We start from the raw sequence: 57671 nt of genomic DNA on the forward strand, positions 1-57671 counted from the left end.
CGCAAGCTGAAGGTGCACATCAAAATAGACAGCGGCATGGGAAGACTCGGTTTGCTGCCTGGAGAAGCGGCTTTGGCTTTTGTCCGGCAGGCTCACGAATTAGAGCAGGTGCTGCTGGAAGGCATGTACACCCATTTTGCCCGCGCGGATGAAGAAGATAAAAGCTATACACTGCTACAATATGATCGGTTTCGGGGCGTGGCGGATGCGCTAAGGGAACAAGGTATTACTATTCCCATTATACATACGGGCAACAGCGCGGCCACCATTGATACCCCTTCCCTTTCCCCCAATATGGTGCGGATTGGCATCAGTATATACGGTTTGTATCCGTCTGATGAGGTTAACCGGCAAGTCATTGAACTGTTGCCTGTATTGTCATTAAAGACGGCGGTGGTTTATACCAAGACGCTTCCTCCTGGATGGGGAGTTAGTTATGGTACCCGGTATGTGACCTCTAGTGAAGAGCGGATCGGCACACTGCCAATCGGTTATGCGGATGGATATTCTCGCATGCTAAGTGGGAAGGTTGAAGTGTTGATACGCGGTCGTCGCGTCCCTGTACTCGGTACGATCTGCATGGACCAGTGTATGGTATCCTTACAATCTTTCGCAGAGGATGCGGAAGAAATCCAAACCGGCGAAGAGGTTGTTCTCATCGGCCAGCAGTCCGGCGAAATCATTGCGGCGGATGAGCTGGCATCCAAGCTTGGTACGATCCACTATGAGGTGATCTGCATGATCGCAGACAGGGTACCGCGTGTTTACATGCGAGATCATGTTCCTGTCGTTCGGGTGAACTCGCTTCTTCCAACCCACTGGAATTAATTTCATAACGCAAATTCGGATAAAAGCAGGAGTTTTCGTAGAACGTCCCGAAATATGTACAAAGGAAAGAAAAGAGCGCTATAACTGTCAAAAGACGCATTAGGCTCCGCTGACACTTGTATTTCGGGGATCAAACGCCTGTACGAAAACGAACTGCGTAGTTTATAATGGAATGCAGCATAGATGATATACGAATATCATATACATTCTCTTATATTCCGTTTGAATAAATTACCGGGAATAACGTTATAATGGTACAATGGCGACAAGGTTTTGGGGGTGGAAGAGAAGTTGGCCAATTTGCAGAACACCAAAAGAATAATGATCAGTTTGCCAGATCATCTCTTGCAGGAAGTGGACGGGATCGTAGCTATGGAAAATTCCAACCGCAGTGAATTTATCAGGCAGGCAATGAAGCTTTATGTAGGTGAACGTAAAAAACGTTACATTCGTGAAGCTATGCAGCGTGGATACATGGAAATGGCTAAAATTAACCTGACCATGGCATCCGAAGCCTTTCACGCGGAGGAAGATGCAAACAGCACCTTGGGCCGTACAGTTAGCGGGGTGTAATCCATATTGATCGTAAAGCGCGGCGACGTTTTTTTTGCAGACCTTTCACCCGTAGTCGGTTCCGAGCAAGGTGGCGTCAGACCTGTGCTGATCATTCAAAATGATATCGGCAACCGGTTTAGCCCTACCGTGATCGTAGCAGCCATCACTGCACAGATTCAGAAGGCAAAGCTGCCTACACACGTGGAAATCGACGCGGCGACGCATGGCTTTGATCGTGATTCTGTTGTTCTTCTGGAGCAAATCCGGACAATCGACAAGCAAAGGCTTACCGACAAAATCACCCATTTGGATGAAGAAACCATGCGCAAAGTGAGCGACTCGCTACAGATCAGTCTCGGTTTGATTGATTTTTAGTATGATGGAACGACGAGTGAAACGGGAAAGGACAGCGCTCTAGCGCTGTCCTTTTGCATGTCCGAAGAACAATACAGGTAGGGCTTGCTTTTACGTCACCTGCTGGCGCTTTGAATCATTTTTTGTGATAATAAAAGACATGATGTATGACAAGAGCTGTGAGGAAGAAGGGATAGGTTTGTCTAACGAGGAAATGAAGACGGAAATTGGGCAGGAGCCGAACGAAGCAGAACGCCAAGAACGGATTGTCAAACAAGTGGCGAGAGAGCTGTCGCTGGCACTCAAGCAAATCCGGACAACGATCAGTTTATTGGATGAAGGAAATACCATTCCTTTTATCGCGCGTTATCGTAAGGAAATGACAGGAGAGCTGGATGAAAATCAGCTGCGTGATATTGAAGATCGTGTGCTGTATTTACGTAATCTGGAGGATCGTAAGGTAGAGGTCATCCGCATTATTGATGAACAGGGCAAGCTGACTGAAGAGCTGCAGGCTGCTATCACTTCTGCGGTTAAGCTTCAGGAAGTGGAGGATCTGTACCGTCCATATCGGCAAAAGCGCAAGACTCGCGCCAGTGTGGCAAAGGAACGGGGGTTGGAGCCGCTGTCCATCTGGATTTGGGGTCAGCCGAAGCAGGGTGATGCTTTGAAAGAAGCTGAATCCTATGTGAATGCTGAGCTGGGAGTCGAAACCCCTGAGTCTGCCATCCAAGGAGCCATGGATATTTTGGCCGAAAATATAGCTGATGATGCGGCTATTCGCCAATGGGTGCGCCGATATACACTGGATCATGGAATGTTGACCTCTGAAGCAAAGGACACCGAGCAAGAGTCTGTGTATGAAAATTACTACAGCTATCGTGAGCTGGCTAAGAAAATGCCACCTCACCGTATTCTGGCGATTAATCGCGGGGAGCGGGAAGGTATTCTTAAGGTTGGTTTGGAGGTAGCGCCAGATTCCATTTACACTTATGTGGCAGGTCAAGTGATTAAAGGATCGTCTGTGGTGGAAGACCTGCTGCGCAGTGTCATTGAGGATGCATACAAAAGGCTTATCGCGCCATCTATCGAACGTGAAGTGCGTGCTGAAATGACAGAGAAGGGCGAGCAGCAGGCCATCTCTATCTTTGCAGGCAATTTGCGCAGCCTGTTGCTACAGGCTCCGATTAAGGGGCGTCGTGTGCTTGGAGTCGATCCAGCCTATCGGACAGGCTGTAAGCTGGCTGTTGTCGATGACACAGGCAAGCTGCTGGAAGTGGCTGTGACGTATCCGACACCGCCAAACAACAAGAAACGTGAGGCTGCAGAAACGTTCAAGCAGCTGATTGCCAAATACGATATCGAGTTGATTGTCATTGGTAACGGAACTGCATCACGTGAGACAGAGCAATTCGTAGCCGAAGTTATCGCGGATATTGGTGACAGCAGCCTCGCGTATCTGATCGTCAATGAGGCAGGTGCGAGCGTATACTCTGCCTCCAAGCTGGCACAGGAAGAATTCCCTGATTTGGACGTAGCTGAGCGAAGTGCGGCGTCTATTGCGCGTCGTGTGCAGGACCCGCTGGCTGAGCTTGTCAAAATTGAGCCGAAAGCCATTGGTGTAGGCCAATACCAGCATGATGTGTCGCAGAAACATCTGGATGAAAGTTTGAAGGACGTTGTAGAATCGGCTGTTAACCACGTTGGTGTGGATGTGAACACAGCTTCCTCGGCGCTGCTGTCCTACGTAGCAGGGATCAACGCGACCATTGCTAAAAACATCGTTAAGTACCGTGAGGAAAACGGGAAATTCAGCAACCGTCGTCAGTTGCAGAAGGTGCCGCGTCTTGGTGCAAAAACCTACGAGCAATCCATTGGTTTTATCCGTATACCAGGTGGCGAAAATCCACTGGATCGCACGCCGATCCACCCTGAATCGTATGCTGTCGTAGACCGCCTGCTGGCGGAACTGGGCATCAGTGCCCATGATCTGGGTTCGAAAGCTGCGACAGAAGCGCTGAATGTGTCTAATATTGAGCAGTTGGCAGCGAAGCTGGAAGTTGGTGTGCCAACATTGCGGGATATTTTGGACAGCCTCCAGCGGCCGGGGCGTGACCCGCGTGACGAGCTGCCATTGCCTGTATTCCGCAAGGACGTGTTGAAGATCGAGGATCTGGCACCGGGTATGGAACTTCAAGGAACTGTCCGCAATGTCATTGATTTTGGTGCGTTTGTTGATATCGGTATTAAAAGTGACGGTCTGGTTCATATTTCACAGCTGCGCAGTGGTTTTGTTAAGCATCCGATGGATGTTGTATCTGTTGGTGATAACGTAACGGTGTGGGTGTTGAATGTTGATTTGAAAAAAGGCAGGGTAGGTCTGACCATGAAACCTCCCGCAGATGCGCAGTCACAGGCATAGTGCTATAAATAAAGCTATATGACATTTTGTGAGGGTATAAAAAAAGCCGGAATCTCCGAATCATATCGGAGACTCCGGTTTTCCATTTCTGGATGTTTCTGATTCTATCCGTTGTTGGCATCAAATTCTATACCAGGTGCTTTATGATAAAAAAACCAACAATCATTCAACAGTCTAATTTGGCGTCGGTCCTTCTTGTAAAAGGCCCGCATGAGCTGGTTACTAAGCCATTGAGGCAAGCCGATCTCCTCCTCTGCGTTACATCTGTATGTTTAGCATATGGGGTGGATACCTAAAGTGTGCTTAATGAACCAGGGTTAGACTTCGGCCGTTATTTTATAATATGCTTGTCAGTATGGAGCAAAGGAGGGAAACCATAAAGATGGAGTCCGAGTCTCTGAGCAATTCAATGAACCCTTCCATGAGTAATAAAGAACTTCAAGAATGGGTAGAGCGCATCTCGCTGGAGAGCTTTGGCGTGCCGTTTCAGCATCAAGCCACCTTTAACTCGCGCCTGTCTTCTACAGGCGGTCGATATTTTATGAAAAGTCATCATATTGAAATTAATCCACATCAACTCGCCGCTTATGGACGCTCTGAAGTGGAAAAAATAATAAAGCATGAGCTGTGCCATTATCATCTACATCTGCGCGGAATGGGCTATCAGCATCGTGATGCTGATTTCAAAGCATGGCTGGCCCGTGTAGGAGGGAGCAGGCATTGTCAGACTCTGCCGGGAAGAGTGGGAAGAAAACCTCAGCCTTATCGTTACAAGCTGGTGTGTGTTTCCTGTCAACAGGAGTATATGCGCAAGCGTAAAATGAACCCACAGCGATATCGCTGTGGAAAATGTGGAGGTAAACTTCGCTTGTTGACACTTGACGTAACCCCCTGATTCATGGTAAATTAACCATACTGTATGATAATTTACAGTAATGTTCCCTGATAGCTCAGTTGGTAGAGCACTCGACTGTTAATCGAGTTGTCACAGGTTCGAGTCCTGTTCGGGGAGCCATGGAGAGATACCCAAGTGGCTATAAGGGGACCCTCTGCTAAGGGGTTAGACTGCGTAAGTGGTGCGAGGGTTCGAATCCCTCTCTCTCCGTTGGTATTTTAAGTAGAATAAGGACGCTCGTATGCATGGTAACAATGCATGCGAGCGTCTTTTTCGTTTAGATCTGCTTTTGTTTAAATCTGTTTTTTAAGTAACGTAGCAGCCAATCCCTTCTATTTCACAGTGTCAGCCTTGACGGTTTTGAGTAAGTTCAACAGAGCATGAGCAACGCCATCTTCCACATTGGTCAGGGTAACGTCGGAGCAGACTGCCTTTATATCGTCTTTTGCATTGCCCATGGCGATACCTCTCCCAGCCATCGTCAGCATGGAAATATCGTTATAGCTGTCTCCGATCGCTACCGCTTCCTGCATGGGGATGCTCAGATGATTCGCGAGATAGCGCAATGCATTACCCTTAGACGCATCCTTATGCTCGACTTCAAAGTTACGATCTGAGGAAATGACCATGTTCAGACCTTGAAAATCTCGGTAACGTTCACGCCCCCATTCCAATTTGGCTTGATCAAAGGAGAAACAGAGCACATTATATATCTCTACATCCAGTGGAATCTGCTCATATGAAGCGATGCGGGTATGCCCGGTCTGTTCATATTGCTTTTCAGCTGCATGTAATAAAGTATCCAGTGAAATATCTGGATTGGCGCTCAGCAAGCGGTCCATTTCAACAGCAAGTAGCTGATGTCCCTTCTGTGGAGAATAAATGGCCCGGTCTGTCATGACCTCATAGTAGAAGTCGTTACCCTCGAGCCAGCTCAGCACTTCAAATGTTTCGCTCCGGCCCATAGGAGTAGAGGTTAACTGGCGACGATGCGCATCGTGTACAGTGGCGCCGTTTGCTCCAATGACAGGAGTAACCAGCTCTGCTTCCTCTAACTTTGTCCAGGCATCATAAGCGGCTCTGCCAGTGGCAATTGTCACTTGAACACCTTGCTGCTGTGCCTTGCGGATTGCCTCTGCATTTGCTTTGCTTATTTTTCCTTCCTCGTTCAGTAGCGTTCCATCCATATCAATCGCAAACAGTTTCATTTCTCTCCAGCTCCTGTCTTTTGATCTCTCTGTTATACAAATATTGCGTCTAGTTAGAGCGATTGGCTTCAAATTTATGAGGGGACAATAATTTCGATATCATGGTGTTGCAAAATTTCCAGCATCGCTGATTCTGGCAGGCGATCGGTGATCACGATATTAACCTCAGACAAATCAGCAAAACGATACGGGAAATTGATTCCGAATTTCGAATGGTCCGCAAGGATGATCACCTGATCCGCCTGTTTCATCATCTGATGCTTCAGCATACCGTCTTCTTCATGAATCAGGCTTAGTCCGTGAGCTGATATACCACCAATCCCGATAAAAGCTTTGTCTACAAAATAGTGAGACAAAGTGGCGATTACGGACGAGCCGTATACATATCGGTGTTCTTTTTGCAGGCGGCCTCCTAACAGATGAATGGAGACACCGTCTTTTCCAGATAGTACGTCAGCCTGATTAATTGAATTGGTGATAACCGAACATTCCTGCACATTCAGTCTTTCTGCACACGCCTGTACGGTGGTCGAGGAATCTAATATAATACGATCCCTATTTCGTACCATGCTGGCAGCCAGTTGTCCGATCACTTGTTTTTCCTCTGATACAGTAAGTAGTCTTTCGTTATAATTTCCAATTGGATCGTGATGCAGTTTAGGGAGTAGGGCGCCGCCGCGGGTGCGAATAATTTTTTGATGCTCTTCAAGTTTTACCAGGTCTCGACGGGCCGTATCCCGTGAAACATTAAAAATTTCACAAATATCATCCACCGAAATACGCTTGTGAAGCTGTAAGTAATCAACGATTTTTAACATTCGTTCTTCCTGATACATAGAAAGCTCCTCTGATATATAATCATTTCGGTATCTCGTAAGTGATTATAAGTAAATGTAAGTGATATTGCAATCATTTATCATGATTTTTCAGGGGTTAGATGATTATAGATAAGTTAATGTAAGTGAACATGCATTTTATAATTATATAAAATAGCTTTTTTAAAATTTTTAAAAATAAGTATTGCCATTTACTATTCTATTTGATATACTCTTTCTTGTCGCCAAGTTGGTGTACATTAATAGGGCCCGTTGGTCAAGGGGTTAAGACACCTCCCTTTCACGGAGGTAACAGGGGTTCGAATCCCCTACGGGTCATTGTTGTCTTTATAGACTACATGTTGCATGCTTAAGGGGAATTCCTGAGGTCTGGTCTAATGGCGGACAGCTTGGATGAATAGCATGAGCCATTAGCTCAGTTGGTAGAGCACCTGACTTTTAATCAGGGTGTCGAAGGTTCGAGTCCTTCATGGCTCACCATTTATATTTTGTTATGCGGTCGTGGTGGAATGGCAGACACGCTATCTTGAGGGGGTAGTGAGCGTACGCTCGTGGAGGTTCGAGTCCTCTCGACCGCATCAATGGAATAAACGGAAAAGTCTCTCGCGTTAGAGGCTTTTTTTATTTGTGCATTGATGCAATTAAACAATGATTATGATGAAATAATGATTCCATAGTATAATATGACGCCATAATGTTATAGAATAATAAATATATAAACTTATGAAGTGACGGTGAAAAATATGGACACTCAACTGTTAGGAAATATATCAGAAAATATTTTGGGCTTGTTTCCGATTGTGAAGAAGAAATTTTTCACCTACGGTCCGCTTGATTTTCCGTTGCATTTGTCGCCTAATAACTTTCAGGTGCTCATGCTTCTGCGTGAAGTGCGTTCGTCTACAGTATCCGATTTGTCCAAACAACTTAATGTCTCACGCCCAAATATGACTCCTCTTCTGGATAAGCTGGTGGAGCATGGATTGGCTGACCGCCAATCGTGTGACTCGGATCGTAGAGTCGTGAACGTAGCCATTACAGAAGAAGGCGACGCTTTTTGTGAACAGGTATTTCATACCTTCTCTAATAAAATTCAAGAGAGACTGGTGTATCTGCCGGAAGAAGAATTATTGCACTTGAGTGAAACGTTGAACGAATTGAAGCAGATTTTACTTAAAATCGACAACTCTGCTACGTGATTGATTGGCGTAAGCGAACTGACTTAAAGACCGCCCTTTCTTCGGAAAACAGGCGGTTTTTGTTGCATATTGTGGTATAATGAAAACCAACATACATAATTCGGTAATTTTAGCATACGTGATCTTTGAAATGGGAACAGGGTACATGATATCGTTATTTGGAGAGCCTGCTAGGGAGGAAGGAACTTCTATGCAATCTATTTACCAACGCATTGAGGAGCTCATTAAGGAACGAGGTATGACGAAAAAGGCGTTTTGCCAGCAGTTGGGCATTAGTACAGGAAACTTTGGAGATTGGAAAAGAGGAAAAACGACACCGGGCACGAATAAACTCATTGAAATCGCTTCGTTTTTTAATGCTAGTCTGGATTGGATTATGCTGGGTCGAGATGTGCAGAGTAAAGTACTAAAGGAGTCGCAGGACCCTTATTTTTTTGGAGCTTCAGGGCAACTGAATTGCCAGGGGGAATCGCTAAGTGAGGCGGAAAGAGATTTTATACTTGAGTATATTGAATTTACCCGCTTTCGTAAAGAGAAAAACCAGCATAATTCAACTACTGATTAATGTTTGCTGTGAGGTTTGATAAGGATATTCTAATGTGTGCAATTGAAAAATAATTAGAAAAAAGCTACAGTGTCGGAGGGGAAACGTTTTGGGAGATCAAACTATTTATCAGCGGATTGAAGCTTTAATTAAGGATCGGGGAATGACCAAGAAGGCATTTTGTGAAAAGCTTAAAATCAGCTCAGGGAATCTCGGTGATTGGAGAAGAGGAAAAACAACGCCAGGTACCGCCCATTTGATTCAGATTTCGGACTTTTTTAATGTATCGCTCGACTGGTTGATGAAAGGAATTAAGCCGGGGGAAGGCGTGCTTCAGGAGCAGAAGGCTGCTTATTTTTTTGGGGTGATGGGGCCATTGAATTGCCAGGCTGAAGATCTTGAGACAGAAGAACAGAACTTTATTTTAGAATATGTTGAATTTGCGAAATACCGTAAGCAAAAAAGGGAGAAGGACAAAGCGAAACTTGAATAATCTATGGCTAAACGCCTGGGTGGATAACCCGTAAAACGGACTAAGGGGTTCGGTTTACGGGTTTATTTGATTTCCTGATAATATGGCGGCGCGTCGGATGCTGGATGCTTGTTGGGTTTAGTGTGGTGTCGCCTCCTTATAATCGTTATCGTCGATATTCAGAATTGCAGCAACTTGTTTTCTGTACCTTTGTGCTTTACGGGTGCCGTGAATCAGATTGGACAAGCGTGAAGGCGGGATATTGTGTGTCTCGCAAAATGTTTTCTGATCCAGTCGAAGCTCGACAAGCCTTTGTTTGATGGCCCACCCGAAGGAGGTGACAGGCATTTTGTTGTTCAAGAGAAATCGCCCCTTACGGATTCTTGCAGAATAATTGGTGTGATATAATAATCATCAGTAAACATGTTAGAATTAACCATCTAAAACTATGATACACTTTTATACGTGTTTATACAATCTTAAATGCGTTATTTTATTAAAATAATTACTTAATTAAGTGCAAAAAGTGAAAATAATCCGACTATAGTCTGTGAGTGGTATGAATTTGGATACATGAATTAAAAATACTCTGCCGCTTGAGAAAAGGGCAGAGTATTTTTATTGTGACTGCTAGACTGGTAAAACGACGCATCAGAGGGAGGCTGGAAGGCGTTTGAATAGGATGGAGGAGGAAAAGGGCCTGGATGCATTCAATTGGCTACTATGGCTCATATAGGGTGGCTGAGTGATGTAGGAACTGGTCTGATGGCTATGGAAAAGGTGAGGCTGAAATAAGCTTGGCGTAGGTTCGTTAAATTTCTTCCAGGTGGTGAGCAACTCGCTGGTCATGTGATCGATAAGAGGATTCTTTTCCTCGTAAGGAGGATTGAGCAGTCTGAAGGCATCTTCGATACAGAAGGATACCGCTGTGGCAAAATAGCCGTGAATGGTCTGTTCTATATCGGTTCCGAGAAGGAAGTTAATCCAAGTGTGGACAGTAGCGAGTGTGCCAATTGCATTGTATTGAGTGAGTGTGTCTTCCAGTTGGTCAAATGCAAGCCAAGGATAAAGAGCCTTGGTGAGCTTGAGCAGACGCTGGCCAGAAAGTCGCGATTTTTTCACATACTGCGAGGAAGGATGTTGGGTGTACAGCATTTTATCAATAAGGGCGATCCGCCAACCGTCATTCTGCTGGATGGCTGCATACAGACTTTTGATGGCCATGCCGTCAAGGGTTGTAATTTGAGGATACCAATCGTCTCGCATAAAATGTTTCAGATCCTGTAGACTGTTCAAGTTTCCGTTACGGAAACGTTCATCCAGTCCGTAGAAACGGGTAAAACCACCAATGGGTAGGGAAGGGTCCAACAACAATGCGTAGTTTAGCAATCGGTTACCTTTATGCAGGATGGTTCGCCTCCTTGAGGTGAATATTTGTGTCAGTTTATTTGACTCTAATCTTATTTATATAATAATAGTTCAATTATTTATGTAATATATATTTACACTTTGAGCTCTTTCATGTCAAATTAAATAATTTTATTGCTTATATATGTTATATAAAGTTACACTAAAATAATTATAATATTATTGTTTACAAATTGTTGCTGAGAGAGTATAATAAATCCGTTGCCTCAATACATTATGACATGCGGTCGTGGTGGAATGGCAGACACGCTATCTTGAGGGGGTAGTGGGCGTACGCCCGTGGAGGTTCGAGTCCTCTCGACCGCATTATGTGTAATACCCAGTTGAAAAAGCATCCTGACACGTTTTACGTGAAGGGGTGCTTTTTTCGTTAAATATTTTTCGTTATATCATTCTGTTACAGAAGCGGTCATATGGACAGCGGACCGCTCGTTAACTGTAATGAAGAAAGATGTCAGTTTTTCCGCAAAAGCTTCTCTATATCTCCTATAAGCTTATCTGGAGTGGTTTGCGGCGCATAACGCTTAAATACGTTACCTTCTCGTGTAATTAAGAATTTAGTGAAATTCCATTTGATCGCTTTGGAGCCTAATACTCCCGGAGCAGTGTGGGTCAGGTAGCGAAATAGAGGATGTGCCTGATCACCGTTGACATCTGTCTTGGCGAACATGGGGAAGGTCACACCGTAATTGATTTGGCAAAACTCAGAGATCTCCTCGCTGGAGCCCGGCTCTTGTTTGGCGAACTGGTTGCTGGGAAATCCCAAAATTTCGAGCCCCTGTTCATGATACTGGTCATATAGCTCTTGTAGCGCCTTGTACTGGGGGGTTAACCCACATTTGCTGGCAGTATTCACGATAAGAAGAACTTTCCCTTCGTAGGTGGATAATGGAATTTGTGCCCCTTGTAGGGTCTGTGCATCATATTTATATACGCTCATGATATCCCTCCTTATTCAATATTCTGCAATTAAATTGTAAACAACTCAACAAGGGGTTGCAAGTCCGGAAGAGTATACGGGCATTGGACCATTGTAAAATCGTCTTTTGTTCAAAACGGTAAATCGCACTTCAAATGGAGCTAATTGAGGTGTTTCTTCTCATAAAAACGGGTTCAATCGGTAATTATCTGGCACGTATAGCGTATTTTCTTTCCTTTTTGCAAATAAGAAGTAACTAAGCCATACCCTACGCCAATATTGACATGCCTTTCATTTTCAAAAAGGGGTGAAATACAGAGTTTTAAAGAGATACGAGAAGCATAGCTGCCTTGTAAGCGTTATTCTTAATCTCCTATGCTCTAAAGGGTGGTTTATAGCCCCGCCGTTGAGCTTTACAGTCTTCCTTGCACGGGTGTATGATTCAAGACGTAATTTCAAATTAACACCAATGAAGCAACAACGAATTGTCTAAAGCGCTGAATTTTGCAGTTGCAAAAGCGGGGGAACCAACGAGTATGTACGGTTTTGCAAGCCGTGTGTGTCTCATGGGGTGAATTTTCCGGCCAAGTGCCGTAAATAGGGCGACTCTCACGTCCGAATCCGACAGCTAACCTCGTAAGCGTACAGGGAGAGGCAACAAACCGCCGTGTGCAACCATGGTTTATTTTATCATGGAATGTATGAAGCCGGAGGAAGCCTTTTTCCTTCGGCTTCTTTTTGTTGTCTTTTTATACCGGGAGAGGAGCTACTGATGGAAGGTCGGTTAATTATTGTCACTGCACCGAATGAAGCGGGCAGAAGTTTTGTGAAATTGCTTATGTTCAAAAAACTGGCGTTTGCAGTTCTCACAAATAGCACTCAGGAGGAACGACAGCTCAAAAAAATGGGTGTGGAGCACATTGTGCGCATCAATACGATGCAAGCGGGAAAATGGAATTTTCCTAGTAAAGAAATTGGGAGTGTGTATTTGTTCGAAAACAGCTTGAATCTGACTTGCCGTTTCCTGCAAATATGTCGGCCACTAACATCAGAATTGATCTATGTTATTACGCACGGCTGTAATCCACAAGGAATTTATCGGGGATTGGGAGCGGACCATGTGATCTACACATTGAACGGAGAGGTGGGTTTCCTGCTGAACGGATAAGCACTTATAACATAGCTGGTTTATGATTTTATGATGGAATCAAAAGGACAATCTGAGGAGCGATACGGAGGATAGGAACATGATGGATTTATACATGCTGCTCGTAATGGCTGTGAGTTATGGAGTGATATTACTGTTTATACGCTGGTGTGATGCGCAGACCTCAAAAGGAGGGCGAAGAGGATGATCGTTGTGCTAGGGCTCACGGTTATTGTGTTCGTGTATTTAATCTATGCACTCCTGAATCCTGAAAAGTTCTAGTCAACTATAGGATCGAGCAGGCGGGAACAGCAGATCAAGAATGAAGCATCAGAGGTGTAGATTTTCGCAAACGTGTGCACTCAATGGATGTTCTGAATCAGGTCTGTTGTTCCAAATGCAGGAGCATTATAAGGAGGAATAGAGGATGGAGCTACTGCAAATTGGAGTTGTGATCGTCATATTGCTGCTCTTGGTAAAGCCGGTGGGCACCTATATGTATCACGTATTCTCGAATGAACCGAATCGGACGGATCGGATTTTTGGTGAAACGGAAAAGCCGATTTATAAGGTTGTAGGCTTGAAGAAACAGGACAGCATGCGTTGGACCACGTATGCTATGAGTTTCATTGCAACCAATGTGGTGCTTGTGGGGATCAGCTACCTGCTATTGCGCTTGCAGGCTATACTCCCAGGCAATCCGGTTGGAAACAGTAATATGGAAGCATCATTGGCCTTTAATACGGTAATCAGCTTTATGACCAATACGAATCTCCAACATTATAGCGGAGAAAGCGGGCTTACGTATCTGACACAGATGGCGTTCGTCACGATGATGATGTTTACTTCGGCTGCTTCGGGGTTTTCGGTTGCTGCGGCTTTTATGAGGGGATTGACGCGGCGCGGTGAAGGACTGGGTAATTTTTTTCAAGATTTTATTAAAGCCAACATACGGATTTTTCTGCCGCTTGCCTTTGTACTTACGCTGGTGCTGGTGGGACTAAAAGTACCACAGACGCTACAGTCCACGGCGGATATTACGACTTTAAGCGGTACACAGCAGCAGATTGCTATGGGACCTATTGCCTCATTGGAATCCATCAAGCATTTGGGCACGAACGGGGGCGGTTTTGCGGGAGCTAATTCTGCTCATCCTTTTGAGAATCCAAGTCCTTGGACGAACGTACTGGAAATTTTAGCAATGTGGGTAATGCCGGCTTCGCTGCCGTATACTTTTGGATTGTTTGCCCGTAATCGCAAGCAGGGCTGGATTATTTTTAGCTCGATGATGGTCTTGTTCCTTATTTTTCTATCCATAACGTATGTGTCGGAGAAGACAGGTAATCCGTTAATCCAGGCACTGGGTATGGATGCATCTCAGGGAAGCATGGAAGGGAAAGAGGTTCGTTTCGGCATTGGACAATCGGCACTATTCACTGCGGTTACAACAGCGGCAACGACAGGTTCGGTCAATAATATGCATGATACACTGACCCCGCTAGGTGGTATGGCTGCTTTGGGAGAAATGATGCTAAACGTCATTTTTGGCGGCAAGGGCGTCGGGTTGATGAATATGCTGATGTATGCGATTCTTGGGGTATTTATATGCGGTTTGATGGTCGGAAGAACCCCGGAATTTATGGGTAGGAAAATTGAAGGCAAGGAAATGAAGCTGATTGCGATTGCCATTTTGGTACATCCGTTTCTTATTCTAGCTCCAACTGCGCTTGCGTTTATGAGTCATTGGGGATACGATGCGGTCTCTAACCCCGGATATCACGGGTTGACTCAGGTTCTCTATGAATATGCATCATCTGCGGCAAATAACGGTTCGGGATTTGAAGGTATTGCAGATAACAACGTGTTTTGGAACGTAACGACCGGAGCAGTTATGTTCTTTGGACGATATGTATCCATGATTGCATTGCTGGCTGTAGCGGCTTCATTGAATGCCAAAGCACCGACCCCGGTAACGACGGGTACACTGCGCACGGACAACAAGCTGTTTGGAGCCATCCTCATCGGGGTTGTTCTGTTGATTGGTGCGTTAACCTTTTTACCAGTGATCGTATTAGGACCTGTAGCTGAATTTTTGACCATGTAATGAAAAATGAGCATGAAGAAGAAAATGAGAATGGATGAACGGGGTGCTTGATCATGAAGGAAGAACGCAAACGCATGCTGGATAGAAGCATCTTGAAGCAGGCGATCAAGGATAGCTTTATCAAATTAAATCCAATGATCATGATGAAAAATCCTGTCATGTTCGTCGTAGAGATCGGTACATTGGTTGTGTTGCTCATGCTGCTGCTTCCCGGTTATTTTGGAGTCGGCAAGGAAATGGGCTTTAACTTGGCTGTATTTATTATTCTGTTGTTCACGCTGCTTTTTGCTAACTTTGCCGAAGCGCTCGCGGAGGGACGGGGGAAGGCACAAGCTGCTTCCTTGAAAAAATCCAAGCAGGACTCGCAAGCTAATAAGCTTGTCGGAAATGAGATTCAGGTAGTCAGCTCCACAGCATTGCGTAAAGGTGACGTGGTAATCGTCTCTCAGGGCGAAATGATTCCAAGTGATGGTGAGGTCATTGAAGGCCTGGCTTCGGTGGATGAATCTGCGATTACGGGAGAATCAGCTCCGGTCATTAAGGAATCGGGCGGTGATTTTTGCTCGGTAACTGGCGGGACGCGGGTGGTCAGTGACCGCATTAAGGTGCGAATTACGACTGAGCCGGGTGAGACGTTTATTGATAAAATGATTTCGCTCGTGGAAGGTGCACAGCGGCAAAAAACGCCAAATGAAATTGCGCTGAATACATTGCTGATTAGTTTGACGATTATTTTTCTAATTGTGGTGGTGACACTGGCTCCGATAGCCCGTCATTTTAAGATTGATTTGCCTGTTCCCGTGCTGATTTCGTTGCTAGTCTGTCTGATTCCGACCACGATTGGCGGGCTTTTGTCGGCTATTGGGATTGCCGGTATGGACCGGGTTACCCAGTTTAACGTGCTGGCCATGTCAGGCAAGGCGGTAGAAGCATCCGGGGACATCAACACGATGATTCTCGATAAAACGGGTACCATCACCTTCGGAAACCGGATGGCGAGTGAATTCGTGGTGGTAGATGGTGTAGAAAAGGCAGAGTTAGCGAAATGGGCGGCGATGAGTTCACTAAAGGATGAGACACCTGAGGGGCGCTCGGTGCTGGAATTGATGCGCAAGCAGGAGTACACGCTGGATGAATCCTTGGCAGCAGGTGGGACCTTTATCGAGTTCAAGGCAGAAACCCGGATGAGTGGTCTGGATCTCGCCGATGGACGAAGAGTACGCAAAGGCGCCGTGGACTCTGTCCGGCAGTGGATTGTATCGCAAAAAGGCAGTGTTCCGGCCGATCTGGAGGAAAAAGCAAATCAGGTAGCCGCAGAAGGAGGTACACCGTTAGCGGTGGCGCTGGATGATCGGATATACGGCATTATTTATTTGAAGGATACGGTGAAGCCGGGCATGAAGGAGCGCTTCGATCAGCTTCGGGAAATGGGCATCCGCACGATTATGTGTACCGGTGATAATCCGCTGACCGCTGCTACAATTGCACGTGAAGCAGGTGTGGACGATTTTGTAGCAGAAAGCAAGCCTGAGGACAAAATTGCGGTTATCCGCCGTGAGCAGGAGCAGGGCAAGCTGGTTGCCATGACTGGAGATGGTACCAATGATGCGCCTGCGCTGGCCCAGGCAGATGTCGGTCTTGCCATGAATAGCGGTACGGTCGCGGCCAAGGAAGCTGCTAATATGGTGGACCTGGATTCTGATCCGTCCAAAATTATTGAGGTGGTCGCCATCGGTAAGCAGCTGCTTATGACACGCGGGGCATTGACAACGTTCAGTATTGCGAACGATGTTGCTAAATATTTTGCCATCATTCCGGCGATGTTCATGCTGGCTATTCCACAAATGAGTGCACTGAATGTCATGGGACTGGGTTCCCCGCTCTCGGCTATTTTATCGGCGCTTATTTTTAATGCAGTCATTATTCCACTTCTGATTCCGCTGGCAATGAAGGGCGTGAAGTATAAGCCAATGAGCTCGGATCGTTTGTTGGGACGGAATTTACTGATTTATGGCCTGGGCGGTATGGTGGTACCGTTTGTCGGCATTAAGGCCATTGATTTGCTGGTACATTTGTGGATTTAGCGCAGAAAGGGTGAGCGACATGAGTGGTTTTTATCGGATGTTGTCTGGACGCAGGTTTGCTGCACATGAGAAAGCCGGATCTGGCGGACAAGGTCATAACAAGCGTACAGGGACGGAGGCAGTGCCGGAAAATCAACCGGAGAGACGTGAGATGCGAGGAAGCGCGGTTATTGGAGTGGCTTTGCGAACTTCTGTGCTAATGATCCTATTGTGCGGATTGGCATATCCGCTAGTTAGTACAGGAGTGGCGCAAGTCCTGTTTCCGCAGCAAGCAAACGGCAGTATGCTTCGTGACACGGAGGGGCGGGTAATCGGCTCTGAGCTGATTGGGCAGTCCTTTACCAATCCGGCCTTTTTCCAAGGTCGGGTATCAAGTATCGATTACAATGGGGCTGGTTCAGGCTCAAGTAATTACGCACCCTCGAACCCGGCATTGGTGCAGCGGCTTAAGGATTCTATTGCGGATTGGCAGAAGCATAACCCGGATGTACCCGTCAGTCAGGTTCCATTGGACCTGATTACGAACTCCGGCTCCGGTCTAGATCCGCACATCTCGCCACAGGCGGCACAGGCTCAAATTCCGCGTATTAGCAGCTTGACGGGGATTGGTCAGGACCAGCTGAAGGCGCTGGTGCAGGAGCAGACCGAAGGCCGCAGTGCCGGGGTATTCGGCGAGCCGCGTGTGAACGTGCTCAAGCTGAATCTCGCGCTTGAAGCGCTAATGAAGGTTAAGCCAGTTAAGTCATAGATGGACGAAAAAGGTATCCCCTAGCGATAAGTTTGGAGGGATACCTTTTTCTATGGATTAGGGTGCTCTGGGATGGATAGCTGCAAAGGAAGTATTTTATTTCTTATAGGTGATATGAATTTGTTGTTTACTTATTTACTTAGTTTTATATTGTTTGATGAATTTTTGGCTTTCCTTAAGGCTGAAGCGAGTACCAACATGTATATTAATACAATAATACCAATGACTAAGTAAGATAATTTAATATTCATTAAATCGGTGAGAGTACTGCTCAAAATAGGGCCGATCATTAGACCAATCGAGTATGCCGTGTTATAGAGAGCAAAAGTAATTCCATAAGAATGAATTCCACTTCGTTGAGAAATATCAGCAAGTTGAGGTAAGCAGGGAGCAAGAACCATACCCATGCTAACTCCTAAAACAGCTAAAATAACAGCTTGAAGTGATAATATTGCTGGAAGTGCAGTTAGAGGAAGAGCAATGGATACCATAAGTAGACCGAGGAGAATTCCATTTTTATAGCCGATCTTGCTGGAGAATTGACCTATAAAGGGGGTTGCCAGGCCATAAGCAAGTGTGGGAATAGCAAATAACAGTCCGATAACTCCTGGATTAGCGTTAAAATTATGCTGTAGGTGTAACGGTAATGTTGGCTCAAGTACGCTTGGGACGGATGCACCGATAATTACAACCCCGATAACCAAAAGCAAATCTTTATTTTTCATGAACGAAAAAGGAGATAAGTACTTTTCATTTTTCTCTTCCGTAATATCGTGCAGGAGTACTAGTCGAAGTACAGCATCGACGACGGCCAATGCGATGGCAAAGTAAAAAGGGAACTGGTAACTTCCCCATTGATACAACCAACCGCCTATTGTCGGTCCGAGAAGGGTTCCAGCGGCTTGCCCAGACAACGCCAAGCCCATGGCTTTGCCGCGTTCTTCAGATGGGTATAGCTCAGCCAGCAGAGCGAGCCCTGCTGTCCAGGTCATGGCGGCTGCGACCCCTTGAAGAGCACGTGCCAGTACAAGCAGCCAGAAGGTGTGGGCTATGGCGAACATTAAAGTGGAAGCTATGAGTCCAATTAACCCCCATAACAGAGGAGTCTTTCTCCCAATTCGATCCGTTAACAGACCAAAAATAGGAGTAGCTATAAACAGTGCAATTGCATAACTGCTGAATAAAAATCCAATTTCGGTTTGAGTTGCTCCAAGAGAATCTGCGTATCTTGGCAAAATGGGGACGACTAATCCATAGATTAACATGTCAATGAACACAGCTAATCCGACAACCGTTAGAGCAGCTTTTTGTTTATAGTGCGCTCCTTTACTCATTTTCATCATTACATCCTCCTATAAATTTCTTCTGATTTCCTCTTTAATTTGCTTAATAAATTTTAATTGCAGCTCGCATTGATCATAAATATTTTTGAAAATTAACATGACGTTTACAGGGATATCCATAAGTTCAGCTTTTTGCTCCTGGCCTAGTTTCATTTCTTTATAAATTTTTTCAATGGCTTGATGCTGAAAACTTAAAGCTTCTTCTATTTCATGGAGGCCAGCCTCATCCATAAAAGTCAAAGCTGTGTACAGGGCTGTTGGAAACACAACAGAAGTTTCTTTAAATGATTCGATTAAAAGTCGACTAAACTCGCCTTTTCCAGTCTCCGTGATAGCATATATAGCTTTGGACCGATTCCCTGTCTGTTCTAATGTTTCTAAACGTACAATTCCTTCTGAATCCAGTTTTTTTAAGGCATGATATATGGAAGCTGGTTGCACATAAGCCCATTTATCCGTCTGTGCTGATTGCATTTTCTGTTGTATTTCATATCCTGACATTGCTCCATATTGCAGCAAGAGCCCAAGAACCATTACACGTGTTGTACTCATGATGATATCTCCTCCATAACTTTATTGCTAAATGTTTTATACTAAATATTTAGTAAAGGATTATAGTCGGATTATATCATTACAATCCAATGATGTATAGATTTACATTGGAAGGGAGTCGTAAATATACGAAAGAAACGATAGACCTTATGTTAGAAAAATATCCACACTTGCAAAGGGAAGGAGAACTTTTTCATCTCCATGTTGGCGAGAAGATTCAAAGATACGATGCTTATTTGGATAATTTAGTGAATTCTGGGATATCCGAATGTGGGAGCATTCGACAATTGGGGAGTATTCTATTTGTAATGGGTACGGGGATCATGATGAAAAAGAGGTATTCCAATGGCTATTTTGCCTCCTGGAATACCTCTTTTTTTACTGGTTACATCCAAACAGTCTATCAACCTGTAATTGTCTGAATAATAAGCACTACATTCAAGATAATGATGATAGCGGTCACGATCCAGGTTAGTACTTTTTGCCACATTTTATTCGCAAATTCACCCATAATCTTTTTGTCACTGGTAAAGAGCAGTAATGGAATGATGGCAAAAGGAAGCTGGATGGATAAAATAACCTGACTCAGCACAAGCAACTCTTCCGCACCTTTTTCACCTGCAATCGCAGTGACGATGACCGCTGGAATGATCGCGATAAGACGGGTCACCAGACGACGCAACCAAGGTGAGAGACGAAGATTCAAGAAGCCCTCCATCACGATTTGTCCGGCTAAAGTACCTGTCACGGTCGAGTTTTGACCTGAGGCGAGTAACGCCACTCCAAACAGTATGCTCGCAAGTGTGGTTCCCAGCAATGGCGAAAGCAGATAATAGGCATCACTAATCTCTGCTACATCTGTTCTTCCTGCTGTATGGAATACGGCAGCTGCTACGATCAAGATGGCTGCATTAATGAATAGAGCGAACATGAGCGCTATACTGGAATCCCAAGTTGCAAATGTAATAGCTTCCCGTTTACCTGCTGATGTCTGCTCATATTTGCGCGTTTGTACAATAGAAGAATGCAGATACAGGTTATGTGGCATTACGGTAGCTCCCATAATACCGATGGCAATATACAGCATGCTTGGATTCGTCAATATTTGTGAGTCCGGTACAAAGCCACCCAATACGCCGCCCCATTCTGGTTGTGCCAAAATGAGATTAATGCCAAAACAGCCGGCAATCGTGGCCATTAATACAATAACGAGGGTTTCCAATGCCCGGAAACCTTTATTTTGCAGCAGCAAAATGAGCATAACATCAAATGCGGTAATGATGACTCCGTATAGTAACGGGAGACCGAACAGTAGCTTCAGGGCAATGGCTGAACCGATGACCTCGGCCAAATCCATGGCTGCAATGGCAATTTCACATAAAAGCCATAAGCCGATCGCGACAGGGCGACTGTAAGCATCCCGGCACATTTGAGCCAAATCTTTACCTGTAGCAATACCGAGCTTGCCAGATAAGGCTTGCAGCAGAATGGCCATCAGGTTGGAGATTAGAATGACACTAAGTAGTGTGTAGCCGAATTTTGATCCGCCAGCGATGTCTGTAGCCCAGTTGCCAGGGTCCATATAGCCGACAGCAACCATATAGCCTGGTCCAGCAAAGGCAAGAAACTTCCGAAACCAGGTCCCATCTTTCGGGATGCTCAAAGAACGATTCACTTCTGATAGTGAAGCGATTTCCGCGAAGTTGCCCTTTGAATTTTTCATACGCTTCACCTTCTTTGTTCATATTGAAATATATTATTAGTGACATAGCGATTGTGTTATCCCTATTGTACACCCACAATAGTTTTTGTCTAGTGCAACTTTTGTGTGGTCAAGCAAAATCATCGTATTTTTGAAGCAATTGGCCATCTTAATTAAGACTAAACAATGGAAAAAACCAAGCCATATTGCTCTCAAGGGGCAGCTTGGTCGTTTTGGATTTTTAAATGTAGGCGGCCCATCAAGTTAGGGGTTAGGGACTTATAACATATAGTGTAAACACAAAGGAGGTGGAACTAAACGGTAAATAATACGGTAAATAAACGAGTTATCATCCCTTTTTAAATGATTCATTTTGCGTGGCTCGTTTAAAGTACATACGAGAAGGAAATCATGTATTAACATGACGAGGATTCCTGCGGAATGCCAATAAGATGGAAGAAGGAGAGATGAAATCATGGAAGCGTTATACACAGCATCAGCAACGGTACATGGTGGAAGAGACGGTTCAGTGGCTTCTTCAGACGGGGTATTGAAGCATAAGCTGAGCACACCGAAGGAACTGGGTGGCGCAGGTGGGGACGCTACGAATCCGGAGCAACTGTTTGCGGCAGGCTATGGCGCATGCTATGAAAGTGCGTTGGCAAATGTGGCCCGTAAAGCCAAGGTAAAGGTGGACAATGTAGAGGTCACCAGCCACGTATCGATTGGCAAGGACCCAAGCGACGGGGGCTTCCAGTTAGCGGTGCGTCTGGATGTAAAAATACCGGGGATTGAGCGTTCCCAGGCTGAAGATTTGGCACGCCAAGCACATGATTTTTGTCCGTACTCCAAAGCCACTCGCGGTAACATTGATGTTGAACTCAACGTCATTTGACCGCATTTTTAAAAATTTCACACACGGCCGCCGATTGATCGGCGGCTTTTGCACCTAAATCTTGATTCGCTGAGAATGGCATCCATTTGACATCATCGCCAAAATTCATTAAGATGTCATAGGTGATTCTGGTCATCAGGTACGAAACAAATTTGAAAAATACGGGTGATATGATGTCTTACAGACCGAATATTGTTAATTTCACGCTGGCTGGTAGCAACGAAAAAGAAGGGCTTTATGAGTTTAAAATGAGTTTGGCCGATGGAACGGAGTGCCGCGTTTTTTCTCAACGTAATCCGGAGTGGACTTTGACGAATATTAGTCGACTGCTAACGACGCCTTGCCCGGTATGCCATAAGGATTTTATCTGCAAGTGTATGGATCAGTTCCATGATGAGTTTTTAGAGCAAATTAATGCAAAACAGCTGTTTGAGAAAGCATTGAGCTAGTTTTTCGAACAGGCAAGGATTATACATTTCTAGACAAGCGTCGGATACTTTCGGCGTTTTTTTGTTTATAATCGAACCGTTGCGTTTTCATGCCGTTGATTTCTCTGTGGAGGTGAAATGCGTTGATGAACCAGTCTGATCATGTCCATACCGAACATTCCATTGTATTAGTGGATGGGGTATGCCACTTTTGTCAGGGAGCAACCCGCTTCATTATCAAACGTGATCCTAAGGGAATATTCCATTTTGGTTCCCTGCAATCCGAGGTAGGGCAAGAACTTTTACGTGCAGGTGGACTGTCTACAGATCAACTGGATACACTCGTGCTGCTTGAAGACGGTACGTATTATACAAGGTCAACTGCAGCTTTACGGATTGCCAAACGCCTTCGTTTTCCATACCCGCTGGCCTATGTATTCATCTTGATTCCCCGCTTTGTGCGCAACGCAGCCTATAACTGGGTAGCGCGTAACCGATATCGTTGGTTTGGCAAGGATGAGGAGGATCAATGTCAGATCCCCCCACCAGAAATTAGGAAACGATTTTTTTAGTTGCTTTATTTATGTTTATTTTTACGACGATAATTACGAATCCGTAATATCACAGCTACCGCGATCAGTATGAGACCCGTAGCCGATACATACACGATATGGCGTACATTGGGTACGTTGACCGACAATTTTAGCTCGTTTGACTCTAATGGAGCAATGTCCCAATAGAGTGTTTTTCCATCATCCGACACACGGTCCGCATTGCTGGAAGCAGGCTGGATGGGCAGGGATAGGCTGAAGTTAAGATCCAGTTGCCGTTCTAGTAATTTGCGTGCAAACACATTCATTTGTTCTAATTTATCACTCAGGCCACGAGCTTCTTCAGGAAGCATCCGAGGCAAATCGAGCTTAAGCGTAAGATCCATATTGGTTGTGAAAAAATGCTGGCTCACTGCGCGATTTATTTCTAATCCCTCAGGCAGGTTTAAACCCTGATCGGGATTTTTTTGGTTTGTACCCCAATCCCCTTGATAATGCCCCTTTATTTGATATCCCTTTCTCCCTTGTTCCGATAGCGGCTGCACGTCTACATTATTGCTTTGCATACGTTGAACTAATCGATCGAGCAGCCCCGGATTGTCCAACATCATCAGTGTCTGGTTGTTTACACTGAACGTTGCATCCATATCTACACTTTGATCCAGATGAACATCTACATGAATGTCACCCCGAGCACAGGAAGTTAGGGCAAACAGACAACACACCAGCATAAAAATGAGCAGTATTTTTCGTAACTGTATTTGCCGACGTTTGTTCCAATTAGGGCTGTATCCTGTTGGGTCCATGACTTGCACCTTCTTTGTATGGTTTCTTTGGTATAACGACCGGATATCTTCTATATATTACACATTCGGCGAGCCAAAATCGAACGATATAAAAGAATAGTTAAGATTTATATTTCAAAAATGTTTCCCTAGGTAAAAACTTTAGTGTATACTCTAAAATATAGTATTGGTAAAAAATAATTGTCTCAAGGAAATAGTTTGTCCTAAAACAAATATTAAAAGGAGGATTTTAAAACATGAACAAGCAGTTTAAGAAGGCTTTGCCACAATGGGTAGCGACGGTTGGAGTGTTGTCTCTAGTTCTGGTTCTAGCGACTGCATGTACAGATGCCAAGAAGACAGAACAGGGAGCTACGAAAGAGGCGGGACAGAAAATAAAGGCTACGACTACCATCGGTATGATCTCAGACATTGTCGGGAAGGTCGGCGGTGTTCATGTGGAGGTCACGGGAATTATGAAGTCAGGCGTTGACCCACATTTGTACAAGGCGTCTCAGGGAGATATGCGTAAGCTGGATGAAGCCGACATCATTTTTTATAACGGGTTGCATCTGGAAGGGAAAATGCAGGACATTCTGGAGAAAATCAGCAAGCAAAAGCCTGTTATACCCGTGTCCAAAAACATTGCCCAAAATCAATTGCGTGCAGCTAGCCCAGAAATGGGATCTGAGTATGATCCACATATCTGGTTTGATGTACAAAACTGGATGTCTGCGGTAGAAACCGTCAGAGATGAATTGTCGGCACTTGATGCTGCTCATGCGGAGGATTATAAGGCCAATGCCGAAGCTTATCTCGCTGAGCTACGAAAACTGGACGATTACACGAGAGAGCAGATTACCAGTATACCGAAGGCTCAGCGCGTACTTGTCACGGCACATGATGCATTTGGCTATTTCGGAGACGCTTACCAGATTCAAGTAAGAGGCCTTCAAGGCATGAGTACAGAGTCAGAGGCAGGCTCACAAGATGTGACCAAGCTGAGAGATTATCTGGTGGAGCATAAAATTAAAGCCATATTTGTAGAATCGAGTGTTCCGAGAAAGGCCATAGATGCGGTTATTCAAGGTGCAGCTCAGCAAAGTCATACCATACAGGTTGGCGGCGAGCTGTATTCGGATGCTATGGGTGAAGAGGGGACAGAAGATGGAACGTATATTGGAATGGTCAAGCATAACGTGAATACGATCGTTAGAGCTCTTAAATAAGGAGGCGTAGACACATGGGACATTCACCACTTGTTGTTCGTGATTTATCGGTAGCCTATCAAAAAAAGCCCGTTTTGTTCGATGTCTCCTTTGAGGTGCCGGAAGGTAAGCTGATTGGTATTATCGGCCCCAACGGGGCTGGCAAATCTACACTGATCAAGGCCGTGCTTGGGCTGATTCCAAAGCTCAGGGGCGAGGTGCTGGTCTACGGCAAGCCCTATAAGCAACAGCTGCTCAAGGTTGGATATGTACCGCAGCGGGAGTCGGTGGATTGGGATTTTCCGACGAATGCTCTAGATGTGGTTATGATGGGACGTTACGGCAGACTGGGCTGGTTTAAACGTCCGGGAGCAGCAGATCGTCAGGCTGCGATGGAGAGTTTGGACAAGGTTGGAATGAGCAAATTTGCAGACAGGCAGATTAGTCAATTGTCAGGCGGGCAGCAGCAACGCGTTTTTTTGGCGAGAGCGCTTGCGCAGGACGCTCAGCTTTATTTTATGGATGAACCGTTTGTCGGTGTGGACGCTGCAACAGAAAAAGCTATCATTTCATTGCTTAACGATCTGAAACAGCAGGGGAAAACCGTGCTTGTCGTTCATCATGATTTATCTACGGTCACGGATTATTTTGACCAGGTTATGCTGTTGAACGGGCATCTGATGGCATTTGGAGAGACCGCAGATATTTTTACCGAGGGAAATCTGCAACGTACGTATGGCGGGCGTCTGAGTATACTCAAAACAGGTTCGGAATCCGGCACGATACTCGGAGTGAGGTGAGCAGTATGACAAGCTTGGCAGCGCTTTTGGCAGACCCGAACATGCAATGGATTTTGCTTGGATGTATTTTACTCGGTTTAAGCAGCGGGGTGATTGGCAGTTTTATGTATTTGCGTAAGCAATCACTTATGGGAGATGCTTTGGCACATGCGGCTTTGCCGGGGGTATGTGTGGCTTTTATGATCACAGGTACAAAATCCATGTTTGGATTTATGATTGGAGCAGCCATTGCAGGGATTGTTGCTACCTTTGCCATCAGTGCGCTAACCCGGTATTCGCGAATTAAAAGTGATTCAGCGATTGCAGCGGTGCTGTCGGTATTTTTTGGCTTCGGCATTATGTTGTTGACCGAAATTCAGCATAGTGGCGCAGGCAACCAAAGTGGGTTGGATAAATTTTTATTTGGCCAGGCTGCGGCAATGGTGTTGTCTGATGTCTATACGATGGCGGTAATTTCGGTGGTGCTCATTGGAATATGTTTATTATTTTTCAAGGAATTTAAGCTGCTCAGCTTTGATCCCGGCTTTGCCCGTGGACTTGGTTTTCCGGCAGGTCTACTGGATAAGTTATTAATGCTGTTGATTGTCATTGCGGTGGTGGCTGGCATTCAAGCTGTGGGCGTCATTATGATGGCTGCCCTGCTGATTACCCCGGCCGTGTCGGCAAGATACTGGACAGAGAAGCTGGGTGTTATGGTATGCCTGTCAGGCTTGTTTGGTGCTATAGCGGGTCTTGGTGGGACTGTTATTAGCTCTCTGGGACAAAATTTGCCTACAGGACCATTGTGCGTGTTGTGTGCGACTGTGGTATTTGGTGTAAGTCTGATCTTTGCGCCGCAGCGTGGAATGATTTCCAAGGCTATCGTTCGGTTGAACGCCAGAAAAAGTCTGGAGCAGGGAGTTGGAACACAGCCCAGGGAGGAGCGTGCCCTATGAGTTCATTTTATGTGATCCTGACGGGAATGTTAGTGGCAGGGGGATGTAGTATCGTCGGATGCTTTCTCGTGCTTCGGAAAATGGCTATGATCGGTGATGCCATCAGTCATGCGGTACTGCCTGGTATTGTCATTGCCTTTCTCATCAGCGGATCGAGGGATTCGGTGTGGATGATGTTTGGTGCGGCCGTGCTGGGGCTTCTAACGGTGTATCTGATTCAGCTATTCCAACAAAGCGGTCTGCAAAGTGATGCTGCCATTGGCGTGGTGTTTACAACATTGTTTGCTATCGGTGTTTTACTGATCAGTGTGTTTGCTTCCAATGCTCATCTGGATATGGACCACGTTTTGTATGGGGAAATTGCTTATGTCCCGTGGAATACGATAGAGATTGCTGGCTTCGATATAGGTCCAAGGGCTGTGTGGATTACGGGCGCAATGTTTTTGATCAATCTGCTCATGGTAGGGGGCTTTTTCAAGCAATTTAAAGTCACTTCCTTTGATCCCGCATTGGCAGCTTCATTGGGCATTCCAGTTGTTTTTTTTCATTATCTGCTAATGAGTCTCGTATCACTAACGACAGTGGCGTCATTTGAGAGTGTGGGTGCAATTCTAGTGGTTGGCATGCTTGTTGTACCGCCTCTTACCGCTTATTTGCTGACGGAGAAGCTGTCCCGTATGATTGCATACAGCGTGGGAGTTGGAGCCATTAGCTCGATCGTAGGCTTTTATACAGCAACTGTATTAGATGCTTCTATTGCGGCATGTATGCTGTGTGTATCGGGTGTGTTGCTGCTTTTGGCTTTTCTATTTTCCCCGTCTCATGGTGTGGTATGGCGAAAGTTATTTCAACAACGGGGAATTGTTGGCGAAAATAGCAAGTGAGTCTCGTAGGAAGTGATCCTATATGAATTACTCAAAATAGCGTGCAGACGGGCATAAAGTGCCTGAATGCACGCTTTTTTAGGCTTATGCTAATCTGTGCGGCTTTTTTTGAGGCAAGCTTGTTGTGTCATCTTGAATTAACCGGGACACGGGAGTACATTCTTTACAATCACACAGAAGGATTCGGAACGAGCTGTTACGCTGCGGGGAGGAACGAAATTGGAGAGCTTCAAACGTAAATCACCAGAGGAGATACTGGATTCCATTAACAAATTGCATCGAGGCAGACTCAAAATATACATTGGTGCGGTCAGTGGCTCTGGCAAAACGTATCATATGCTGCAGGAGGGACAATCGCTGCAGCATGAAGGGATTGATGTTGTAATTTGTGCGGTATCGACTCTGCAACGGCGTGAGACCGTGGAACAGGTCGGCTCCCTAGAGCGAGTACCCAGTATTCATTGGATGAAGGATGGCGAGGAGCAAAAGGATCTGAATGTAGAAGCTTTAGTGGCACGAAATCCTGAGGTGGTGCTGGTAGATCATTTGGCACATCATAACCGAAAAGACGCCTCGTTTCCAACAAGGCTGGAGGATATTCGGTATTTGCTGGAGATGGGAATTAGCGTCATTACGACGGTCAATGTTTATGAACTCGAAGGGATCACGGAGTGGGTATATCAGCTGACTGGCTTTGAAGCGGAATATACGGTTCCGGTTGATACATTGGAGCTGGCGGATGAAATTCGTCTAATTGATGCCACCCCGGAGATGATTCTGGAACGGCTGGCGAAAGGTTATATGCATACGCCCAATCCAGAGATGTTTCACCGGGGAAATCTGGGTAAATTGCGTGAGCTCGCTCTGCGATTGGTGGCAGAGGATGTGAATGATTCGCTGGAACGGCACCGGGAGGAGCTAGGCTTGCACGGGGCGTCAGGAGCAGCAGAGCGTATTTTGGTGCCTGTCCAATATCATTGGAATGGGTCCATTTATGTACGTAGGGGAGAACAGGTGGCCAAGCGGTTGGGTGGAGATATGCTGGTGGTCTCTTTTGTCAGCTCGAAGCGCAAGCTGTCCAAGGAATCAGCAGCCTTCAAACGTTCCATTGAGCAGTTGGCCGACAAGATCGGATCGACATTTGAAGAAATCCCGCTCTTTTCCCGCAGAAGGCTGCCACGTCAACTTATCCATTATGCGGTGACTCACAATGTTACCCGAATTGTTATGGGGCATTCTCGGCAGACTCCGTGGCAGGAGCTGGTTAAAGGATCACTGGTGAACGGAATTTTAAAACGAATGAAAAATATGGATCTGCTGTTGATTGCAGACCGAGCCGAGCAGGAGGGCGAACGGATTTTGCCAACGATGAGACAGGAGGAAGGGGATACTGATCCGTATCATCGTTTGAGCGTTGAGGAAGTGCAGGCTGAGGAAGCCAAAATTCTGCGGGGCAAGCTCAAAGTATATATTGGTGCTGCTCCGGGGGTCGGTAAAACATACACCATGCTGAGAGAGGGAAATGATCTGCTGGAAAGCGGGATTGATGTGGTTATCGGATTGCTGGAAACGCACGGAAGAGCAGAAACACTAGCCCAGGTAGGATCTCTGGAGATGATTTCCCGTCAGTCTATCGAGCGTCATGGTGCACATTTGGAAGAGATGGACACTGAAGCCATTCTCAGGCGTAATCCTGAGGTAGTGCTAGTTGATGAGCTGGCACATACCAACGTTCCGGGAAGTCTGAGATCTAAGCGTTATGAGGATGTACTGGCCATTTTGGAACAAGGTATTTCTGTTATATCCACAATGAATGTGCAGCATCTGGAGAGCTTGAATGACGCAGTAGAACAAATTACTGGCATTCGGGTGAGAGAAACAGTTCCTGACCATATGATGCGTCTGGCCGATGAAGTACAGCTTGTTGATGTGGCTCCCAAATCGTTACAGCAACGTATGCGTGAGGGCAAAATTTACGCTCCTGCGAAGGTGGAGCAGGCACTTAGCCACTTTTTTAAGCTGGGTAATCTAATTGCGCTGCGTGAACTTGCTTTGCGGGAATTGGCAGATGATGTAGATGAGCGGCTGGAATCCTGGGATCGGCACGAGTCACTTCGGGGACCGTGGCGCAGGGAGGAAGTGATTTTTGTAGGCGTGACGCTAAGTGAAAATGCTGAAAGGTTGATTCGCCGCGGTTTTCGTATCGCATTTCGTTTGAAGGCTGTGTGGATTGTGACTTATGTCCATATCGGTGAGCGTATACCGGAGAGATTGAACCCTCGTCTGGAACAACTAAAGCTGCTGACCCACCGACTGGGGGGAACCTTTGAAATTCGGCTTGTTTCCAGCAAACGCGAGATTGCCGACATTTTGATTGCTCCAGTAGAAGGATATTCAGGTACGCAGCTCATCGTGGGACAGTCTTCCCGAAGTAGCTGTTGGGGGAAGACTGCGGTTGTGCCGAGGATTCTCCGTCAAGCACGTCATATGGATGTTCTTATCGTGGCGGATTATGATCCGGATATTAAGCTGGAGACAGATTATTAAAATGCCCAATCCATACATAAATAGTCATATGCTGGTTACCAGTTATTCACTGCTTCCATAGTATATTCTATCTCAAAGAAATGGAGGCGAGTTTGAATGTATAAACATCGTAAGCATGATTGTCATTTTCCAAAGCCAAAAAAACGTGTTTTTAAGAAAATCATTAAGGTGACTGTCATTAAGTTTAAACCAAAATTTAAACGTGATCACTGGAAACATGAAGACTTTGATAAGAAATGTCATTGCCGGAAACGTCGTCATCATCGCCATCATGACTGTCATCGTCGTCACCACAAATTCTACTAAGTTGAAGATCGTAGGAGGCGGGGCTAGACTGCCCGCCTTCTCCTAGTACCAGAATTCTAAGAAAATACTTGCGCAAAAAATACTTGCTCTAACACAGGTGCTATGCTATTCTACCAATAAATAGATTGCACGTGACGGAAGCACCGTTCACCAACCGTATGTACTTACGGATGGATGAACGGTGCTTTTTTGCGTTGTTATGCTGGGAAAGGGGATGAGCGTATTGGTTCCGGTAAAAGTGGTATTGGCCGTAGAAAGTCGGGATTATATTGAGCCTCTGCTGAATTATGTTCACGGAAGCGAGTACGCCAGAAGGCTCAGAATAACGGCTTTTTCGCAGCCGGAGGCATTTCATCAATACATGATGGAAACTAGCGGAATGAAAAGACCAGATGTGGTAGTAGGTGAAATGCCCTTTCTGAATCTATGGACAGCTCGGGAAGATGCGGATATTCCTTGTTTGGTATTGCATGAGGGAGAACAAGTAAGCGAATATGGGCAGCCTGTATTAAAATATCAGCCTTTATCTGAACTGGTCGGTATTATTTTGGAAACGGCGAGACAGAGGTCGAATGGTCGGAAAAGCGTAAACAGTCGGGAAGGTGGAATGATTATCGGCATGGTGGCAGCTTCAGGTGGATTGGGCAAGACAACGGCCGCGCTCAATATGTCCAAGCAGCTGGGGAATGAGGGATATTCGGTATTCTATTTGAATCTGGAAACGGTGGATTCAAGCTCGTTGTTCACTGGTTCAGACAGTTCTAGCGGAGTACAAGGAGAAGGAGAAGGAATGTCCAGACTGCTGTATGATCTCAAGTCGGAGAGAAATGAGGGCACTTCGTTATCTTTGGCTTCGTATTGTGTGCGTTGTCCTGAAATTCAGGCTGATACGTTTCAACCTGTCTATAATCGCAAGGAATTGACAGACATGACTTGTGATGAAGCGAAAGAGCTCATTCGAACGATTGCTGAAAGCGGGCAGTATGATGTAGTGATCGTAGATTGCGATTCTGAACATGGTGAGCGGGCTCAAGCCGTGCTTGAAGCTAGTCATAAGCTGATCTGGTTGCTGGCTGACGATTTAATGAGTATGCACAAGTGCGGATTATGGCTGGATGTTTTAGAAACTACACAGCCTGAAGGGCTTGAAGCCATGATATGCAAAACCAGCTTTGTGGTGAATCGCTACATGGGAACTATGATCAACTCGTTACCTCGTGACTTCATGGAACTGAACGGAGCGTTACCCTATATACCTTCATGGAAACAAATGCAGCATCGTGAGCTGCTGCTTAGTTCACCGATTTATCAGCGGGAAATTCGTCATTTGTGCCGCGAGCTGCTGGATATGGAGAGCACAGCACAGTCGACGGTTGCTTGGTCTTAAGGGGATGATGAACATGAATGAGGAACAATTTAAGGTATTGCGCGCGGATATTCGTAACGGGCTGGACGTAACGTCCTCGGTAAAGGATACAGATCTAGTACGGCATATCGAAAAGCGAATTTTACACGACGTAGAGCTGGCGAGCTTAACTTCCCGAGAAAAGCATGCACTTGTCCGCAAAATTTTCAACTCTTTCCGTGGGCTGGATGTGCTCCAGCCGTTGATTGACGACCCGACCGTAACGGAAATTATGATCAATAGTCATCGGGAAATCTTCGTGGAGCGGGCAGGTGAGGTGATTCAGGTGCCCGATCAATTCGAATCCCGCGAACGACTGGAGGATTTGATCCAGACGATTGTAGCCGGGGTGAACCGAATTGTGAATGAGGCTTCTCCCATTGTGGATGCCCGACTAAAGGACGGATCACGTGTAAATATCGTGCTGCCGCCAGTTGCTCTTAAGGGTCCGACGATGACCATACGGAAGTTTCCCGAGCGTCCCATGACGATGGATGATTTGATACGAATGGGTGCACTCAATATAGAAGCCGCCGCTATGCTCAAAGACTTGGTACGTAGCAAGTACAACATTTTTATAAGCGGCGGAACGGGCTCTGGTAAAACAACTTTTCTGAATGCATTATCCCAGTTCATCCCTTCGTCTGAACGGATTATTACGATTGAAGATTCGGCAGAGCTGCAAATTGTGACTGTCCCCAACCTGGTTTCCATGGAAACACGGAACGGGAACACCGAGGGGAAGGGAGAAATCACGATTCGTGATCTGATTCGTTCCTCCTTACGTATGCGGCCTAACCGCATTGTGGTGGGTGAGGTCAGAGGGAGTGAGGCGTTGGATATGCTGCAAGCGATGAACACGGGACATGATGGAAGCTTATCAACTGGGCACTCGAATAATATCCGCGATATGGTCAGCCGGCTGGAAACGATGGTACTCGGTGGGGCAGAGCTTCCGCTTGGAGTAGTACGGCAGCAGATTAGCTCGGCCATTGATATATTCGTTCATCTGTCACGGCTACGCGACAAATCCAGAAGGGTGCTGGAAATTAGCGAAGTGATTGGTTTTGAAAATGGTGAGGTGACGCTGAATCCCCTTTATCGCTTCCAGGAACACGGAGAAAGTAAAGGACAAATTGTAGGGGAACTGGAACGTTGTGGTGGGGGGCTACAACATACATTGAAGCTGCAAATGGCCGGGATCAAGCCGGAAATTTGGCACAAGGGAGGAGTATCGGCATGAGAACAGGAAAGGCGACTGCCAAGCAAGTGTCACGTGAGGTCCCTTCTCTGCCAGATTATACGGTGTATACATTATCGACTGCACAAAAAAGTATGTGCATTCTCTCTAGTGGAGTGTTGTTCGCGACGATCGGATATCTATTTTATCACCAATGGATATTATCGTTGCTGTGTGCTGCTGGAGCTGTGGTGATGCCTCGTTATTTTAGAAAGTTTTTGCTGCAACGACGTAGGTCTGCTTTAAGTATTCAATTTAAGCAGGCTTTATACTCGCTTTCGTCTTCTCTTTCAGCGGGAAGGTCGGTGGAGAATGGGTTTCGTGAGGCTGTAGAGGATTTGAGGTTGCTTAGTCCGGATGGAGATCACGATCTGATTTTTGAATTTAACATTATTACGGCCTGCCTCGAAATCGGACAGCCTGTAGAGGCTGCTTTGCAGGATTTGGCTCGTCGGGCTCAGATTGAGGATATTACGAATTTTGCGGACGTATTTGCGGCTTGCAAACGAACCGGAGGTGATCTGGTGGAAGTCGTACGACGGGCTTCAAGTGTCATTGGTGAGAAGCTGGAAATTCAGCAGGAGATCGGTGTAATGATTGCGCAGAAACGTTTTGAATCGAGGGTTATGTTTGCAGCGCCTTTTTTGTTTGTTTTGTTTATGACAGTGACCGCAGGAGACTACATGATGCCCTTATACAGCGGTACAGGTATGATTCTGTCAACCTTTTGCCTACTGGTGCTTGGTGGCTGTCTCGTGTGGATCAACCACATTATGAAGATTGAAGTGTAAGGAGTGATGGGTGTGGTGACGTTGGTTTGTCTGGTTATGCTGGTTCTGCAAGTGGGAGGTTGGGTGGTGCTGAACCAAATGTACACTGCTAAGTATGCACATTTTCGCCATATGAAGCTCGAAGGACTGCGGCTGCAAAAACTTTCGGTGCCTTTTGTACACATACTTCATGTTTCACGTGCCACTCATAGGTTGCCTTTGCTGATGTTCAAGCTACACCGTTCCATACAGAAGCTGTATGGTATGCGCAACAGCGGAGAAAAAACGATGCTTTTTCTGGCAGAAATGTTGGGGTACGGATATATGGTGGCTGCTGGTGGAGCTTTAATATCCATTATGATGGGCGGGGAAGCGACCGGACTGGTGCTTGGCTTGGGGCTCGGTGTTCTGGTGCCAGTAGCGCTGGTCAAGGATTTGCATGGGAAAGTACAGAAGCGGGATCAGCAAATCTTAATGGAATTGCCTGAATTATTGAGTAAAATGATGCTTTTGGTTGGTGCGGGAGAGACAGTACAACGGGCTTTGCTTCATTGTGTGGAGCGTAAAGGGGCGGATACGGTACACCCATTGTATCGGGAATTGCTGCAGACAGTGGGGGAATGGGAAAGTGGCTATTCCTTTCAACAGGCATTTGAACATCTGAGCAAACGTTGTGGTATTCAAGAAGTGACGATATTTACAACAACAGTTTTATTGAATATGAGGCGTGGCGGGAGCGATTTTGTAATGGCTTTACGTGAGTTATCTCAGACGTTATGGAGCAAGCGGACTTCGATTAGCCGTACAAGAGGGGAACAGGCTTCTTCAAAGTTAGTCTTCCCGATGGCACTAATTTTGCTAACGGTCATTGTGCTGGTGGGCGCTCCGGCTTTAATGATGATGAATATGTAGGAGGAATAAAATGATGATGACAATTGTAGCAGGTAGTATTCGTAAATTGCACAAGGATGAGGATGGTTTGGGGACGTTAGAAATGATCCTGATCATTGCGATTCTGATTGCGGTGGCGATTATTTTTAAAGATCAGATCAAGAAAATTGTAGAAGGGCTGTTGAAAAAGGCGGATAAAAAAAGTAACGATTTTATGGATTCATAATGCTGTGCAAATTGGTACAAAAAGAGGACGGAAGCTTCTCCTTGGAGACTTCCCTCGTCTTTCCCATTTTGCTGCTGGTTATTTTTATAATGTTATTCTTTTGCCTGTATATATATCAAAAATCTATATTGGTGCAGGTTGCCTCTACTGCTTCGGAAAGAGCCGCTTACAGTTGGGATAACAGCTTTAAGGACCCGCGTACGGGAGCATTTGCGCAAGGGCAACGGGATTCTCTCTATTGGCGCTTGAAGGATGACGTTATGTTAGGCGCCCTGTTTGGCTGGGCCGGAGCCAATAATCAGGAAAGTGTACAGGTACCAGGCGGCAATGAAGGAGGCTCGTTACCTGCTCAGAAGCTGTCCAATGCAGAAAATAGAATGCCTGCGGGTATGCATGGGCAGATGACATATGAGAACAGTATGATTCACCGTAAGGTGACCACAGAGCTAAATAAGATCGTGGAGGTACCTTTGTTGAATCAGTTTTTAGATCAGACAGATTTACAAGGAAAAATGAGCTCGGGTGTGGTGGAACCTGTGGAATGGATTCGTACAGTGGAGTTGGTCCGTTACTATGGTGCGAAGTTTATGGGTAGAGGCTCAGGTGAAAAGGTAGAACCGGCAATTGTAGGGAAAGTATTGATGCAATATGGGCAAAACGGTCAGTAAGGAGTAGTTAACGGGAATATAACTGGAAAGGAGGAAGCGGGTGTTTGGTAAGGGACGAAATACAAAGGACGGAGAATCAGGTGCTGTCACGGTATTCCTCATTCTGATTTTGGCGGTCATGTTCGGTTTTATTGCTGTATTTATTGATTACGCGAGAATTGCTGCGCTGCATGTGCAGACCGAACGGCTGACCCATGCAGCGGTACGGTCAGTGATGTCTGCTTATGATCCGGCATTACAACAGGAGTATGGTTTGTTTGCTTATGGTGAAGGCGGCGGCGAACAAATTATGGTCAAAGTGCTGAATGACAGTGCGCGGCGTACGGCGCGCGCGGAAACGCTACCGCTAATGAATATGAAGCTGGATTCCAGTTCACTGCAAATGGAAAGGGAGCTTGGTAAATATGCCATATTTAACGAGCAGATCCGTGAAGAGATGAAGTATAAAGCGCCTGTCGATTTTACGATGGAAGTGCTAGAAAAGCTAAAGCCGCTCTCTCAAAATATGAAGGAGGCTTCACACACGGTAGATTTGCTGAAACGGCTGCAAAAGCTGTATGACAGACGTGAGGCCAAACTGGATGACATGCTGGAGAAACAGCGTAAGGCAGGAGCTTATATGGAAGAGGTTCGCAAACGGATTATTAAACAGAGGGGGACATATATGCCTAATCAGTATATATGGGACCCACTTGAAGTTGTAGCCGACATTGCTGCTCAATATAAGCATTACGTACATGTATATGAGGACAACAAGAAGAGTGTGGATGACGTTAAAATCATGCAGATGGAGAAATATACAAGAAGGGCAAGGAAAGCACTGGATCGCCTGCGACAGGTCATGGTTCAGACTGGAGAGGAGCATGATAAGCTGCTTCTGCAAGCCAAGGAACCGTTAAATGAAGCCCGGCAGATTAATGAAGAAATGCGCAAAGTCATTGTTCAATATAAGCAGAGGGCGGCCAATGCAGGCTATGACGAGGTTTCTGCAGCCCCCACCCCAAGCGGAGCAGGCTCCAACGCTGATCCGTCTGTAGGAAGTGCCCGGCAAAGGGCAGAGGATTTGTTGGTTCCGAGCAATGAATTTGAGCAATGGGAAGCAGGAATCGAAAAGCAAAGGATCGCAATAAATACTGCTAACAATAGAATAACGAGCATGATGCGTACGCTGTCTTTCTATACAGATCCATTTTTGAATGCAGACATGCTCAAGCAAGAAGTTGCTTCAACGCTCAAGGAGATAGATAAATACTTAAATGCATATGCTTGGGCGGGACCCGCCAATGTACTCGACGGTGAGGCCAGAACGATGGATACGCGACGCGGCCCTGACAAAGAGCGCAAAAAAATGGAAAGAGAGGCAAAAAACAAGCTCAAGCAAGCTTATCGGATCATTGAGGTTCTTTCTAAAGGTAAACAAAGTGCTGAGCAATTCCGAGTAGTGGAGCAGTATTACAATGAAAGTATTTCGTTCAATCAGTCTTCATCCAGTCCATCTGTATCCGCTGATTTGTCCTATGACACCTATGATGCAACGGGGGCTTCCATGGATAGTATGGATGGTCTATACGAGGCGGCATCTAACTTACTGATTCAACTGGGAGACGAGTTTTACCAGAATGAGTACGCGCTTTCTTACTTCCATCATGTGGATTTCAGCCGTTTTGGCAGTTTGGCCGGATCAGGTGGAAATGTGGGTAATGCTGCACAGATTTTAGGGGACCAGCTGGAGGTGAATAATCAAGAAGTTGAGTACATCTTGTATGGGTTTCATAATCCGACGGGTAATCTGGCAGCTGCCTATGGGGAGATTTTTGCTATGAGGCTTGCCATTCGAACGATGGAGGGACTGGTCAAAAACAGTTCAAAGGGTAACCCGTTGGTCGTTTTGGCGGCAGCTTTGTTATATGGAGTAGAGAAGGCGATTGAAGATATGATCATGCTGGCGCAAAAAGGGGATGTTCCTTTGTCTGATTTTCTGAAATTTCGAATGACTTACAAGGATCATTTGCGATTGTTCCTGATGCTCCATAGCAATAATGAACGAAAAATGTCCCGTATGCTTGCTCTGATCCGCCTGAATACAGATGTCAATCCAGCTGAGCGACGGACGTATGCGAAGGGTGAGGTCAAGAATGGGATGAGGCTGTGGTTTCTACCTGGAGTAATGAAAATGCTCGGAACCGCCTCCAAAGAAGGCGAGAGTATTAAGGGAAGTGTGTACTATGTCACGAAAACAGCGCATTTTTCCTATTAATCAGTATCTACGGCAGGCTTGTGGACTGAAGCAGCGTGAACAAGGAAGTATTGTTTTAGAAGCGTCACTGGTGTTGCCATTGTTTTTGTTTTTTATTATTTTTCTCATTTATATGGTCCAAATGACACTGGTCTCCACAGCCTTGCAGACTACCGCTTCAGAAACGGTTAAGCAGGTTTCGGCTAAAATCTACCCGGTGTCTCTAGCCGTGGAGACGGCGTCCGCTAAAATAGATGCAGTCCGCAAACCGCTAGATGAACTTCCTAAGTTATCTGTGAGTGAATATGCAAGCCAATTCGCTGCCCAACTGCCACCTCCAATCGGCGACTGGGTAGAAAACGCTGTTCAAGGCGGTCAAAAGCCGCTGGAGGAGCTGCGGGGACGCTTGACGGAGGCTGCACTTGATCCTGTTCTGAAGCCGATGCTAAAGCCTTTTATGGAGAAAAGTATTCTGGAGTATGACCGTATTCATATAACGAGCGTACATGTACCCTCTCTTACAGAAACTAAGGACCCTTATTTTAGAGTAGAGCTATCGTATGAACTACCGATGAAAGTCCCCTTTTTGTATCGCAACATTGTGCTCCAAGCGGCGGCTGAGGAACGTCTTTGGATTGGTGATACAGGAGAGGGAGCAGGTACAGGTGATGAAACAGGGGATAAGGATGCGCAGCATTCCATACAGTTGCTTGTCAAGCCTGAGCCTGCTGTGAAGGGTGTATACAATTTGATCAAGGCCAAGGTTGAACCTGGGATGAATGCTACCCTTTCTGTACTTTATAAGTCAGGTGAAAGCACAGCTCAGCACTTGGGCTGGACCTCAGCCAATGCAGATGGGATTGTTGAATGGAACTGGTTTGTAGGAACAAACACAACACCAGGTCAATGGAGCTTTGTAATTGAAACGGAGGATGGCCGACGTATTGAGGTTCCGTTTTCTGTGCAGAAGACAACTGATGGATAGGCTAGATATAGACTTATAGAGATAACTACAATGAAAAATGATTTGGCAGGCCTGCTAATTTTCATTGTTATGAAGGGGGAAGACCGCATTGACATGGATGTATATTGTGTGTGGAGTTCTGCTGGCGATCGCGCTAGTGACAGATTTACGAAGCATGAAAATCCCTAATAAGCTTACATTGCCCGGTATAGCGGTGGGTTTGCTGTTCAATACTCTGTTCGGAGGCTGGCATGGTTTTTTATTTGCTATTGCTGGTCTTGGCACCGGCTTTGGATTCATGCTGATTTTGTACTGGATGGGAGCAATTGGTGCAGGAGATGTAAAGCTGTTTGGCTTAATTGGAGCATGGACAGGTGCAGCTTTTGCGTGGCAATCGGCTCTATATTCGATTTTTTTTGCAGGCATTATTGGTATAGGGATTTTGCTATGGAGGAGGGAAACCATCATGAGATTACGACGCGTGGCGTTTAATTTAGGAGGATTTTTCCTATTTCGCAGCGGCAAAGCGCTGACTAGTGGGAGAGAAGCGCACCTCAGGTTTCCCTTTATGACGGCAGTCATTCCAGGAGCGGTCAGCGCTTATCTTTACTTCTTGTCATGACGTGTCCGCTTGGGGAGATCATGCTACCTCAGGGGATAAGAATTGTTAAGGAGGTCATGAATTGTTTGGTTTAAGCAGGGATTTTGCTCGCAATGGCGGGACGTTTATGATTCTAAACAAGGAAGGCGGGCTCAAAACCGATGATTTAAATTCTGTACAGACCCGAATGATGACTGGTAATCGGATTCCCGGTCTGCTGGAACTTAGAATAAAAGAAGTCGATTTTCAGATCGAGTTACATTACGATATTTCGGGGCAACGTATGCTTTCCCAAGTATGGAAAGGTGGGAATGTGTCGACTTCTGATTTCTACCTGATTCTTTTTGAAGTGGTAGATGCTCTTCATCGTAGCCCACAATATATGTTAAATATCCGCCAGTTTATTTTGCACGAAGATTACATTTTTATAAGCGGTTCAGGCACAAGGAAGAACGTTAGTTTAACCTATGTTCCTTTGTGTAGTGTACAGTATACGCAACAAACCGGTAGCTATTTTAAGCAGATGGTTATTCGTTTGATGACTCGTGTGGCTCACCTTCAGGGAGAATCTATACAGCGCATACTTGATCTATGCGATAGAAATGAATTTGAGTTGAGCGCGTTGAAGGAACTACTATTACAAGGGATGGCGACTGGTGAACAGAGCATCAGCGGTCAGGCTGAAGGTAGATCATCTGTTCATTCCTCTCATACCATACAGGATAACGATACAGATCGTGGCGGAAGAACGCACGGCCAAGAACATCGGGAGACTCTGCAGGAAATTCAGGAGCTTAAGCGAGTCAATCGACTCAAGCAGTCCGCAAAATCAGAGGAGAATGTCGAGGTAGGAGCCGACAACGAAATGGAAAATGAAGAGGTGGAGCCTAAATCACAAAAATATAAAACATACATTGCTCTCGGATGTCTGCTCGCCTCGGCCATTGTTTGGCGTTATATTTATTTGGATCATCCAGAGACGGTTCCCTTGCTTATTTCGATTGTGCTAACTTTAGTGCTTGTCGCTGTTACTTATATAAGCTGGACGGGGAAATTAGAGCGCAATCGAGCTTTATCTCCTTTTTATAGCGAGGCAGTACCTGTACTGGATTCGGAATGGTTAGGAGCTGCTTCTCCAGCACAGCGAAAAAATGACCGTTATCAGGTAGATAAGCTAACTGGGTTTGTAGCGGGACGCCATCATCATGACAAGCAATCATCCGATTCAAGTGATCAAGGACAGGAAAGCTGGCGTTGGACTTTTCCAGACTCAGAATCTAAAAGCATGGAAAGCCGAACGACGGAGGATGGAGGGAAAGTAAGTACAAATTATGACTTGCACGAGCATTCGAGGAAAGGTGCCATGCGGGGAAATGAATTGGACGACAGCGATACTAGCGAGGCTTATTATAAGTCCTTGTCCGGGGTAACGGAGCTACTCAATACTATATCCAAGCAGGAAACCGTGCTGCTTCGTCCGGATCAAGAGATACCGAGTCCAACTGTTCAGCACTCGCCGATTGCTTGTTTGGATCGTAAGTTATCTGGGAGTGGAGAAACCGAGCGCATACGGTTGCAGCCAGACCAATTCGTTGGAGGTAGCTTTATCATCGGAAGAGATCCGCAATTGGTCCAGTTTGTAGAGCATACCGATGGAGTTTCCCGTTCTCATATTGAGCTTTGTATAGTTACAGGAGGACAAAGCCATATCATTAAAGATTTATCCTCGACGAACGGAACAGTGCTGAATGGAGAGCCTATGGTGCCTTATAAGGAGTATACTATGAAGGATGGAGATACTTTTAAAATCGCTGGAGTCTCTTATATTTATCGATTGGACTCTTTTAAATCCTCTAATGCATCTTGAGTAAACGTTAAATGGATATATGTTAAGAAGAGGCCTGTTATATTCTGGGCTTCTTTTTTATAACTAGAAGACCATTCATAGGCCTAAAACAAGACAACTCAAAGATCTCAAGTTTAATTGATAGATTATGTCTAAATCAAAAATGAACCCTAAGCTGGTAGAGATACAAAGATATTATCTATCATCCATAGAGTTCATTTTTTAATTCAACGCTACTTGTGAGAAGAATGGAGTTCCTCTAGCGCTTCCTTCAGTGAAGAATACTTAAACTTAAATCCGTGCTCCAGCGCTTTACGCGGTATTACCTTTTGACCGTCTAATACAAGCGTGCTCATCTCACCCAATAGCTTTTGGACTAGAAAGCCAGGAACGGGAAACCAGTGCGGACGAAGATATACCTTAGCTACTGTTTTCCCAAATTGGTCGTTCGTCATGGGGTGTGGTGATGAAGCGTTCACTGCCCCGGAAATCTCTGGTGTATGAATGCAGTACGAGATCAGACGAACGATATCGGCAATATGAATCCAACTTATCCATTGATGGCCGCTACCTATTTTTCCGCCGAATCCGAAGACGTAAGGCATCTTCATGAGTGGAAATGCTCCTTTTTTTCTATCCAGCACTAGGCTGATGCGTAACTTAATTAGACGGGCATCGGCAGGGTAGGCGTTGGTAGCTTCCTCCCATTGCTCAACCACCTGAGACAGAAAATCATTCGAACGGCGCGGACTTTTTTCGTCAAATGTTTCGGTCAGGGAGGTACCATAGGCGGCAACAGCCGAAGCCTGAATGATAACTTCCGGTTTTTTTTGCAGAGCATTCAATGCTTGAGCCAACCGGGCAACGGACAGCAGTCGTGATTGAAGAATTCTTTGTTTGGACTTGTCCGTCCAGCGCTGATTCAGCGTTTCACCTGCTAAATTAATGACCGCATCTGTACCTTCCAGTAATTCAGGCTTTTGTTTTAATTCGTTCCAGCTCATATACTGCAAGCGAGGGCTCGCTTCATGTCCAACCAGCGGCTTGCGGGTAATGACTTTCACGGTATATCCGTCATCTAGCAGACTTTTGACCAGTGCACTCCCCACCAATCCAGTTCCTCCGCATACGATGATATTCATGGAGTTATTCTCCTTCCAATTCAAAAAATGTTTCTGTTATAAAATATAACCCTTTCTGATACAAAAGCTTCATATTGAATGTATCTGGTGTACGCAAAAGAAAGTCCATTCATGCTTTAATCTACCTACATTTCAATAACATATATTCTGATGTGCGCTATGTCTGTAGGTTCCCTTAGGGAGTCACCTAAAAAAGTTGCCATAAACGCTATGTTGTTTGATTTCAATAATCACGTTAAAATGAATAAATTAAAATAAGACAAGCATAACAGGATAGGGGGATGAATCAAAATCATGCTGAAAATTGGTTCTCATGTGTCTTTCTCGGACAAGGGTCTGCTCAGCGCTACAAAAGAAGCGTCTTCTTACGGGTCCAGCTCGTTTATGATATACACGGGGGCACCGCAAAACACGCGCCGTAAGCCGATGGAGTCCATGTATTTAGAGGAAGGCAAGCAGCTAATGGCGGAAAAGGGAATGGAAGATATCGTGGTGCATGCTCCGTATATCATCAATCTCGGCTCCTACAAAGAAAATACCTATGAGCTTGCGGTCAGCTTTCTTCAGGAGGAAATTCGGCGCACACATGCGATTGGTGTGAAAAATATCGTGCTGCATCCGGGGGCTTTTACAGATAAAGATGCAGAGTACGGAATTAGGCGAATTGCCGATGGTTTGAACGAGGTACTGAACGGTGTGAAGGAGACAGATGTCAACATTGCACTTGAAACGATGGCTGGCAAAGGCACAGAAATGGGTCGTAGCTTTGAGGAAATTGCCTCCATTATAGATAAAGTAGAGCGCAACGAGCGTCTGACGGTTTGTATGGACACCTGTCACATTCATGATGCGGGTTATGACATTGTCAATGATTTGGACGGTGTACTGGAGCAGTTTGACCGTATTGTCGGCTTGAATCGCATCCAAGTTGTTCACATAAATGACAGCAAAAACCCGGTTGGCGCTCATAAAGACCGCCATACTCCGATTGGATCAGGCTGGATTGGTTATCAGACTATTCATAATGTGGTACATCATGAAGCACTTCAAGGACGTCCGTTTATTTTGGAGACACCGTGGATTGGAAAAGAAGCCAAAACTCAACGACCAATGTATGAAGTTGAGATTGCTTTGCTTCGTGGTAATGTAAAGGAACGCTTTGGAGATGAGTTTTTGGGTCAGGTGGAGCAGCTGCATTCGTTTTTCAAAAAACAGGATGTGGATGTCCGTAAATTTGTACTGGACACCTGGACTCTGCTGAAAAATGATGCCAAAGCAAGAAAAGCAGACCCACGTGAGCCGCTGGAGCGTCTGTATGACATGATAACGGAAGCAGGACTGTTTCCAGAGATGAGCGAAGAACACATTAATCAACGGTTGATTGCCTGTTTTGCCGGTAGTCATCTGCCAGTGACGGTATAAGATAAGGGGGACTAATAGCCACATGGAACTTCACGTAAAACATCAGCCAAACAGCACTGTATCTACACATGAAAACCGTGCGCGCATGCTTGTATCTTGTCCAGATGGGCCAGGTATTGTAGCGACTGTGTCCCGCTTTTTGTACGAGCATGGGGCCAATATCGTTCAATCTGACCAATATACAATGGACCCGTCCGGCGGTATGTTTTTTATGCGGATTGAATTCGATCTGCCAAATTTGAGTGCAGCTCAGTCGCAATTGGAGCAGGACTTTGTCGCTGTTGCTGAGCAATTCCGTATGGAGTGGACGATTTCTGCGGTCAGCCGCAAGAAAAAACTAGCTATTTTCGTTTCCAAAGAAGATCACTGTCTGGTAGAACTGCTGTGGCAATGGCAGGCAGGCGATCTGGATGCGGATATTGCATTGGTGGTTAGTAATCATCCGGATATGAAGGAGTATGTGGAATCCTTTGGCATTCCATATCACCATATCCCGGTGACAGCCGATACGAAGCCAGAGGCAGAGCGCCGTCAGCTAGAGGTCATTGGCGAAGAGATTGATGTGATCATTTTGGCTAGGTATATGCAGATTATTTCGCCTAAGTTTATTGAGCATTATCGCAACCGGATTATCAATATCCATCATTCCTTTCTACCTGCATTCGTGGGTGGCAAGCCGTATGCCCAAGCTTATAATCGTGGTGTGAAAATTATTGGTGCTACTGCGCATTATGTAACCGAGGAATTGGACGGTGGTCCGATCATTGAGCAGGACGTACAGCGGGTAAGCCACGGAGATGATGTAAATGAGCTAAAACGGATCGGTCGTACTATTGAACGGGTCGTGTTGGCAAGAGCCGTGAAGTGGCATACTGAGGATCGTATACTGGTTCATGAGAACAAAACGGTCGTTTTTAATTGAACTTAAAAATTTCAAATTGATGAACTTGCGAGTATACCTTTTGGATTAAACAAAGCCCAGTGCATAATGGGCTTTGTTTTTTTGTTTGGGGTATTTGCATTATTTCTGGGCCCTATATAAATTTTTTTACGATTTCATTATTTTTTAAATGATGTTAATACATAACGGGTATATTGATATGAGGGCTGTACAATATTTCGACCATTTCGACAATCATCTTTACAAACAATCTGGCAAACTTCCACGGCAAATGGTACAATACTTATGAGTGTATAAGTCATATTGAAACATTCAAGCAGATTCACTCACTTCAATAGTCTCTGTTTCTATATGAGACGGTGATTTTGAAGAGTATGACCGAATGCAATTGACATACTTCATACAATATGAGGAGGCAAACCATGACTGACCAGAATCAAGCGATTCAAAAGGATGAAAACTCCACTATCGACAATTTGTCCATCACAACAATTCGTACGTTGGCAATTGATGCCATCGAGAAAGCAAATTCAGGACACCCTGGTATGCCGATGGGCTCCGCGCCAATGGGCTACCAACTTTTTGCTAAAACAATGAACCATAACCCAGATCGCCCAACATGGGTGAACCGTGACCGTTTTGTACTGTCTGCAGGACACGGTTCCATGTTGCTTTACAGCCTTCTGCACCTGAGCGGATATGATCTGCCTATGGAAGAGCTGAAGCAATTCCGTCAATGGGGCAGCCTTACACCGGGTCACCCTGAGTTTGGACACACTGCAGGTGTAGATGCTACAACTGGACCTCTGGGACAAGGTTTAGCAATGTCCGTAGGTATGGCTATGGCAGAAGCACAACTGGGTGCAACATATAATAAAGACGAATTTAAAGTTGTGGATCACTTCACATATGCTATTTGTGGCGATGGCGATCTAATGGAAGGTATTTCCCACGAAGCTGCTTCGCTGGCTGGTCGCCTTCAACTGGGTAAGCTGATCGTATTGTTTGATTCCAATGATATTACACTGGATGGCAAGCTTAATCTGTCTTCTTCCGAGAGTGTTGCCAAACGCTTTGAAGCTTACAACTGGCAAGTGCTGCGCGTAGAAGATGGTAATGATCTTCCAGCGATCCAAAAAGCAATTGAAGAAGCACAAGCCGACTCGACTCGTCCTACGTTGATTGAAGTAAAAACAGTCATCGGTTACGGAAGCCCGAACAAACAAGGTAAAGGCGGACACGGCGGTACTCATGGTTCCCCGCTGGGAGCAGAAGAAGCTAAACTGACTAAAGAATTCTACAAATGGGTATACGAAGAGGATTTCCACGTACCACAAGAGGTTCGCGAGCACTTTGCTAAAGTAAAAGAGCGTGGTATCGCTGCTAATAAAGCATGGGATGAACAATTTGCGAAATACAAAGCGGCTCACCCTGATTTGGCAGCTCAGTTCGAAACAGCTGTAAACGGCGATCTTCCAGAAGGTTGGGATCGTGATCTTCCGAAATACTCCACAGAAGACAAAGCAGTTTCAACTCGTGTAGCTTCTGGTAATGCATTGAACGGATTGGCTCCAAACGTTCCTTTCCTGACAGGCGGATCTGCTGACCTGGAAAGCTCCACAATGACACACTTGAACAACCTGACGAACTTTACGCCAGAAGACTACGCTGGCCGTAATATTTACTTCGGTATTCGCGAGTTTGGTATGGCTGCTGCAATGAACGGTATGGCGTTGCACCAAGGTGTAAAAGTATTTGGCGGTACATTCTTCGTATTTACAGATTATCTGCGTCCGGCCGTTCGTCTGGCAGCTCTGATGGGATTGCCTGTAACCTACGTTCTGACTCACGACAGTATTGCTGTTGGTGAAGATGGTCCAACTCATGAGCCGATTGAACAATTGGCTTCTCTGCGTATTATTCCGAACCTGACGGTCATTCGTCCGGCTGACGGTAATGAAACTTCTGCTGCTTGGGCTTACACGCTGGAAAACAAGAAAAACCCGGTTGCACTGGTATTGACTCGTCAAAACCTGCCAATCCTGGCTGCTACTGCTGAGCATGCACGTGAAGGTATCAAACGCGGTGCTTATGTGGTTGCAGATGCAGCAGACGGCAAACCGGTTGCTCAAATTCTGGCTACAGGCTCCGAAGTACAACTGGCTGTTAAAGCACAGGAAGCACTGGCTGAACAAGGTATTCAAGTACGCGTTATCAGCTTCCCAAGCTGGGATCTGTTCGAAAAACAAGACAAAGCTTACAAAGATTCCGTTCTGCTGCCTGAAGTTAAAGCTCGTTTGGCTGTAGAAATGGCGTATCCACTGGGATGGGAAAAATATGTTGGCGACCAAGGCGACATTCTTGGTATCAGCACATTTGGCGCATCCGCTCCTGGTGACCGCGTAATTAAGGAATACGGCTTTACAGTAGAGAACGTTGTAAGCCGTGTAAAAGCTTTGTTGAAATAAAACACTGGAGCATCAGCAATTAGGAAGAGTTTGTCCATAAAGCAATGATCGTGTATTGCTGACAAACGACCTACCTGATCGTGGCAATCCATGTATTACAAACAGTCGTAACCTGAGTAAGGCTTACGGCTGTTTGTTTCATACATTTGTATTTTCGAAAAAATGACTTTTGGATTATCAGTCTATAGAGTACGCAGATACAGTGTGTATTTTCATACTGAAACTGGAATCCAAATTATGTTATGATGCACCATATTCATTCACCATTGAGAGCAGATGAGGGGATAACGAATGACACAGTTCGATGGAGTAAGCGTAATTAAAAAAGCAAATGTTTATTATGATGGTCAGGTTACAAGTCGTACAGTTATCTTGGGTGACGGCAGTAAGGTAACACTGGGGATTATGTTGCCGGGAACGTACGAGTTCGGGACGGATTCCCGTGAGATCATGGAGATTTTGGCAGGGGACCTGAGAGTGTTGCTTCCAGGTACCGAGGAATGGCTGGAAATACAAGGTACATCAACCTTTCATGTGCCTGCAAAGTCTTCCTTCAAGCTGGAAGTACGAAGTGTAACGGATTATTGCTGTTCTTATCCGGAATAATTAACTGAAAAGGGTAAGAGCACTCAAGCTACAAGCCAAGTGTTCTTACCCTAAAGCTGTGTCATAAGTACAAATGCACAGCAGAATGGTTACAAAGAAAAGTCCAGCTTACTCAAGAGGCTGACCACCAATGGTGCGGCCAATCCATGCTTCGTATGTCTTTACGACGGCAGATAGATCCTCATCGCCGTAGCCTTGTGTTTGTCCGGCTTGAAACAAGCTTTTGGCAATGGACAACATAGGCGTAGGGATGGACAGGCTGTCTGTTAGTGAGGCAGCGAGCTTCAAATCCTTGAGCATCAGAGCAAGTGAGAACTGGTTGCTAAAATCATGCTCGATGATTTTGCGCCCTTTCAGGTCAGCGGCCTTGCTACCTGCCGATCCGAGCTGTACCAATTCTAGGAAGCTGTCTGCTGGAATGCCGGATTTAGCCGCAATAGCAAAGCCTTCAGCCAGAGCGAGGTTATTTATACCGACCATCGTATTGTGAGCAAGCTTGGCTACGGCCCCGCTACCGTTTGGTCCCATATGGAGCACTTTTTTGCCCAAGGTATCAAAAACATCTGATTGTGCCGCAATCGCTTCTGCGTGACCGCCGACCATGAACACGAGTGTTCCATCAACAGCGGCAGGCTTGCTGCCTGTTACAGGTGCGTCAATGAAGGAGCAGCCCAGCTTGTCCGCCTCAGCGGCCAGTTGTTTAACTAACTCAGGTGAAATCGTGCTGTTGTCCATCACGGTCATGCCAGCCGTAAGACCAGCAAACACGCCGTCCTGACCGTAATAGACGTCACGTATTGATTGATCATCGCTGACCATGGTAATGACCAGGTGCTGCCCTTCGGCCGCTTCGCGAGGGGTTGAAGCTGTACGTGCGCCTTGCTCTATCAAGGGTTCGCAGCGCGAAGCGGTACGATTATAAACTGTGACTCCGAATCCCTGCTTTAGCAGATTGGATGCCATCGGGGCGCCCATGGTGCCCAGTCCGATAAATCCGATGTTTTTCATTGCTAATCACCTTTCTTGTTGGAAGTTGCCGTCCGATGCAGATGCGAGTTCGGCTTGAATTGAATATTGAAACAGATTGATCTCAGTTCATTGTAGCATGGGCATGCTACCCTATCTACAGCAGGGTCTGTCAAGGCACAGGACATACAGGTAACACAAGCTTGTCAGGCTCAGCAAATTAAAGTATCCTATTCCTAAGTCCTTATGTTCGTATTCATGGTCTTAGTAATACCAAACAGGAGGTTCCAAACATGTCTAAAAAAGTTATTTTTGATTACACAAAAGCGCTCTCCTTTGTGGGTCAGCACGAAATTGATTATTTTGCAGAGCCTATCAAGTTGGCTCATGAGCAACTGCACAACCAAACAGGTGTAGGTTCCGATTTCTTGGGTTGGATTGACCTGCCTACCAATTATGATAAAGAAGAATTTGCACGCATCCAAAAGGCTGCTGCTAAAATTCAAAGCGATTCCGAGGTATTGATTGTAATCGGTATTGGTGGTTCTTACCTTGGAGCACGTGCTGCGATCGAAATGCTGTCGCATTCTTTCTACAATGCGCTGCCTAAAGATCAACGCAAGGGTCCCGCTATCTATTTTGCAGGCAACAACATCAGCTCTACATATGTGAATCATCTGTTGGAACTGATTGAAGGAAAAGACTTCTCTGTGAATGTCATCTCCAAATCAGGTACGACAACAGAGCCAGCTATCGCTTTCCGCGTATTCCGTGCGGCTCTGGAGAAAAAATACGGTAAAGAAGAAGCACGCAAACGTATTTACGCGACAACGGACAAAGAACGTGGCGCTTTGAAAAAGCTCGCTAACGAGGAAGGCTATGAATCCTTCATTATTCCTGATGATGTGGGTGGCCGTTACTCCGTGCTGACAGCAGTAGGCTTGTTGCCGATTGCTACAGCAGGCATCAACATCGAAGAAATGATGCAAGGTGCGGCGGACGCTTCCAAAGAATACAGCAACCCGAATGTAGCTGAGAACGAGGCATACCAATATGCAGCCGTTCGTAACGCTTTGTACCGTAAAGGTAAAGCAATTGAAATTCTCGTAAACTATGAGCCGTCTTTGCATTTCGTATCTGAGTGGTGGAAACAGCTGTACGGAGAAAGCGAAGGTAAGGATTATAAAGGCATTTATCCTGCTTCTGTTGACTTCTCGACAGACCTGCACTCTATGGGACAATTCATTCAGGAAGGTAGCCGTAACATTTTCGAAACGGTAATCCAAGTAGAAAATGTACCTAGTCACATCACCATCGAAGCAGATGAGGATGATCTGGATGGACTGAATTTCCTGGCAGGCAAAACGGTGGATTTTGTAAACAAAAAAGCATTCCAAGGTACATTGCTGGCTCACACAGACGGACAAGTACCGAACCTGATTGTAAATATTCCTGACTTGAGCCCTTACTCTTTTGGCTACCTTGCTTATTTCTTCGAAAAGGCTTGCGGCATCAGCGGCTACCTGTTGGGCGTAAATCCGTTCGATCAACCCGGCGTCGAAGCTTACAAAAAGAACATGTTTGCGCTGCTTGGCAAACCGGGCTTCGAAAAAGAAAAAGCTGAGCTTGAAGCAAGATTGTCTGAATAAGGGAGCTATAATCTCTGATTCGAAACAGGGTTTTCGGTCAGAAGCGTTATAGTGTATAGCATCAATTAAGTACAGGAAAGCAGTTCACCAGCTGCCAGAAGCGGGGAACTGCTTTCTTGTAAAATGAAGTAAGGAAGGTTATACGTGTATGTTGGAACAATACCGAACCGTACGCGGTGCTGGCAACAAGGAAATTGTAATCCGAAAATCCCGTTTTATCGGCCATATTCAGCCTGTTCAAACTGAGGAAGAAGCAGTTGCTTTTATAGAACGCATCAAAAAAGAGCATTGGAACGCTACCCATAATTGTTCGGCTTATATGATTGGGGAAAGAGATGAAATCCAAAAGCAATCGGATGACGGAGAACCGAGTGGGACGGCTGGTAAGCCTATTTTGGAGGTAATCCGCAATCAGAAGCTGAAAAATGTCGCTATTGTGGTTACTCGATACTTTGGCGGAATTTTGCTGGGAGCAGGCGGACTGATTCGTGCATACTCAGATGGTGCTGTTGCAGCTATTGAAGCAGGGGATGCGATTACGCGTGTGCTGCATCGTGAAGTTTTTGTGGAGTTGGATTATACTTGGTTGGGCAAAGTGGAAAATGAATTACGTAATCGCAGTATCCGTACTGGAGAAACGATGTTTACGGATAAAGTTACCTTAACCTGTCTGCCGCTGGCTGGTGATGCGGAATCCTTCTGCAACTGGATAACCGACTTGACACAAGGACAATCGCTTGTGTCGGAGGGAGAGCAGCTTTACTTTATTGAAGGGGAATAAATAATATGGCTAGAAGAGCAGTAGAACAGGAGTTGTCAAGAGGGCGGATTCTGGAAGCGGCCAGGCACTTGTTTATCACCAAGGGCTACCGTGCGATTTCAATGCGCAGCATTGGCCAGCATCTGGGTTACAGTCATGGTTCGTTATACTATCATTTTAAAGAGAAGGCTGAACTGTTCTATGCCATTGTGATTGAAGATTTCAATACATTGCGTGGAATTCTACTGCAAGCAGCAACAGGCACGCCTGATGATGGCTTGAGCAGATTGGAGTACCTGATGTTGGAATATATCCGTTTTGGCTTGGAAAATCCATATCAGTACGAAATTATGTTCATGATGCATGATGAAGAACTATTTGCATACTGTCGTACAGAGCAAAACCGTTGTGTGGAATTATTTGCGTCTATGATTCGCCAGGAATTAAGTGGTCAGGGACATTCGGAGGAAGAATGCTCAAGAGTACCGAAAAGTCTGTTTTTATCCATGCATGGCTTCGTGTCATTTTATATTCAGGACGGTTTAACATTTGAAGAGATCAGGCCCGCTGCTTTAGCACATGTAAAGCTGCTGTGCAGACAACTATGAGCGTACCTGCATTCACACGCTTCAGCCATGAACATGTAGGGCGCTTTTTTGGGTGTTTGCACTTCATGACGGTGACTTATCATTACGGTACTTTGCGAAAGCGACTAAGAATTTAACAGACGATGGTGTATCCAGCGGGGGAACATCATCGTCTGTTTTTTTTTTTTGCATGCCTCCGTCAGCCCTTCATAATTTTTACATGGTATTGACGTCTGCGTGGGCCGTCGAATTCACAAAAATAAAGTCCCTGCCATCGTCCAAGCAACAGCTTTCCATCATGAATGATAACCGTTTGTGAGGGGCCTGTTGTAATGGATTTAAGGTGGGACGCCGTATTTCCCTCCATATGGCGATATTGGGGATGTTCCCAGGGATAAACCTCATCCAGCCTTAAAATGACATCATGTTTGACGTCTGGGTCGGCATTTTCATTAATGGCGATGCCAGCAGTCGTGTGTGGACAATAAATCAGAGCTGTTCCTTGCTGCACCCCGCTTTTTTCAATGAGTGCTGCAACTTCGCGTGTAATATCACGCATTTCATCTCGCCGTGTAGTAGATAATTCGAAAGTATGCAACATAAATCCATCTCCCTTCTAAGTATTACTTTACCCTTTTCATTCTCAAGATAATATATAGAGTTGACGAAAATTACTTTCCTTTGATAAAGTATCACATAAGAAAAACAAAGTAAGTTTATTGGAATAATTGAATGCTTTCGAATGAGGTGCGTGCTTTGTGGTAAGCAAAGCTGCTGCTGTTCCTGAACTGGTCCAGAAGCGGAAAGGAAGTGTACGGATATGCATGTGGAAGTAAGAGGGTTAAACAAGCATTTCGGTAATTTTCATGCGGTAAAGGACGTATCTTTTGATATTCAGACGGGCCATCTTATTGGTTTGCTCGGTCCAAGCGGCGGGGGAAAAACCTCCATTCTTCGTATTTTGGCAGGGCTGGAGCAACCGGATGCAGGAGAGATTCACTTTCATGGAAAAAGGGTAAACGAGCTGGCACCACAGGAGCGTGGAATCGGATTTGTATTTCAAAACTATGCTTTGTTCAAGCATATGAGCGTGTACGACAATATTGCCTTTGGTTTGAAAGTGAAAAAAAGCTCCAAAGCCCGCATCAAGGAAAGGGTCACTGAGCTGGTCGAACTCACGGGGCTCAAAGGCTTTGAGCATCGTTATCCGCATCAATTGTCAGGTGGACAGCGACAACGGGTTGCTTTCGCGCGTGCTTTGGCACCGGAGCCTCAACTACTGCTGCTGGATGAACCATTTGCGGCTATTGACGCCAAGATTCGTCAGGAGTTGCGTACCTGGTTGCGAGAGTTGATTGAGAGGGTGGGTATTACCTCCATTTTCGTCACCCATGATCAGGATGAGGCGATTGAAGTAGCCGATGAAATTATGGTGATTAATCAAGGTCGACTGGAGCAGAAGGGAACGCCTTGGGATATCTATAAAAAACCGGGGACCCCGTTTGTGGCTTCTTTTATTGGGGAATCCACGGTGATTGAACAGGCGGGTAGTCTCAGAGGCTTTGAGGAAGCTGCCGGAGTGGGAACACGTGCCTTGATTCGTCCGGAGTACATTGATGTCGGACCTAGTGAGGAATTTGCGTTGCTGTCGGCGACCGAGGAAGGCATTGTGAAGCATTTACATTTTCGCGGGAGTGAATGGATGGTTGAAGTACAGGTTGGGGACCAGCGTCTCATGACATACCGTTCATTGGAGAAGTCTACGCTGGAACCTGGTCAGCAGGTGCGAGTGTTGGTGCATCGGGCCTATCTATATAATGAGGAATCCAGCTGGATGGTGGAAAATCGCCTGAAGGAAGACCCGATGCCTATCATCATTTGAAAATAAAACGATCACATATAAGGGGGGTGTCTGGCCTGTTTTACGGCTTTGGACATGCCCTTTTGTCGTTGGTCGCTGGGGTGATTTACGCAGACTTGATATGTTCGTTATAATAGTAGTAAAAACACCCAGATAGATAGGAGTTAAATCATGAATCGTCTTATTTTTCTTGGCACGGGGGATGCAATGGGGGTTCCGCGTGTGTATTGTGATTGTCTCGTGTGCACAGAGGCACGCACGACAGGAACGAATGTAAGGTTGAGATCGTCTGTGCTGATCAAAAGCGAGACAGAGGATTTTATGATTGATTGTGGCCCCGACTGGCGTAGACAGTTAGAATTGCGCAGCCTGCGTTTTATCCCTACGATCCTCGTGACACATGCACATTTTGATCATATTGGAGGATTGCCAGAATGGGCGGATGCCTGTCGCTGGACGGGGAACAGAGGGCGTTTGTACGCTCCACAGGAAGTGATTGACACGATCCTGCGTCAATTTTCCTGGCTCCCTGGAAACCTGGATCTTATTCCAGTAGATCAGGGAGTCCAACTTGGCGGATGGAACATCCGGGGATGGCGCGTGAATCACGGAAAGAACGGATATGCTTACGCTTATCGGTTGGAAAAAGACGGCTTCTCATGGGCCTACTGTTCAGATTCAATTGGACTGAATGAGGCGGAAATTTTGCCTTTACATAATCTGAATTTACTCGTGCTGGGGACGAGTTTTTACCATGAGAAAGCGGAGTATGCCACCCGTTCGGTATATGACATGCTGGAGGCTCAAGAGCTTGTAGGAAGACTGAAGCCCGGAAGCACGGTGTTTACACATATGTCCCATGATGTGGATATCACATACAACTACGGGTTGCTGGAAGGGATCAGTTTGGCACACACAGGCATGAGTTTGCCGTTAGAATAACGATTTACATCATTCGGCTGATGCGTAGAAGTGTGGAGAGCCCTTCTTTGATTTGCAGTTCATTGGCGTATGAATAGGACAGCCGTATATGCGTTTTACCCTCTGCACCGATGGGATCAAATACATTGCCTGGGACAAAGGAAACGGACTCTTGTATACTTTTGGCAAGCAGCTCATTAGGTTTTATCGTAGAAGGTAGCTGGAGCCACAGGTTGAGTCCTCCCGCCGGGCTGGTCCATGTCCAGCCGGAATCGCGGAGACTGGCTTCCATCGTTTCCTTACGAATCTGGAGTGCGATACATAGCTTTTTAATATGCTGCTGCATACGTGGGGATTGAAAATATTGTAAAAACAGCTTTTGATTCAGCAGTGGTGATCCATTGTCCACTAGCGCTTTGACGCTCAGCAGACTGTCCATGAGCTGAGGCCGACAAGTCACGGCTGCGATTCGCAGGCCGGGTGCGACATACTTGCTATAGCTGCGAATATAGACGACACTTCCCGAGATATCATAGGCGAAAATGGGGGAAGGCGGCTTTTGCCCAAAGCTGATATCATAGGTGCTGTCATCCTCGACAATAAGACAGCTGTAGCGCTCGGCCAGTTCGGGTAGTCGTTTGCGCTGCTCATCAGGGATCATAAAGCCGGTTGGATTGTGAAATGTCGGATTCATATAAAAGAGACGCGGTTTTTCCGTTTTCAGGCACCATTCAATGTGATCCATATCATAACCTTCCGGTCGTATATCCGTTACAGTCAGGCGGGCGCCTTGTCTGCGGAATATTTCCATGGCCGGGCCATAGGCTGGACGTTCGATTAATACACGATCTCCTGTACGGATCAGAGAACGGGAAACCAAGTCAATGGCTTGCTGTGCGCCGGAGGTAATCAGTACTTCGTCCGTTGATACTGCGAAATGCTTATCTGTGCTAAAATGCTGCGCCATGGCATCACGAAGCTCAGCATCTCCTTGTACAGCAGAATAGGTAGCCGCGATTTTCGGATGTTTTTCAAACACCTGGATCATTAATTCTCTCCAGTATCGGTTGGGTAGGAGAGAGGGATCAATTAGGGCCTTGGAAAATTGGAAGTCCGCGTTCATGGCATGAACCTGGGTGAGTCCATCCATCCCCCTCCAGACAGAAACAGACGGATCGTCTGCCATGTAAGTGGATTCTGAATGGAAGATCCGTCTTGTGGATGAACGCTCCGAATAGGTAGTAAATGGCCCCAATTCTGCTGCATGGGAAGCATGAGCGTAATATCCCGATTTATCCTTTACATAGATACGCCCTTGTTGCTTTAACTCCTGATATGCCCGGAATACGGTTAACCGGTGCACACCCAATTCCTGAGCCAGACTTCGCACAGACGGCAATTTAGCGTCTGCTGGCCAGTCCCCGCGCTCCATCCGCACATTTATGTAATGGACGACCTGCTCATACAGCTTTAAGCCCGGATCTGTCGAGATATGTTCTGTTGAAAACAATAATTCGCTGTTATCCTTGCCCATGCGGTCCACGCTCCTTTGTGTGTATTGTACTATACAGCACTTCCAAAACGTATACAACTGTTCTGTGGTTGCCCATCTGTTCTGTCTGTCTCCTTGTATGCTTGTGAGTAACAGAAGGGAGAGAGAAGTGTCATGATTGGTATCGCCTTTACAGTTATGTGTCTTATTTTTGGTACTACATTTTTGGCTATCAAAGTGGGAGTGGAGGCCGGACTTCCGCCGTTCTTATCGGCAGGCGTACGTTTTATGACAGCAGGGGCAATCTTGTTTATTGCGATGAGGCTGTCAGGAAAGGTTCGATGGTCGTTATTATGGCGAAAGGAAATGCTGCTAATTGGGACGGGAACGACCTTCGGCACATTCTCAACACTGTATTGGGCGGAGCAATATGTCAGTTCGGGAATCGGTGCTATTTTGTCGGCCACCGGACCGATGATGATTGTGCTAATGCAGTCTGCAATATTGCGGCAAAAAACGAGGAGAATTACGCTCATGGGTTGCATGATCAGCTTTCTCGGGGTCGTGCTGGTGGTATTGCCCGGCTTGGCGGTTCAAATCAGCGGTCTGTGGCTGGCTGGTTGTATGGCCATTTTGCTGGGTGAGCTGTGCTATTCGGGAGGAGCTTTGTATTCCAAGCGAGTCATGGACGTGTTTCGTGATACGAACCCGATTGCCTTGAATGCAGCACAAATGTTTCATGGTGGTTGGATGCTGCTAGTACTGTCGGCTTTTACAGAGCCTTGGAATTCTGGGGGATGGAATCTGCTGCCTGCCATAGGCTCTCTATTTTATTTGATTGTGTTTGGTTCCATGATTGCGCAGACACTATTTTACTGGCTTATGGCGCGTACGAATCCATTGTTTCCGACCACATGGCTCTACATTTCACCACCGATTGCTGTAGGCCTGGGTGCTTTTTTGTATGGAGAACATGTAAGCTGGTGGATGCTGGCAGGAGTGCTGCTCATTGTGACCGGGTTGATGTGCATGAATAACGGAATTATCCGTCTGGTGAACAGACGTAAATTTCGCTCTGCTGCCTGATACTTTGAAGTGGTCAGTTATGATATGATCTGACAAAAAGAGCCTCCAAACTGCCGTATGTTAATGAACATGCGACGTTTGGAGGCTTTGTTGTTGAAATACTTTATATAAGTATTACGGAAATAGTCACTTTTTGCTTATTCAACATTGAGTACGAATTTGTCGATGGCGTGCTTAACACCGTCTTCATTATTGCTGCGAGTAATGTAATCAGCCAGCTTTTTCAAATCAGGAATCGCATTCTCCATCGCTATGCCGAGACCAGCACATTCCAGCATTTCATG

Annotated in this window: 56 protein-coding genes, 6 tRNA genes and 1 riboswitch (2 of these 63 running past the window's edge); of the genes, 47 read left to right on the forward strand and 15 right to left on the reverse strand. The window is 45.8% G+C overall.

Annotation, left to right across the window (positions count from 1 at the left end):
• The 4 genes from alr to PPM_RS06310 form a co-directional block, all read left to right on the forward strand.
• A protein-coding gene (gene alr, locus PPM_RS06295; RefSeq protein ID WP_013369924.1) for an alanine racemase crosses the window boundary here: on the forward strand, positions 1–828 show its 3' portion. Its footprint begins 369 nt before the window's first position; 828 of the gene's 1197 nt are visible here — the last part of the coding sequence; its start codon lies beyond the left edge, outside the window; its stop codon occupies positions 826–828.
• A gap of 291 nt (positions 829–1119) precedes the next feature.
• Positions 1120–1401 (forward strand): CopG family ribbon-helix-helix protein, encoded by a 282-nt coding sequence (locus PPM_RS06300; RefSeq protein ID WP_007429334.1) that lies wholly within the window; start codon positions 1120–1122, stop codon positions 1399–1401.
• A 6-nt stretch (positions 1402–1407) separates the two neighbouring features.
• Positions 1408–1758, forward strand: coding sequence for a type II toxin-antitoxin system PemK/MazF family toxin (locus tag PPM_RS06305; protein ID WP_007429335.1), 351 nt, complete (start codon positions 1408–1410; stop codon positions 1756–1758).
• A gap of 178 nt (positions 1759–1936) precedes the next feature.
• Complete coding sequence (locus PPM_RS06310) at positions 1937–4159, forward strand: Tex family protein (RefSeq protein ID WP_187298942.1); 2223 nt, start codon at positions 1937–1939, stop codon at positions 4157–4159.
• 104 nt (positions 4160–4263) lie between these two features.
• On the opposite strand, the gene cmpA is transcribed toward PPM_RS06310, so the two are convergent.
• On the reverse strand, positions 4264–4398 hold the full coding sequence (gene cmpA / locus PPM_RS29025; RefSeq protein WP_013369928.1) for a cortex morphogenetic protein CmpA: 135 nt from the start codon (positions 4396–4398) through the stop codon (positions 4264–4266).
• 143 nt (positions 4399–4541) lie between these two features.
• On the opposite strand from cmpA, the gene PPM_RS06315 reads away from it, so the two are divergent.
• The 3 genes from PPM_RS06315 (at position 4542) to PPM_RS06325 (ending at position 5264) form a co-directional block, all read left to right on the forward strand.
• Entirely contained in the window at positions 4542–5054 is a 513-nt protein-coding gene (locus tag PPM_RS06315; RefSeq protein WP_013369929.1) for a SprT family protein, read from the forward strand.
• A 44-nt stretch (positions 5055–5098) separates the two neighbouring features.
• Positions 5099–5174, forward strand: a tRNA-Asn gene (locus tag PPM_RS06320).
• Between the two features lies 1 nt (position 5175).
• Positions 5176–5264, forward strand: a tRNA-Ser gene (locus PPM_RS06325).
• A gap of 122 nt (positions 5265–5386) precedes the next feature.
• On the opposite strand, the gene PPM_RS06330 is transcribed toward PPM_RS06325, so the two are convergent.
• A complete protein-coding gene (locus PPM_RS06330; protein ID WP_013369930.1) occupies positions 5387–6262 on the reverse strand; it encodes a Cof-type HAD-IIB family hydrolase in 876 nt (291 codons plus the stop codon).
• A 74-nt stretch (positions 6263–6336) separates the two neighbouring features.
• Positions 6337–7098: a DeoR/GlpR family DNA-binding transcription regulator gene (locus PPM_RS06335; RefSeq protein WP_013369931.1), complete on the reverse strand. Its 762-nt coding sequence runs from the start codon at positions 7096–7098 to the stop codon at positions 6337–6339.
• Positions 7099–7344: 246 nt separating this feature from the next.
• On the opposite strand from PPM_RS06335, the gene PPM_RS06340 reads away from it, so the two are divergent.
• From PPM_RS06340 to PPM_RS06365, 6 genes are all read left to right on the forward strand, one after another.
• Positions 7345–7416 (forward strand) — tRNA-Glu (locus PPM_RS06340).
• 86 nt (positions 7417–7502) lie between these two features.
• Positions 7503–7578, forward strand: a tRNA-Lys gene (locus tag PPM_RS06345).
• 15 nt (positions 7579–7593) lie between these two features.
• Positions 7594–7676 (forward strand) — tRNA-Leu (locus tag PPM_RS06350).
• Positions 7677–7841: 165 nt separating this feature from the next.
• Positions 7842–8297, forward strand: coding sequence for a MarR family winged helix-turn-helix transcriptional regulator (locus tag PPM_RS06355; protein WP_014599548.1), 456 nt, complete (start codon positions 7842–7844; stop codon positions 8295–8297).
• A 190-nt stretch (positions 8298–8487) separates the two neighbouring features.
• A complete protein-coding gene (locus PPM_RS06360) occupies positions 8488–8862 on the forward strand; it encodes a helix-turn-helix domain-containing protein (RefSeq protein WP_013369933.1) in 375 nt (124 codons plus the stop codon).
• 88 nt (positions 8863–8950) lie between these two features.
• The gene (locus PPM_RS06365; RefSeq protein WP_013369934.1) at positions 8951–9334 is read left to right on the forward strand and encodes a helix-turn-helix domain-containing protein; all 384 of its coding nucleotides are present in this window, start codon (positions 8951–8953) and stop codon (positions 9332–9334) included.
• A gap of 117 nt (positions 9335–9451) precedes the next feature.
• Here PPM_RS06365 and PPM_RS06370 read toward each other — a convergent pair whose 3' ends face one another.
• A complete protein-coding gene (locus PPM_RS06370) occupies positions 9452–9673 on the reverse strand; it encodes a Rha family transcriptional regulator (RefSeq protein ID WP_013369935.1) in 222 nt (73 codons plus the stop codon).
• Between the two features lie 291 nt (positions 9674–9964).
• The gene (locus PPM_RS06375; RefSeq protein WP_013369936.1) at positions 9965–10702 is read right to left on the reverse strand and encodes an urease accessory protein UreF; all 738 of its coding nucleotides are present in this window, start codon (positions 10700–10702) and stop codon (positions 9965–9967) included.
• A 262-nt stretch (positions 10703–10964) separates the two neighbouring features.
• Between PPM_RS06375 and PPM_RS06380 the strand changes: the two genes are divergently transcribed.
• Positions 10965–11047 (forward strand) — tRNA-Leu (locus tag PPM_RS06380).
• Between the two features lie 148 nt (positions 11048–11195).
• Here the strand turns inward: PPM_RS06380 and PPM_RS06385 are convergent.
• Positions 11196–11681 (reverse strand): glutathione peroxidase, encoded by a 486-nt coding sequence (locus PPM_RS06385; protein WP_013369937.1) that lies wholly within the window; start codon positions 11679–11681, stop codon positions 11196–11198.
• Between the two features lie 464 nt (positions 11682–12145).
• Positions 12146–12319, forward strand: a riboswitch (cyclic di-AMP (ydaO/yuaA leader).
• Positions 12320–12432: 113 nt separating this feature from the next.
• Between PPM_RS06385 and PPM_RS06390 the strand changes: the two genes are divergently transcribed.
• The 5 genes from PPM_RS06390 (at position 12433) to kdpC (ending at position 17743) form a co-directional block, all read left to right on the forward strand.
• Positions 12433–12828 carry a hypothetical protein gene (locus tag PPM_RS06390; protein WP_014599550.1) on the forward strand — a complete coding sequence of 132 codons (396 nt, stop codon included), beginning with the start codon at positions 12433–12435 and terminating at the stop codon, positions 12826–12828.
• A 183-nt stretch (positions 12829–13011) separates the two neighbouring features.
• Entirely contained in the window at positions 13012–13089 is a 78-nt protein-coding gene (gene kdpF / locus PPM_RS30575) for a K(+)-transporting ATPase subunit F (RefSeq protein ID WP_080567893.1), read from the forward strand.
• Positions 13090–13234: 145 nt separating this feature from the next.
• Positions 13235–14911, forward strand: a complete 1677-nt coding sequence (gene kdpA, locus PPM_RS06395) for a potassium-transporting ATPase subunit KdpA (protein ID WP_013369939.1) — start codon at positions 13235–13237, stop codon at positions 14909–14911.
• Positions 14912–14964: 53 nt separating this feature from the next.
• Positions 14965–16995, forward strand: coding sequence for a potassium-transporting ATPase subunit KdpB (gene kdpB, locus PPM_RS06400; protein WP_014599551.1), 2031 nt, complete (start codon positions 14965–14967; stop codon positions 16993–16995).
• A 19-nt stretch (positions 16996–17014) separates the two neighbouring features.
• A complete protein-coding gene (gene kdpC / locus PPM_RS06405; protein ID WP_013369941.1) occupies positions 17015–17743 on the forward strand; it encodes a potassium-transporting ATPase subunit KdpC in 729 nt (242 codons plus the stop codon).
• A 131-nt stretch (positions 17744–17874) separates the two neighbouring features.
• On the opposite strand, the gene PPM_RS06410 is transcribed toward kdpC, so the two are convergent.
• The 3 genes from PPM_RS06410 to PPM_RS06425 all read right to left on the reverse strand — a co-directional run bounded on the left by PPM_RS06410 (position 17875) and on the right by PPM_RS06425 (position 21361).
• Positions 17875–19083, reverse strand: a complete 1209-nt coding sequence (locus PPM_RS06410; RefSeq protein ID WP_043885901.1) for an MFS transporter — start codon at positions 19081–19083, stop codon at positions 17875–17877.
• 12 nt (positions 19084–19095) lie between these two features.
• Positions 19096–19638 carry a PadR family transcriptional regulator gene (locus PPM_RS06415; RefSeq protein WP_013369943.1) on the reverse strand — a complete coding sequence of 181 codons (543 nt, stop codon included), beginning with the start codon at positions 19636–19638 and terminating at the stop codon, positions 19096–19098.
• 403 nt (positions 19639–20041) lie between these two features.
• Positions 20042–21361 carry an Nramp family divalent metal transporter gene (locus PPM_RS06425; protein ID WP_013369945.1) on the reverse strand — a complete coding sequence of 440 codons (1320 nt, stop codon included), beginning with the start codon at positions 21359–21361 and terminating at the stop codon, positions 20042–20044.
• 454 nt (positions 21362–21815) lie between these two features.
• On the opposite strand from PPM_RS06425, the gene PPM_RS06430 reads away from it, so the two are divergent.
• From PPM_RS06430 to PPM_RS06440, 3 genes are all read left to right on the forward strand, one after another.
• A complete protein-coding gene (locus PPM_RS06430) occupies positions 21816–22235 on the forward strand; it encodes an organic hydroperoxide resistance protein (RefSeq protein WP_013369947.1) in 420 nt (139 codons plus the stop codon).
• Between the two features lie 122 nt (positions 22236–22357).
• Entirely contained in the window at positions 22358–22684 is a 327-nt protein-coding gene (locus PPM_RS06435; protein ID WP_013369949.1) for a hypothetical protein, read from the forward strand.
• A 125-nt stretch (positions 22685–22809) separates the two neighbouring features.
• Positions 22810–23235 (forward strand): thiol-disulfide oxidoreductase DCC family protein, encoded by a 426-nt coding sequence (locus PPM_RS06440; RefSeq protein WP_014599553.1) that lies wholly within the window; start codon positions 22810–22812, stop codon positions 23233–23235.
• Positions 23236–23240: 5 nt separating this feature from the next.
• Here PPM_RS06440 and PPM_RS06445 read toward each other — a convergent pair whose 3' ends face one another.
• Entirely contained in the window at positions 23241–24020 is a 780-nt protein-coding gene (locus tag PPM_RS06445) for a DUF3153 domain-containing protein (RefSeq protein ID WP_013369951.1), read from the reverse strand.
• A gap of 236 nt (positions 24021–24256) precedes the next feature.
• On the opposite strand from PPM_RS06445, the gene PPM_RS06450 reads away from it, so the two are divergent.
• The 15 genes from PPM_RS06450 to PPM_RS06525 all read left to right on the forward strand — a co-directional run bounded on the left by PPM_RS06450 (position 24257) and on the right by PPM_RS06525 (position 41547).
• Complete coding sequence (locus PPM_RS06450) at positions 24257–25228, forward strand: metal ABC transporter solute-binding protein, Zn/Mn family (RefSeq protein ID WP_013369952.1); 972 nt, start codon at positions 24257–24259, stop codon at positions 25226–25228.
• Between the two features lie 14 nt (positions 25229–25242).
• Positions 25243–26007, forward strand: a complete 765-nt coding sequence (locus PPM_RS06455; RefSeq protein ID WP_013369953.1) for a metal ABC transporter ATP-binding protein — start codon at positions 25243–25245, stop codon at positions 26005–26007.
• A 5-nt stretch (positions 26008–26012) separates the two neighbouring features.
• Entirely contained in the window at positions 26013–26942 is a 930-nt protein-coding gene (locus PPM_RS06460; RefSeq protein ID WP_013369954.1) for a metal ABC transporter permease, read from the forward strand.
• Positions 26939–27826: a metal ABC transporter permease gene (locus PPM_RS06465; protein ID WP_013369955.1), complete on the forward strand. Its 888-nt coding sequence runs from the start codon at positions 26939–26941 to the stop codon at positions 27824–27826. Before PPM_RS06460 ends, PPM_RS06465 begins: the two co-directional genes overlap by 4 nt.
• Positions 27827–28045: 219 nt before the next feature.
• Positions 28046–30373 (forward strand): histidine kinase, encoded by a 2328-nt coding sequence (locus PPM_RS06470; protein WP_013369956.1) that lies wholly within the window; start codon positions 28046–28048, stop codon positions 30371–30373.
• A gap of 520 nt (positions 30374–30893) precedes the next feature.
• Entirely contained in the window at positions 30894–32066 is a 1173-nt protein-coding gene (locus PPM_RS06480; RefSeq protein WP_014599554.1) for an AAA family ATPase, read from the forward strand.
• A 13-nt stretch (positions 32067–32079) separates the two neighbouring features.
• Positions 32080–33327: a CpaF family protein gene (locus tag PPM_RS06485; protein ID WP_013369960.1), complete on the forward strand. Its 1248-nt coding sequence runs from the start codon at positions 32080–32082 to the stop codon at positions 33325–33327.
• Positions 33324–34115, forward strand: a complete 792-nt coding sequence (locus tag PPM_RS06490) for a type II secretion system F family protein (protein ID WP_013369961.1) — start codon at positions 33324–33326, stop codon at positions 34113–34115. The genes PPM_RS06485 and PPM_RS06490 overlap by 4 nt, the downstream gene beginning before the upstream one ends.
• A 6-nt stretch (positions 34116–34121) precedes the next feature.
• Positions 34122–35006, forward strand: a complete 885-nt coding sequence (locus tag PPM_RS06495; RefSeq protein WP_080567854.1) for a type II secretion system F family protein — start codon at positions 34122–34124, stop codon at positions 35004–35006.
• Positions 35007–35016: 10 nt separating this feature from the next.
• A complete protein-coding gene (locus PPM_RS06500) occupies positions 35017–35211 on the forward strand; it encodes a Flp1 family type IVb pilin (RefSeq protein WP_013369963.1) in 195 nt (64 codons plus the stop codon).
• Entirely contained in the window at positions 35211–35879 is a 669-nt protein-coding gene (locus tag PPM_RS06505; protein ID WP_013369964.1) for a TadE family protein, read from the forward strand. Before PPM_RS06500 ends, PPM_RS06505 begins: the two co-directional genes overlap by 1 nt.
• A gap of 40 nt (positions 35880–35919) precedes the next feature.
• Positions 35920–38136, forward strand: coding sequence for a DUF5702 domain-containing protein (locus tag PPM_RS06510; protein WP_013369965.1), 2217 nt, complete (start codon positions 35920–35922; stop codon positions 38134–38136).
• Positions 38105–39100: a pilus assembly protein gene (locus tag PPM_RS06515; RefSeq protein ID WP_013369966.1), complete on the forward strand. Its 996-nt coding sequence runs from the start codon at positions 38105–38107 to the stop codon at positions 39098–39100. Before PPM_RS06510 ends, PPM_RS06515 begins: the two co-directional genes overlap by 32 nt.
• Positions 39101–39188: 88 nt before the next feature.
• Positions 39189–39701, forward strand: coding sequence for an A24 family peptidase (locus PPM_RS06520; protein ID WP_013369967.1), 513 nt, complete (start codon positions 39189–39191; stop codon positions 39699–39701).
• 61 nt (positions 39702–39762) lie between these two features.
• Positions 39763–41547 carry a DUF6382 domain-containing protein gene (locus PPM_RS06525; protein WP_013369968.1) on the forward strand — a complete coding sequence of 595 codons (1785 nt, stop codon included), beginning with the start codon at positions 39763–39765 and terminating at the stop codon, positions 41545–41547.
• Positions 41548–41759: 212 nt separating this feature from the next.
• Here the strand turns inward: PPM_RS06525 and PPM_RS06530 are convergent, their stop codons facing one another.
• Entirely contained in the window at positions 41760–42668 is a 909-nt protein-coding gene (locus PPM_RS06530) for a TIGR01777 family oxidoreductase (protein ID WP_013369969.1), read from the reverse strand.
• Between the two features lie 294 nt (positions 42669–42962).
• Here PPM_RS06530 and PPM_RS06535 point away from each other — a divergent pair, with 294 nt between their 5' ends.
• The 4 genes from PPM_RS06535 (at position 42963) to PPM_RS06550 (ending at position 48065) form a co-directional block, all read left to right on the forward strand.
• Positions 42963–44090, forward strand: a complete 1128-nt coding sequence (locus PPM_RS06535) for a deoxyribonuclease IV (RefSeq protein WP_013369970.1) — start codon at positions 42963–42965, stop codon at positions 44088–44090.
• 22 nt (positions 44091–44112) lie between these two features.
• Positions 44113–45012 (forward strand): formyltetrahydrofolate deformylase, encoded by a 900-nt coding sequence (purU, locus tag PPM_RS06540; RefSeq protein WP_013369971.1) that lies wholly within the window; start codon positions 44113–44115, stop codon positions 45010–45012.
• Positions 45013–45413: 401 nt separating this feature from the next.
• On the forward strand, positions 45414–47459 hold the full coding sequence (gene tkt, locus PPM_RS06545) for a transketolase (RefSeq protein ID WP_013369972.1): 2046 nt from the start codon (positions 45414–45416) through the stop codon (positions 47457–47459).
• A gap of 291 nt (positions 47460–47750) precedes the next feature.
• Entirely contained in the window at positions 47751–48065 is a 315-nt protein-coding gene (locus PPM_RS06550; protein ID WP_013369973.1) for a pyrimidine/purine nucleoside phosphorylase, read from the forward strand.
• Between the two features lie 108 nt (positions 48066–48173).
• On the opposite strand, the gene PPM_RS06555 is transcribed toward PPM_RS06550, so the two are convergent.
• The gene (locus PPM_RS06555) at positions 48174–49073 is read right to left on the reverse strand and encodes an NAD(P)-dependent oxidoreductase (RefSeq protein ID WP_013369974.1); all 900 of its coding nucleotides are present in this window, start codon (positions 49071–49073) and stop codon (positions 48174–48176) included.
• Between the two features lie 251 nt (positions 49074–49324).
• On the opposite strand from PPM_RS06555, the gene PPM_RS06560 reads away from it, so the two are divergent.
• The 3 genes from PPM_RS06560 to PPM_RS06570 all read left to right on the forward strand — a co-directional run bounded on the left by PPM_RS06560 (position 49325) and on the right by PPM_RS06570 (position 52048).
• Entirely contained in the window at positions 49325–50680 is a 1356-nt protein-coding gene (locus PPM_RS06560; RefSeq protein WP_013369975.1) for a glucose-6-phosphate isomerase, read from the forward strand.
• A 148-nt stretch (positions 50681–50828) separates the two neighbouring features.
• On the forward strand, positions 50829–51461 hold the full coding sequence (locus tag PPM_RS06565) for a YigZ family protein (RefSeq protein ID WP_013369976.1): 633 nt from the start codon (positions 50829–50831) through the stop codon (positions 51459–51461).
• A 5-nt stretch (positions 51462–51466) separates the two neighbouring features.
• Positions 51467–52048, forward strand: a complete 582-nt coding sequence (locus PPM_RS06570) for a TetR/AcrR family transcriptional regulator (protein WP_013369977.1) — start codon at positions 51467–51469, stop codon at positions 52046–52048.
• A gap of 178 nt (positions 52049–52226) precedes the next feature.
• Here the strand turns inward: PPM_RS06570 and PPM_RS06575 are convergent, their stop codons facing one another.
• On the reverse strand, positions 52227–52628 hold the full coding sequence (locus tag PPM_RS06575) for a secondary thiamine-phosphate synthase enzyme YjbQ (RefSeq protein WP_013369978.1): 402 nt from the start codon (positions 52626–52628) through the stop codon (positions 52227–52229).
• 219 nt (positions 52629–52847) lie between these two features.
• On the opposite strand from PPM_RS06575, the gene PPM_RS06580 reads away from it, so the two are divergent.
• Together PPM_RS06580 and PPM_RS06585 are read left to right on the forward strand one after the other, a co-directional pair.
• Positions 52848–53909, forward strand: a complete 1062-nt coding sequence (locus PPM_RS06580; protein ID WP_013369979.1) for a sulfate/molybdate ABC transporter ATP-binding protein — start codon at positions 52848–52850, stop codon at positions 53907–53909.
• Between the two features lie 150 nt (positions 53910–54059).
• A complete protein-coding gene (locus tag PPM_RS06585) occupies positions 54060–54830 on the forward strand; it encodes an MBL fold metallo-hydrolase (protein ID WP_013369980.1) in 771 nt (256 codons plus the stop codon).
• Between the two features lie 4 nt (positions 54831–54834).
• On the opposite strand, the gene PPM_RS06590 is transcribed toward PPM_RS06585, so the two are convergent.
• Positions 54835–56343, reverse strand: a complete 1509-nt coding sequence (locus tag PPM_RS06590; RefSeq protein ID WP_013369981.1) for a PLP-dependent aminotransferase family protein — start codon at positions 56341–56343, stop codon at positions 54835–54837.
• A gap of 132 nt (positions 56344–56475) precedes the next feature.
• Between PPM_RS06590 and PPM_RS06595 the strand changes: the two genes are divergently transcribed.
• Positions 56476–57387 (forward strand): DMT family transporter, encoded by a 912-nt coding sequence (locus tag PPM_RS06595; protein WP_013369982.1) that lies wholly within the window; start codon positions 56476–56478, stop codon positions 57385–57387.
• A gap of 137 nt (positions 57388–57524) precedes the next feature.
• Here the strand turns inward: PPM_RS06595 and PPM_RS06600 are convergent, their stop codons facing one another.
• Positions 57525–57671, reverse strand: partial view of a Cof-type HAD-IIB family hydrolase gene (locus tag PPM_RS06600; RefSeq protein WP_013369983.1) — the end only. The gene runs 654 nt beyond the window's last position; only the last 147 of its 801 coding nucleotides appear in the window; its start codon lies off the right edge, out of view — the gene reads right to left on this strand; it ends in the stop codon at positions 57525–57527.

It is taken from the genome of Paenibacillus polymyxa M1 (assembly GCF_000237325.1).
Classification (GTDB): Bacteria; Bacillota; Bacilli; order Paenibacillales; family Paenibacillaceae; genus Paenibacillus; species Paenibacillus polymyxa_C.

What these genes read in the sequence shown, in the direction of transcription:
- PPM_RS06315 (WP_013369929.1), top strand. Translation starts at nt 4,542, where the DNA reads ATGGAGTCCGAGTCTCTGAGCAATTCAATGAACCCTTCCATGAGTAAT.
- PPM_RS06330 (WP_013369930.1), bottom strand. Translation starts at nt 6,262, where the DNA reads ATGAAACTGTTTGCGATTGATATGGATGGAACGCTACTGAACGAGGAA.
- PPM_RS06335 (WP_013369931.1), bottom strand. Translation starts at nt 7,098, where the DNA reads ATGTATCAGGAAGAACGAATGTTAAAAATCGTTGATTACTTACAGCTT.
- PPM_RS06355 (WP_014599548.1), top strand. Translation starts at nt 7,842, where the DNA reads ATGGACACTCAACTGTTAGGAAATATATCAGAAAATATTTTGGGCTTG.
- PPM_RS06360 (WP_013369933.1), top strand. Translation starts at nt 8,488, where the DNA reads ATGCAATCTATTTACCAACGCATTGAGGAGCTCATTAAGGAACGAGGT.
- PPM_RS06385 (WP_013369937.1), bottom strand. Translation starts at nt 11,681, where the DNA reads ATGAGCGTATATAAATATGATGCACAGACCCTACAAGGGGCACAAATT.
- PPM_RS06390 (WP_014599550.1), top strand. Translation starts at nt 12,433, where the DNA reads ATGGAAGGTCGGTTAATTATTGTCACTGCACCGAATGAAGCGGGCAGA.
- kdpF (WP_080567893.1), top strand. Translation starts at nt 13,012, where the DNA reads ATGATCGTTGTGCTAGGGCTCACGGTTATTGTGTTCGTGTATTTAATC.
- kdpA (WP_013369939.1), top strand. Translation starts at nt 13,235, where the DNA reads ATGGAGCTACTGCAAATTGGAGTTGTGATCGTCATATTGCTGCTCTTG.
- kdpB (WP_014599551.1), top strand. Translation starts at nt 14,965, where the DNA reads ATGAAGGAAGAACGCAAACGCATGCTGGATAGAAGCATCTTGAAGCAG.
- kdpC (WP_013369941.1), top strand. Translation starts at nt 17,015, where the DNA reads ATGAGTGGTTTTTATCGGATGTTGTCTGGACGCAGGTTTGCTGCACAT.
- PPM_RS06410 (WP_043885901.1), bottom strand. Translation starts at nt 19,083, where the DNA reads ATGAAAATGAGTAAAGGAGCGCACTATAAACAAAAAGCTGCTCTAACG.
- PPM_RS06415 (WP_013369943.1), bottom strand. Translation starts at nt 19,638, where the DNA reads ATGAGTACAACACGTGTAATGGTTCTTGGGCTCTTGCTGCAATATGGA.
- PPM_RS06425 (WP_013369945.1), bottom strand. Translation starts at nt 21,361, where the DNA reads ATGAAAAATTCAAAGGGCAACTTCGCGGAAATCGCTTCACTATCAGAA.
- PPM_RS06430 (WP_013369947.1), top strand. Translation starts at nt 21,816, where the DNA reads ATGGAAGCGTTATACACAGCATCAGCAACGGTACATGGTGGAAGAGAC.
- PPM_RS06440 (WP_014599553.1), top strand. Translation starts at nt 22,810, where the DNA reads ATGAACCAGTCTGATCATGTCCATACCGAACATTCCATTGTATTAGTG.
- PPM_RS06445 (WP_013369951.1), bottom strand. Translation starts at nt 24,020, where the DNA reads ATGGACCCAACAGGATACAGCCCTAATTGGAACAAACGTCGGCAAATA.
- PPM_RS06450 (WP_013369952.1), top strand. Translation starts at nt 24,257, where the DNA reads ATGAACAAGCAGTTTAAGAAGGCTTTGCCACAATGGGTAGCGACGGTT.
- PPM_RS06455 (WP_013369953.1), top strand. Translation starts at nt 25,243, where the DNA reads ATGGGACATTCACCACTTGTTGTTCGTGATTTATCGGTAGCCTATCAA.
- PPM_RS06460 (WP_013369954.1), top strand. Translation starts at nt 26,013, where the DNA reads ATGACAAGCTTGGCAGCGCTTTTGGCAGACCCGAACATGCAATGGATT.
- PPM_RS06465 (WP_013369955.1), top strand. Translation starts at nt 26,939, where the DNA reads ATGAGTTCATTTTATGTGATCCTGACGGGAATGTTAGTGGCAGGGGGA.
- PPM_RS06480 (WP_014599554.1), top strand. Translation starts at nt 30,894, where the DNA reads ATGAGCGTATTGGTTCCGGTAAAAGTGGTATTGGCCGTAGAAAGTCGG.
- PPM_RS06485 (WP_013369960.1), top strand. Translation starts at nt 32,080, where the DNA reads ATGAATGAGGAACAATTTAAGGTATTGCGCGCGGATATTCGTAACGGG.
- PPM_RS06490 (WP_013369961.1), top strand. Translation starts at nt 33,324, where the DNA reads ATGAGAACAGGAAAGGCGACTGCCAAGCAAGTGTCACGTGAGGTCCCT.
- PPM_RS06495 (WP_080567854.1), top strand. Translation starts at nt 34,122, where the DNA reads ATGGGTGTGGTGACGTTGGTTTGTCTGGTTATGCTGGTTCTGCAAGTG.
- PPM_RS06500 (WP_013369963.1), top strand. Translation starts at nt 35,017, where the DNA reads ATGATGATGACAATTGTAGCAGGTAGTATTCGTAAATTGCACAAGGAT.
- PPM_RS06505 (WP_013369964.1), top strand. Translation starts at nt 35,211, where the DNA reads ATGCTGTGCAAATTGGTACAAAAAGAGGACGGAAGCTTCTCCTTGGAG.
- PPM_RS06515 (WP_013369966.1), top strand. Translation starts at nt 38,105, where the DNA reads ATGTCACGAAAACAGCGCATTTTTCCTATTAATCAGTATCTACGGCAG.
- PPM_RS06530 (WP_013369969.1), bottom strand. Translation starts at nt 42,668, where the DNA reads ATGAATATCATCGTATGCGGAGGAACTGGATTGGTGGGGAGTGCACTG.
- PPM_RS06535 (WP_013369970.1), top strand. Translation starts at nt 42,963, where the DNA reads ATGCTGAAAATTGGTTCTCATGTGTCTTTCTCGGACAAGGGTCTGCTC.
- purU (WP_013369971.1), top strand. Translation starts at nt 44,113, where the DNA reads ATGGAACTTCACGTAAAACATCAGCCAAACAGCACTGTATCTACACAT.
- tkt (WP_013369972.1), top strand. Translation starts at nt 45,414, where the DNA reads ATGACTGACCAGAATCAAGCGATTCAAAAGGATGAAAACTCCACTATC.
- PPM_RS06550 (WP_013369973.1), top strand. Translation starts at nt 47,751, where the DNA reads ATGACACAGTTCGATGGAGTAAGCGTAATTAAAAAAGCAAATGTTTAT.
- PPM_RS06555 (WP_013369974.1), bottom strand. Translation starts at nt 49,073, where the DNA reads ATGAAAAACATCGGATTTATCGGACTGGGCACCATGGGCGCCCCGATG.
- PPM_RS06560 (WP_013369975.1), top strand. Translation starts at nt 49,325, where the DNA reads ATGTCTAAAAAAGTTATTTTTGATTACACAAAAGCGCTCTCCTTTGTG.
- PPM_RS06565 (WP_013369976.1), top strand. Translation starts at nt 50,829, where the DNA reads ATGTTGGAACAATACCGAACCGTACGCGGTGCTGGCAACAAGGAAATT.
- PPM_RS06570 (WP_013369977.1), top strand. Translation starts at nt 51,467, where the DNA reads ATGGCTAGAAGAGCAGTAGAACAGGAGTTGTCAAGAGGGCGGATTCTG.
- PPM_RS06575 (WP_013369978.1), bottom strand. Translation starts at nt 52,628, where the DNA reads ATGTTGCATACTTTCGAATTATCTACTACACGGCGAGATGAAATGCGT.
- PPM_RS06580 (WP_013369979.1), top strand. Translation starts at nt 52,848, where the DNA reads ATGCATGTGGAAGTAAGAGGGTTAAACAAGCATTTCGGTAATTTTCAT.
- PPM_RS06585 (WP_013369980.1), top strand. Translation starts at nt 54,060, where the DNA reads ATGAATCGTCTTATTTTTCTTGGCACGGGGGATGCAATGGGGGTTCCG.
- PPM_RS06590 (WP_013369981.1), bottom strand. Translation starts at nt 56,343, where the DNA reads ATGGGCAAGGATAACAGCGAATTATTGTTTTCAACAGAACATATCTCG.
- PPM_RS06595 (WP_013369982.1), top strand. Translation starts at nt 56,476, where the DNA reads ATGATTGGTATCGCCTTTACAGTTATGTGTCTTATTTTTGGTACTACA.